58 protein-coding genes and 1 tRNA gene (1 of these 59 running past the window's edge) are annotated in these 55,265 nt (G+C 60.9%); 20 read left to right on the top strand and 39 right to left on the bottom strand.

Annotated features, from left to right (window positions below; genetic code table 11):
- Window positions 1-84: 84 nt before the first annotated feature.
- Window positions 85-1,356, bottom strand: coding sequence for a DUF6538 domain-containing protein (locus ABLE86_RS20705; protein WP_348780886.1), 1,272 nt, complete (start codon window positions 1,354-1,356; stop codon window positions 85-87).
- 76 nt (window positions 1,357-1,432) lie between these two features.
- Window positions 1,433-1,509 (bottom strand) — tRNA-Arg (locus ABLE86_RS20710).
- A 316-nt stretch (window positions 1,510-1,825) separates the two neighbouring features.
- Between ABLE86_RS20710 and ABLE86_RS20715 the strand changes: the two genes are divergently transcribed.
- From ABLE86_RS20715 to ABLE86_RS20725, 3 genes are read left to right on the top strand one after another with little or no spacing between them, the layout of a single operon-like run.
- Window positions 1,826-3,376: a class I SAM-dependent DNA methyltransferase gene (locus ABLE86_RS20715; RefSeq protein WP_348780887.1), complete on the top strand. Its 1,551-nt coding sequence runs from the start codon at window positions 1,826-1,828 to the stop codon at window positions 3,374-3,376.
- On the top strand, window positions 3,373-4,545 hold the full coding sequence (locus ABLE86_RS20720) for a restriction endonuclease subunit S (protein WP_348780888.1): 1,173 nt from the start codon (window positions 3,373-3,375) through the stop codon (window positions 4,543-4,545). Before ABLE86_RS20715 ends, ABLE86_RS20720 begins: the two co-directional genes overlap by 4 nt.
- A 6-nt stretch (window positions 4,546-4,551) precedes the next feature.
- Window positions 4,552-8,028: a DEAD/DEAH box helicase family protein gene (locus ABLE86_RS20725; RefSeq protein WP_348780889.1), complete on the top strand. Its 3,477-nt coding sequence runs from the start codon at window positions 4,552-4,554 to the stop codon at window positions 8,026-8,028.
- Between the two features lie 955 nt (window positions 8,029-8,983).
- Here ABLE86_RS20725 and ABLE86_RS20730 read toward each other — a convergent pair.
- The 3 genes from ABLE86_RS20730 to ABLE86_RS20740 form a co-directional block, all read right to left on the bottom strand.
- Entirely contained in the window at window positions 8,984-9,211 is a 228-nt protein-coding gene (locus ABLE86_RS20730; protein ID WP_348780890.1) for a hypothetical protein, read from the bottom strand.
- 819 nt (window positions 9,212-10,030) lie between these two features.
- Complete coding sequence (locus tag ABLE86_RS20735) at window positions 10,031-10,189, bottom strand: hypothetical protein (protein ID WP_348780891.1); 159 nt, start codon at window positions 10,187-10,189, stop codon at window positions 10,031-10,033.
- Window positions 10,190-10,887: 698 nt separating this feature from the next.
- On the bottom strand, window positions 10,888-11,874 hold the full coding sequence (locus ABLE86_RS20740) for a site-specific integrase (protein WP_348780892.1): 987 nt from the start codon (window positions 11,872-11,874) through the stop codon (window positions 10,888-10,890).
- Window positions 11,875-12,190: 316 nt separating this feature from the next.
- On the opposite strand from ABLE86_RS20740, the gene ABLE86_RS20745 reads away from it, so the two are divergent.
- Window positions 12,191-12,907, top strand: coding sequence for a DUF4433 domain-containing protein (locus tag ABLE86_RS20745; protein ID WP_348780893.1), 717 nt, complete (start codon window positions 12,191-12,193; stop codon window positions 12,905-12,907).
- A complete protein-coding gene (locus ABLE86_RS20750; protein ID WP_348780894.1) occupies window positions 12,904-13,947 on the top strand; it encodes a macro domain-containing protein in 1,044 nt (347 codons plus the stop codon). The genes ABLE86_RS20745 and ABLE86_RS20750 overlap by 4 nt, the downstream gene beginning before the upstream one ends.
- A 306-nt stretch (window positions 13,948-14,253) precedes the next feature.
- On the opposite strand, the gene ABLE86_RS20755 is transcribed toward ABLE86_RS20750, so the two are convergent.
- Entirely contained in the window at window positions 14,254-15,057 is an 804-nt protein-coding gene (locus tag ABLE86_RS20755) for a hypothetical protein (protein ID WP_348780895.1), read from the bottom strand.
- Between the two features lie 1,090 nt (window positions 15,058-16,147).
- Between ABLE86_RS20755 and ABLE86_RS20760 the strand changes: the two genes are divergently transcribed.
- A complete protein-coding gene (locus tag ABLE86_RS20760) occupies window positions 16,148-16,903 on the top strand; it encodes an endonuclease NucS domain-containing protein (RefSeq protein WP_348780896.1) in 756 nt (251 codons plus the stop codon).
- A gap of 316 nt (window positions 16,904-17,219) precedes the next feature.
- On the opposite strand, the gene ABLE86_RS20765 is transcribed toward ABLE86_RS20760, so the two are convergent.
- Window positions 17,220-17,825, bottom strand: a complete 606-nt coding sequence (locus tag ABLE86_RS20765; protein WP_348780897.1) for a class I SAM-dependent methyltransferase — start codon at window positions 17,823-17,825, stop codon at window positions 17,220-17,222.
- Between the two features lie 228 nt (window positions 17,826-18,053).
- Here ABLE86_RS20765 and ABLE86_RS20770 point away from each other — a divergent pair, with 228 nt between their 5' ends.
- Window positions 18,054-18,704 carry a CPBP family glutamic-type intramembrane protease gene (locus ABLE86_RS20770; protein WP_348780898.1) on the top strand — a complete coding sequence of 217 codons (651 nt, stop codon included), beginning with the start codon at window positions 18,054-18,056 and terminating at the stop codon, window positions 18,702-18,704.
- An 83-nt stretch (window positions 18,705-18,787) separates the two neighbouring features.
- On the opposite strand, the gene ABLE86_RS20775 is transcribed toward ABLE86_RS20770, so the two are convergent.
- The gene (locus ABLE86_RS20775) at window positions 18,788-19,006 is read right to left on the bottom strand and encodes a hypothetical protein (protein ID WP_348780899.1); all 219 of its coding nucleotides are present in this window, start codon (window positions 19,004-19,006) and stop codon (window positions 18,788-18,790) included.
- 299 nt (window positions 19,007-19,305) lie between these two features.
- Here ABLE86_RS20775 and ABLE86_RS20780 point away from each other — a divergent pair, with 299 nt between their 5' ends.
- On the top strand, window positions 19,306-20,229 hold the full coding sequence (locus ABLE86_RS20780) for a hypothetical protein (RefSeq protein ID WP_348780900.1): 924 nt from the start codon (window positions 19,306-19,308) through the stop codon (window positions 20,227-20,229).
- Window positions 20,230-20,280: 51 nt separating this feature from the next.
- On the opposite strand, the gene ABLE86_RS20785 is transcribed toward ABLE86_RS20780, so the two are convergent.
- Both ABLE86_RS20785 and ABLE86_RS20790 read right to left on the bottom strand, forming a co-directional pair.
- Complete coding sequence (locus tag ABLE86_RS20785; RefSeq protein ID WP_348780901.1) at window positions 20,281-20,814, bottom strand: SRPBCC family protein; 534 nt, start codon at window positions 20,812-20,814, stop codon at window positions 20,281-20,283.
- Window positions 20,811-21,179: a metalloregulator ArsR/SmtB family transcription factor gene (locus tag ABLE86_RS20790; RefSeq protein WP_348780984.1), complete on the bottom strand. Its 369-nt coding sequence runs from the start codon at window positions 21,177-21,179 to the stop codon at window positions 20,811-20,813. Before ABLE86_RS20790 ends, ABLE86_RS20785 begins: the two co-directional genes overlap by 4 nt.
- A gap of 188 nt (window positions 21,180-21,367) precedes the next feature.
- Here ABLE86_RS20790 and ABLE86_RS20795 point away from each other — a divergent pair, with 188 nt between their 5' ends.
- Together ABLE86_RS20795 and ABLE86_RS20800 are read left to right on the top strand one after the other, a co-directional pair.
- Window positions 21,368-21,955 carry a YigZ family protein gene (locus tag ABLE86_RS20795; RefSeq protein WP_348780902.1) on the top strand — a complete coding sequence of 196 codons (588 nt, stop codon included), beginning with the start codon at window positions 21,368-21,370 and terminating at the stop codon, window positions 21,953-21,955.
- An 89-nt stretch (window positions 21,956-22,044) separates the two neighbouring features.
- Window positions 22,045-22,377: a cytochrome c gene (locus ABLE86_RS20800; RefSeq protein WP_348780903.1), complete on the top strand. Its 333-nt coding sequence runs from the start codon at window positions 22,045-22,047 to the stop codon at window positions 22,375-22,377.
- Window positions 22,378-22,451: 74 nt separating this feature from the next.
- Here the strand turns inward: ABLE86_RS20800 and ABLE86_RS20805 are convergent, their stop codons facing one another.
- The 9 genes from ABLE86_RS20805 to ABLE86_RS20845 all read right to left on the bottom strand — a co-directional run bounded on the left by ABLE86_RS20805 (window position 22,452) and on the right by ABLE86_RS20845 (window position 31,141).
- Window positions 22,452-23,081, bottom strand: coding sequence for a 3-oxoacid CoA-transferase subunit B (locus ABLE86_RS20805; protein ID WP_348780904.1), 630 nt, complete (start codon window positions 23,079-23,081; stop codon window positions 22,452-22,454).
- Window positions 23,082-23,092: 11 nt separating this feature from the next.
- A complete protein-coding gene (locus ABLE86_RS20810) occupies window positions 23,093-23,788 on the bottom strand; it encodes a CoA transferase subunit A (RefSeq protein WP_348780905.1) in 696 nt (231 codons plus the stop codon).
- Between the two features lie 137 nt (window positions 23,789-23,925).
- On the bottom strand, window positions 23,926-25,641 hold the full coding sequence (locus ABLE86_RS20815; RefSeq protein ID WP_348780906.1) for an FAD-dependent oxidoreductase: 1,716 nt from the start codon (window positions 25,639-25,641) through the stop codon (window positions 23,926-23,928).
- The gene (locus tag ABLE86_RS20820) at window positions 25,631-26,419 is read right to left on the bottom strand and encodes an SDR family oxidoreductase (RefSeq protein WP_348780907.1); all 789 of its coding nucleotides are present in this window, start codon (window positions 26,417-26,419) and stop codon (window positions 25,631-25,633) included. Before ABLE86_RS20820 ends, ABLE86_RS20815 begins: the two co-directional genes overlap by 11 nt.
- A 10-nt stretch (window positions 26,420-26,429) precedes the next feature.
- Window positions 26,430-27,167: an SDR family NAD(P)-dependent oxidoreductase gene (locus ABLE86_RS20825; RefSeq protein ID WP_348780908.1), complete on the bottom strand. Its 738-nt coding sequence runs from the start codon at window positions 27,165-27,167 to the stop codon at window positions 26,430-26,432.
- Between the two features lie 145 nt (window positions 27,168-27,312).
- A complete protein-coding gene (locus ABLE86_RS20830; RefSeq protein WP_348780909.1) occupies window positions 27,313-28,434 on the bottom strand; it encodes a C4-dicarboxylate TRAP transporter substrate-binding protein in 1,122 nt (373 codons plus the stop codon).
- 76 nt (window positions 28,435-28,510) lie between these two features.
- On the bottom strand, window positions 28,511-29,815 hold the full coding sequence (locus ABLE86_RS20835) for a TRAP transporter large permease (protein WP_348780910.1): 1,305 nt from the start codon (window positions 29,813-29,815) through the stop codon (window positions 28,511-28,513).
- Window positions 29,816-29,823: 8 nt separating this feature from the next.
- The gene (locus ABLE86_RS20840) at window positions 29,824-30,333 is read right to left on the bottom strand and encodes a TRAP transporter small permease (protein WP_348780911.1); all 510 of its coding nucleotides are present in this window, start codon (window positions 30,331-30,333) and stop codon (window positions 29,824-29,826) included.
- A gap of 49 nt (window positions 30,334-30,382) precedes the next feature.
- Entirely contained in the window at window positions 30,383-31,141 is a 759-nt protein-coding gene (locus ABLE86_RS20845; protein WP_348780912.1) for an SDR family NAD(P)-dependent oxidoreductase, read from the bottom strand.
- A gap of 169 nt (window positions 31,142-31,310) precedes the next feature.
- Between ABLE86_RS20845 and ABLE86_RS20850 the strand changes: the two genes are divergently transcribed.
- Both ABLE86_RS20850 and ABLE86_RS20855 read left to right on the top strand, forming a co-directional pair.
- Window positions 31,311-32,066, top strand: a complete 756-nt coding sequence (locus ABLE86_RS20850; protein ID WP_348780913.1) for a GntR family transcriptional regulator — start codon at window positions 31,311-31,313, stop codon at window positions 32,064-32,066.
- Window positions 32,063-32,680: a glutathione S-transferase family protein gene (locus tag ABLE86_RS20855; RefSeq protein WP_348780914.1), complete on the top strand. Its 618-nt coding sequence runs from the start codon at window positions 32,063-32,065 to the stop codon at window positions 32,678-32,680. The genes ABLE86_RS20850 and ABLE86_RS20855 overlap by 4 nt, the downstream gene beginning before the upstream one ends.
- A 61-nt stretch (window positions 32,681-32,741) precedes the next feature.
- Here the strand turns inward: ABLE86_RS20855 and fahA are convergent, their stop codons facing one another.
- Together fahA and hmgA are read right to left on the bottom strand one after the other, a co-directional pair.
- Window positions 32,742-33,995, bottom strand: a complete 1,254-nt coding sequence (fahA, locus tag ABLE86_RS20860) for a fumarylacetoacetase (RefSeq protein WP_348780915.1) — start codon at window positions 33,993-33,995, stop codon at window positions 32,742-32,744.
- Window positions 33,996-34,076: 81 nt separating this feature from the next.
- Window positions 34,077-35,411, bottom strand: a complete 1,335-nt coding sequence (gene hmgA, locus ABLE86_RS20865; RefSeq protein ID WP_348780985.1) for a homogentisate 1,2-dioxygenase — start codon at window positions 35,409-35,411, stop codon at window positions 34,077-34,079.
- A gap of 238 nt (window positions 35,412-35,649) precedes the next feature.
- Here hmgA and ABLE86_RS20870 point away from each other — a divergent pair, with 238 nt between their 5' ends.
- Window positions 35,650-36,087, top strand: a complete 438-nt coding sequence (locus ABLE86_RS20870; RefSeq protein ID WP_348780916.1) for a MarR family winged helix-turn-helix transcriptional regulator — start codon at window positions 35,650-35,652, stop codon at window positions 36,085-36,087.
- Complete coding sequence (gene maiA, locus ABLE86_RS20875; RefSeq protein ID WP_348780917.1) at window positions 36,084-36,701, top strand: maleylacetoacetate isomerase; 618 nt, start codon at window positions 36,084-36,086, stop codon at window positions 36,699-36,701. The genes ABLE86_RS20870 and maiA overlap by 4 nt, the downstream gene beginning before the upstream one ends.
- 31 nt (window positions 36,702-36,732) lie before the next feature.
- On the opposite strand, the gene ABLE86_RS20880 is transcribed toward maiA, so the two are convergent.
- Window positions 36,733-37,941 (bottom strand): pyridoxal phosphate-dependent aminotransferase, encoded by a 1,209-nt coding sequence (locus tag ABLE86_RS20880; RefSeq protein WP_348780918.1) that lies wholly within the window; start codon window positions 37,939-37,941, stop codon window positions 36,733-36,735.
- Between the two features lie 86 nt (window positions 37,942-38,027).
- On the opposite strand from ABLE86_RS20880, the gene ABLE86_RS20885 reads away from it, so the two are divergent.
- Complete coding sequence (locus ABLE86_RS20885; RefSeq protein ID WP_348780919.1) at window positions 38,028-38,714, top strand: GNAT family protein; 687 nt, start codon at window positions 38,028-38,030, stop codon at window positions 38,712-38,714.
- Between the two features lie 39 nt (window positions 38,715-38,753).
- Window positions 38,754-38,960 (top strand): hypothetical protein, encoded by a 207-nt coding sequence (locus ABLE86_RS20890; RefSeq protein WP_348780986.1) that lies wholly within the window; start codon window positions 38,754-38,756, stop codon window positions 38,958-38,960.
- 30 nt (window positions 38,961-38,990) lie between these two features.
- On the opposite strand, the gene ABLE86_RS20895 is transcribed toward ABLE86_RS20890, so the two are convergent.
- Together ABLE86_RS20895 and ABLE86_RS20900 are read right to left on the bottom strand one after the other, a co-directional pair.
- Window positions 38,991-40,427 carry an ATP-binding protein gene (locus ABLE86_RS20895; RefSeq protein ID WP_348780920.1) on the bottom strand — a complete coding sequence of 479 codons (1,437 nt, stop codon included), beginning with the start codon at window positions 40,425-40,427 and terminating at the stop codon, window positions 38,991-38,993.
- On the bottom strand, window positions 40,424-41,140 hold the full coding sequence (locus ABLE86_RS20900; protein ID WP_348780987.1) for a response regulator: 717 nt from the start codon (window positions 41,138-41,140) through the stop codon (window positions 40,424-40,426). Before ABLE86_RS20900 ends, ABLE86_RS20895 begins: the two co-directional genes overlap by 4 nt.
- 208 nt (window positions 41,141-41,348) lie before the next feature.
- Here ABLE86_RS20900 and ABLE86_RS20905 point away from each other — a divergent pair, with 208 nt between their 5' ends.
- Window positions 41,349-41,630, top strand: coding sequence for a hypothetical protein (locus ABLE86_RS20905; protein ID WP_348780921.1), 282 nt, complete (start codon window positions 41,349-41,351; stop codon window positions 41,628-41,630).
- A gap of 44 nt (window positions 41,631-41,674) precedes the next feature.
- Entirely contained in the window at window positions 41,675-41,902 is a 228-nt protein-coding gene (locus ABLE86_RS20910; RefSeq protein WP_348780922.1) for a hypothetical protein, read from the top strand.
- A 144-nt stretch (window positions 41,903-42,046) separates the two neighbouring features.
- Here ABLE86_RS20910 and ABLE86_RS20915 read toward each other — a convergent pair whose 3' ends face one another.
- The 4 genes from ABLE86_RS20915 to ABLE86_RS20930 all read right to left on the bottom strand — a co-directional run bounded on the left by ABLE86_RS20915 (window position 42,047) and on the right by ABLE86_RS20930 (window position 45,942).
- Window positions 42,047-43,081, bottom strand: coding sequence for a nickel/cobalt transporter (locus ABLE86_RS20915; RefSeq protein ID WP_348780988.1), 1,035 nt, complete (start codon window positions 43,079-43,081; stop codon window positions 42,047-42,049).
- A gap of 25 nt (window positions 43,082-43,106) precedes the next feature.
- Entirely contained in the window at window positions 43,107-43,772 is a 666-nt protein-coding gene (locus ABLE86_RS20920; protein WP_348780989.1) for a DUF1007 family protein, read from the bottom strand.
- Window positions 43,773-43,841: 69 nt separating this feature from the next.
- Entirely contained in the window at window positions 43,842-44,741 is a 900-nt protein-coding gene (locus tag ABLE86_RS20925; protein WP_348780923.1) for a LysR family transcriptional regulator, read from the bottom strand.
- A gap of 4 nt (window positions 44,742-44,745) precedes the next feature.
- Complete coding sequence (locus tag ABLE86_RS20930; RefSeq protein WP_348780924.1) at window positions 44,746-45,942, bottom strand: amidase; 1,197 nt, start codon at window positions 45,940-45,942, stop codon at window positions 44,746-44,748.
- A 542-nt stretch (window positions 45,943-46,484) separates the two neighbouring features.
- On the opposite strand from ABLE86_RS20930, the gene odc2 reads away from it, so the two are divergent.
- Entirely contained in the window at window positions 46,485-47,618 is a 1,134-nt protein-coding gene (gene odc2, locus ABLE86_RS20935) for an ornithine/lysine decarboxylase (RefSeq protein WP_348780925.1), read from the top strand.
- 205 nt (window positions 47,619-47,823) lie between these two features.
- A complete protein-coding gene (locus ABLE86_RS20940; protein ID WP_348780990.1) occupies window positions 47,824-48,405 on the top strand; it encodes an N-acetyltransferase in 582 nt (193 codons plus the stop codon).
- An 82-nt stretch (window positions 48,406-48,487) separates the two neighbouring features.
- On the opposite strand, the gene ABLE86_RS20945 is transcribed toward ABLE86_RS20940, so the two are convergent.
- The 11 genes from ABLE86_RS20945 to flaF form a co-directional block, all read right to left on the bottom strand.
- Window positions 48,488-48,769 (bottom strand): SCP2 sterol-binding domain-containing protein, encoded by a 282-nt coding sequence (locus ABLE86_RS20945; RefSeq protein ID WP_348780926.1) that lies wholly within the window; start codon window positions 48,767-48,769, stop codon window positions 48,488-48,490.
- Window positions 48,770-48,902: 133 nt separating this feature from the next.
- Window positions 48,903-49,415 (bottom strand): hypothetical protein, encoded by a 513-nt coding sequence (locus tag ABLE86_RS20950; protein WP_348780927.1) that lies wholly within the window; start codon window positions 49,413-49,415, stop codon window positions 48,903-48,905.
- Window positions 49,403-49,822, bottom strand: coding sequence for a hypothetical protein (locus ABLE86_RS20955; protein WP_348780928.1), 420 nt, complete (start codon window positions 49,820-49,822; stop codon window positions 49,403-49,405). Before ABLE86_RS20955 ends, ABLE86_RS20950 begins: the two co-directional genes overlap by 13 nt.
- Window positions 49,823-49,842: 20 nt before the next feature.
- Entirely contained in the window at window positions 49,843-50,373 is a 531-nt protein-coding gene (locus ABLE86_RS20960; RefSeq protein WP_348780929.1) for a rod-binding protein, read from the bottom strand.
- Window positions 50,374-50,462: 89 nt separating this feature from the next.
- Window positions 50,463-50,849 carry a hypothetical protein gene (locus tag ABLE86_RS20965; RefSeq protein ID WP_348780930.1) on the bottom strand — a complete coding sequence of 129 codons (387 nt, stop codon included), beginning with the start codon at window positions 50,847-50,849 and terminating at the stop codon, window positions 50,463-50,465.
- Between the two features lie 4 nt (window positions 50,850-50,853).
- Complete coding sequence (gene fliR, locus ABLE86_RS20970) at window positions 50,854-51,606, bottom strand: flagellar biosynthetic protein FliR (RefSeq protein ID WP_348780931.1); 753 nt, start codon at window positions 51,604-51,606, stop codon at window positions 50,854-50,856.
- Window positions 51,603-53,696 carry a flagellar biosynthesis protein FlhA gene (gene flhA, locus ABLE86_RS20975; protein ID WP_348780991.1) on the bottom strand — a complete coding sequence of 698 codons (2,094 nt, stop codon included), beginning with the start codon at window positions 53,694-53,696 and terminating at the stop codon, window positions 51,603-51,605. The genes fliR and flhA overlap by 4 nt, the downstream gene beginning before the upstream one ends.
- Window positions 53,697-53,896: 200 nt before the next feature.
- Entirely contained in the window at window positions 53,897-54,163 is a 267-nt protein-coding gene (gene fliQ / locus ABLE86_RS20980) for a flagellar biosynthesis protein FliQ (RefSeq protein ID WP_348780932.1), read from the bottom strand.
- The gene (gene flgD, locus ABLE86_RS20985; RefSeq protein WP_348780933.1) at window positions 54,160-54,567 is read right to left on the bottom strand and encodes a flagellar hook assembly protein FlgD; all 408 of its coding nucleotides are present in this window, start codon (window positions 54,565-54,567) and stop codon (window positions 54,160-54,162) included. Before flgD ends, fliQ begins: the two co-directional genes overlap by 4 nt.
- Window positions 54,567-55,010 (bottom strand): flagellar biosynthesis repressor FlbT, encoded by a 444-nt coding sequence (gene flbT, locus ABLE86_RS20990; RefSeq protein WP_348780934.1) that lies wholly within the window; start codon window positions 55,008-55,010, stop codon window positions 54,567-54,569. Before flbT ends, flgD begins: the two co-directional genes overlap by 1 nt.
- Window positions 55,007-55,265 carry the 3' portion of a flagellar biosynthesis regulator FlaF gene (flaF, locus tag ABLE86_RS20995; protein ID WP_348780935.1) on the bottom strand. 89 nt of this gene lie beyond the right edge of the window, so 259 of the gene's 348 nt are visible here — the last part of the coding sequence; its start codon lies beyond the right edge, outside the window; it ends in the stop codon at window positions 55,007-55,009. Before flaF ends, flbT begins: the two co-directional genes overlap by 4 nt.

A 55,265-nucleotide genomic window follows, 5' to 3' on the forward strand; every position in this document is an offset into this window, starting at 1 on the left:
ATCGGGTAGACCACGGCCACGTTTTACAAACCCGCCCTCCGCGTAGTAACCCATTGATGTTGCTCATCGGAGGGCGGACAAGGACTAGCGGCGAGGACCCGATATGGATGTCGGGTGCGCCAATCTTCTCCTCAAATCGTCCTCAACCCTTTGATGCGCAAGCGTTTCTGACAATGCGTGATCAAATCCCTCGGAGTTGATCAGTACCACCTTTGCCAGCCATCGTTGTTTAACGTCGAGCGGGTAGCCTGTTCCATAGGCATGGCCGATGCCTTGGGTGGTCCAGCCACCAATGGCATCAACGATGTCAGCGGGGCATTCAACCGCGCGCAGGCGGTCTCGCATGCTGTGCCGAAATGAATGGATGACGCAGCCTTTCGGAAGGCGAACACGCAGCCATTTGTTGAGTGCGGCACTCGCGGAGTTCGCATTCGTGCCTTTCTTTGAGGCATAGCTGGGGAAGATGAACTCTCCCGCAACCGCGTCCAGTGCTCTTCTAGCCGCCCAGAGTGAGGCACCGACTAGAGGTACGGCCCTTACACTGGAGGGCGTTTTCAACGTCCGCCACGGGTGCGCCCGAACCTGGACGTAAGGGATATCGCCGTTGAGGTTGAAGTCACTTCGCACCAGACCAGCGGCCTCAGCGAGTCTCAAACCTGTGTCACTGATGAGGGCAATTAGCCAACGCCTATCATCGTCTGCCGAAATGCAAGCCCGTTGAATGGACAGGATATCGCCGTCGGGGATTGGTGGCCGAACCCTCCGTTCTCCGACCTCCGGGATAAAGGTACCCGAGAATGGGTTCGTACAATCGAGGCCATGTTCGGAGATGGCTATGTTGATTGCTGCTCGTACCGTGGCAAAGACCCGCTGAATGGACGACGTGGTTAGGCCCTTTCCGATTAGGTAATCACGGAAACGGCCTGCATCGGCTCGCCCGATAGCGGCAATGGAAGCGTTGCCCAAACATTCGAGAGCGTATCCAAGATTTCGGTCGGTATAGGCGCGGAACGCCTTTCCTTTCCCTCGGCCCTTTAGTCTCACGTAGATGTCATAGGCATCCGAAAGGCGGACCGCCGCTTGCGGCTCCTGGCGTTCATGCCCGGACTCGGGGGTGATTGGCGAGCCAGGGAGAACTCGCAGACCGAGCCTCTCGATAAGGGCTTGATTCCAGACGCTCTCCAAGAGCGCTGCCAGTTGATCCGCCGCTTTTTGCGCTTTGGCCGGGGAGCGGGTCCGCAAACAGACAACTACCCGAGTCTTATTGAACGATGGCTGGAGGGCCTTCGGAACGCGTCGGGAGAAATAATATACCCCCCGCTTCGTGAACAGGTATTTCGGATTTTGGTCTACCACGTGGTCTACCCATTTGATCACGCATTGTCAGAAACGCTTGCGCATCAAAGGGTTGAGGACGATTTGAGGAGAAGATTGGCGCACCCGACAGGATTCGAACCTGTGACCTCTGCCTTCGGAGGGCAGCGCTCTATCCAGCTGAGCTACGGGTGCCTGGCCGAAGCAAAGAATCGCCTCGACGGAAATCAGTCGCTGGCCGACCGATCCCGCGCTTCATAGCCGATGCTTCCGCTGGCATCAACGGGGAAATGGAGTTGCGCTGGCCTCCGAAGGCAGAGGTCACAGGTTCGAAACCTGTCGGGTGCGCGCCGTGACTGTGCCGGAGGGAGCCGTCCAGGGGCTGACCGGAGAATGCGCACTGTGCCGCCAGAGTGCCGAAAGCGAAAGCCACCATTCCTGCGCCCTTTGATCGGCTACATGTCTGTTTTACGGTCCGGCCGAACGAACAGTCCCGATTCGAGGAAAGTGCATGCTCACAGGTGAAATTCGCTCGAAGGTCGACCAGGTGTGGAACGCCTTCTGGGCCGGCGGGATCGCCAACCCCCTCGAGGTCATCGAGCAGATCACCTACCTGCTGTTTATGCGCGGCCTGGACGAGGCTCAGCAGCGCGAGGAGAACAAGGCCACCATGCTCGGTCGGCCGATCGAGCGGGTGATCTTCCCGGAGGGCGTCTACCGCCAGGACCGCGACGGCAAAGACGTGACCTATGGCGAACTGCGCTGGTCGAAGCTGAAGAACGCCGATCCGGGCCGCATGTTCACGCTGGTGTCGGACTTCGTCTTCCCGTTCCTGCGCGAGATGGCCGAAGAAGGCACCGCCCATTCCGAGCACATGAAGGGCGCGCGCTTCACCATCCCGACGCCCGGCCTGCTCGCCAAGGTGGTCGACATGCTGGCGGAGATCCCGCTGGAGGATCGCGATACCAAGGGCGACCTTTACGAATATATGCTCGGCAAGATCGCGTCTGCCGGCCAGAACGGCCAGTTCCGCACGCCGCGTCACATCATCAGGCTGATGGTGGAACTGATGAAGCCCACGCCGCAGGACGTGATCTGCGATCCGGCGAGTGGCACCTGCGGCTTCCTGGTCGCAGCCGGCGAGTATCTGCGGGACCACCACAAGGGACTGTTCCGCGATGCGGCGCTCAACCGGCACTTCCACGAGGGCATGTTTCACGGCTACGATTTCGACCAGACCATGCTGCGCATCGGCTCGATGAACATGCAGCTGCACGGCGTCGTGGGGGCCGAGATCCGCTACCGGGATTCGCTTGCCTCGGAACACTCCGACGACGCCGACAAATATTCGCTGATCCTCGCCAATCCGCCCTTCGCCGGCGCCCTCGACTACGAGACGACGGCGGCCGACCTGCTCGCCATCGTCAAGACGAAGAAGACCGAGCTGCTGTTCATGGCGCTGTTCCTGAAGCTGCTGAAGCCCGGCGGGCGCGCGGCGGTCATCGTGCCCGACGGCGTGTTGTTCGGCTCGTCGACGGCGCACAAGGCGATCCGCAAAATGCTGGTCGAGGACCACCGGCTCGACGCCATCGTCAAGCTGCCGTCCGGCGTGTTCAAGCCCTATGCCGGGGTGTCGACGGCGATCGTCTTCTTCACCAAGACCAATTCCGGCGGCACCGACCACGTCTGGTTCTACGACGTGCAGGCCGACGGCATGAGCCTGGACGACAAGCGCCAGATGCTGGTGGCGGAAGAAAAATTCGGGCCAACGCCGAAGGCGGCGCTGAGCGAAGACGAGCACGCGAAAAACAACCTGCCCGACGTCGTCGCCCGCTGGAAGCAGCGCGCCGGCAGCGAGCGCGACAACCCGCGCACCGGCCAGAGCTTTACGGTGACGCGCGAGGAGATCGCTGCGGCGGATTATGATCTATCGCTCAACCGCTACAAGGAAGTGGTGCACGAGGCGGCACAACACCGGCCGCCGCAGGAGATCATCGCCGAGCTGCTGAAGCTCGAGGACGAGATTGCAGAGGGGCTGAAGGAACTGGAGGCGATGCTGTGAGCTGGCCTCAGGTAAAGATTTCAGAAGTCACAGACATCGTTTCCGGTGCCACGCCCAAAACAGCCGTTTCGAGCTACTGGGGCGGGGATATCGCTTGGGCAACGCCTGCAGACCTATCCGATCTCGTTGGAACCTATATTAAGGATACTCCGCGCAAGATTACCGAGGCTGGCCTTCGTAGCTGCGCAGCCAGCGTATTGCCGGCCAACTCAGTGTTGTTCAGTTCCAGAGCCCCTATAGGTCATGTCGCAATCAACACCGTGCCCATGGCGACTAATCAGGGGTTCAAAAGCTTTGTGCCGGACAACAAAGTTCTAGATTCCAAGTTCCTTTTTTGGTGGCTTAAAGCCCATCGCGCACGGCTGGAGGCAATGGGCACCGGGGCTACCTTCAAGGAAGTTTCGAAAGCGACAGTTTCGCGTGTTGAAATCCCACTCCCGCCCCTCGACGAGCAGAAGCGGATTGCGGCGATCCTGGACAAGGCCGATCAGCTGCGCCAGAAGCGCCGCCAGGCCATCGCGCTGCTCGACACCCTAACCCAATCGATCTTTCTGGAGATGTTCGGGGATCCGGTGAGCAATCCGAAGGGGTGGCGACAGGCGACGTTAGGAGACGTCATATTTAAGGCGTCAGATGGTCCGCACGTTAGCCCGCAATATTGCGAAGATGGGATTCCATTTCTCTCGACACGGCACATCCAACGAGGTCGAGTCCTGTGGCAGGATCTAAAATATATCAGCGAAGAAGATGCTCGCGTGCACTGGCGCAAATGCAAGCCGGAGCGCGGGGATTTGCTTTATACGAAGGGAGGAACGACAGGAATTGCGGCGCATGTGAACTTCGATGAGGAGTTTGCGATCTGGGTTCATGTGGCGCTGTTGAAGACCCGGCACGAGGTAGTTTCGCCTAAGTGGCTTGAATGCATGTTGAACAGCAACTACTGCTATCAGCAATCGCAAGTCTACACCCATGGAATTGCAAATCGCGACCTAGGACTAAAGCGAATGGTGAAGATCAAGCTCTTCGTGCCACCTCTGAAAGAACAGGTCGCGTTTGTAGATCGATGTGGTGCTGTTGAACGTGTGATCGGACGGTCAAGACTTCAGTTCGATGAGGCGGACTCCCTCTTCGCCTCCCTTCAACACCGCGCCTTCACCGGCCAACTCTGAGGCTTCATGTCCAACTTCGCCTTCCTCGCCGCCGAATTTCCCGACATTTTCGACAGCGCGAAGCGGGCGGAGTCCTATGTTTCGGGCGACCCGCGCACGGCGGCCTTCCATGCCCGGCGCACGGTGGAGCTGGCCGTGCAATGGGCCTACCAGAACGACGGCGGGCTTCACTTTCCCTATGACGACAAGATCTCGGCGCTGATCCACGAGCCGAGCTTCGTCCGGCGCGCCGGCCAGGCGGTCTTCACCAAGGCCAGGCTGATCATCAAGATCGGCAATCGCGCCGTGCACGAGGCGAGGGAGACATCGGCGAAGGACGCGCATGAAGCGGTGCGCGAGCTTTTCCATCTCTGTTTCTGGCTGGCGCGCACCTATGCCAAAGCGCCGCCGCCGGAGGGGCTGGCCTTTGACGCAGAAAAACTCTCCCGCAGGGACGACCTGGTCAAAAAGGCCTTCACTGAGCTCACCCGCATGAAGGCGGAGATGGAGGCGAAGGACAGGGCCTTCGCCGAGCTCTTGCGCGCCAGGGGCGACCTCGACGCGGAACTCAAGGCCGCGCGCGCAGAGCGCGACCGCATCCGTCGCGAAAACGCAGCGCGTCCCGACACCCACGACTATTCAGAAGCCGAGACCCGCGACCTCTACATCGACCTGCTGCTCAAGGAAGCCGGCTGGCCGCTCGATCATGCGCGCGACCGCGAATATCCGGTCGAGGGCATGCCAAACAACGAGGGGACGGGCTTTGTCGACTACGTGCTGTGGGGGGACGACGGCAAGCCGCTGGCCGTCATCGAGGCCAAGCGCACGCGGCGTGATCCGCGCGCCGGCCAGCAGCAGGCAAAACTCTATGCCGATTGCCTGGAGAGAAAATTCGGGCAGCGGCCGGTGATCTTCACCACCAACGGCTACGACCACTGGATCTGGGACGATCTTGCCTATCCGCCGCGCGCAATCTCCGGCTTCTACAAGAAGGACGAGCTGCAGCTCCTGGTGCAGCGGCGCACGACGGCTAGGTCGCTTGCGGGCATCGCTCTCGATCGCAAGATTGTCGAGCGATACTATCAGGATCGGGCAATCGCCAAAACGAAGGACGCCTTCGAGGCGAAACGTCAGCGCAAGGCGCTGCTGGTCATGGCGACCGGCTCTGGCAAGACGCGCACGGTGATCGCGCTGGTCGACGTGCTGATGCGCGCCGGCTGGGTCAAGCGCGTGCTCTTCCTGGCCGACCGCGTGGCGCTGGTGAACCAGGCGGTGAAGGCGTTCAAGGCGCACCTGCCGGATTCCTCGCCGGTCAACCTGGTAACGGAGAAGGCGGGCCAGGGCCGGGTCTTCCTCTCCACCTATCCGACCATGATGAACTTGATCGACGAGCGCCAGAGCGGCGCGGCGCGCTTCGGTCCCGGCCATTTCGACCTGGTCATCATCGACGAGGCGCACCGCTCGGTCTACCAGCGCTATGGCGCGATCTTCGACTATTTCGACAGCCTCCTGGTGGGCCTGACCGCGACGCCCAAGGACGATATCGACCACAACACCTACGGCCTGTTCGACCTCGAGGACGGCGTGCCGACGGATGCCTATTCGCTCGACAAGGCGGTTGAGGACGAATATCTCGTGCCGCCGCATTCCGTCTCCGTGCCGCTGAAATTTGTCCGTCAAGGCATCCGTTACGACGAGCTCTCCGAGGCGGAGAAAGAGCAGTGGGACATGCTGGAGTGGGGCGAGGAGGACGGCGACCCGCCCGACAGCGTCGATGCCGAGGCGGTCAACAAGTGGCTGTTCAACTCCGATACCGTTGACAAGGTGCTGGCCCATGTGATGACCGAGGGGTTGAAGGTCGCTGGCGGCGATCGGATCGGCAAGACCATCATCTTCGCCAAGAACCAGGCTCATGCTGAATTCATCGAGCAGCGGTTCAACCTGGCCTATCCGCATCTCGCCGGCCATTTCGCCCGGGTCATCACCTTCAAGACGGAATATGCCCAGAGCCTGATCGACGATTTTTCGAAGAAGGACAGCGCCCCGCACATCGCCATCTCCGTCGACATGCTCGACACCGGCATCGACGTGCCGGAGGTGGTCAACCTCGTGCTGCTCAAGCTGATCCGCTCCAAGACCAAGTTCTGGCAGATCATCGGCCGCGGCACGCGGCTCTGCCCTGATCTCTTCGGCCCCGGCGAGGACAAGGAATTCTTCCGTGTCTTCGACTATTGCCAGAACCTCGAATTCTTCCGCCAGAACCCGAAGCCGGACGAGGGCAAGAACGCGAAGTCGCTGAGCGAGCGGCTGTTTGCCGCCCGCTTTGACCTTATCCGCGCCCTGGACGAGAAGCATCGGCTGGAGACGCCGCCGGGCGTCGCGGAGGATGGCGAGCCCTACGACGCCGGGCCGGAGGCGGCGCCCGACGAGAAGGCGATCCGTGCCGGGGCGCTGGATTTCCTCAAAACCTATGTCAGCACGATGAACCTCGACAACTTCATCGTTCGCGGCAAGCGCCAGCTGGTCGAGAAATACCAGGCGCCGGAGGTCTGGGGGACGCTCTCCGACGAGATGCGCGACGAGCTCGTCGACGAGGTGGCGCCTCTGCCGAATGAGATGAGATCCGAGCCGGAGGAGGCCAAGCGCTTCGACCTCTTGATGTTCAACCTGGAGCTGGCGCTGCTCAAGGGCCCAAAACGTTTTGACAGGCTGAAGAAGCAGCTTGTCGAGATCGCCTCGGCGCTGGACGAGCAGACTGCCATCCCAGCTATCGCCGCCCAACATGCGCTGATCCTCGATGTGCTCTCCGACGAGTGGTGGGAGGGCATCACCGTGCCGCTGCTCGAACTGGTGCGGCTACGGCTGCGTGGACTCATCCATCACATCGACAAGCGCCGGAAGGCGATCGTCTATACCAACTTCATCGACGAACTTGGCGACGCCAGCGAGCTCGATCTGCCGCAGGTCGGCGAGGTCGATTTCGCCCGCTTCAAGCGCAAGGCGCGTCACTTCCTGCGCGAGCACGAGGACCACATCGCCATCGCCAAGCTGCGCCATGGCAAGCCGCTCACGACAACCGACCTCGAGGAGCTGCAGACGATGCTGCTTTCCGCCGGCATCGGCGACGCCGCGCACATCGAGAAAGCGACCGAGCTCGCCCGCAGCTTCGGCACCTTCATCCGCTCGCTGGTCGGTCTGGATCGCCATGCCGTAGCGGAAGCCTTTGGCGAGTTCCTCGGCGACGGTGCGGCAACGGCGGAGCAGATCGAATTCATCGACATGGTGATCGAGCACCTGACCGAGAAGGGCACGATGGACCCCGGCCTGCTCTACGAAAGCCCCTTCATCGACATCGCGCCGACTGGACCCGAGCAGATACTCGGCGAGCACCGCGTGGTGCAGTTGGTGAAGAAGATACAGGCGATCAACGACAGCGCCGTGGCCGGAGGATCGCTCCTGGTTGACTCAGGGAAGTTCGCTGGCGAGCGCCAGCGTCGCCAATGAGGAAAAGTGCGTCCGGCGAGGGGACAACGCTGGTGAGCTCCCCCTGAGATCGGTCCGCGACTCAATCCGGCCGGCAGCAGTCGGCGGCCCTATCGCCGCGCCTGGCTGGTGCGGACCAATAATCACTACCTTTCGGGCTCGCCTTCGGCTTCCTTGCTCGGCTTCGCCTCGGTCGTCGCCTTCGCTCGCTCGGCCTGGTTGTGGGCTTTTGAGCAGTTGCTCCCCATAACCACCGGGAATGCTTCTATCCCCCTGTCCCTCCTCAAATGCGAGGAAGGACAGGGGGATTTTTGATTGAACACCGTTCAACGCTTCTTCACAGACCCTAGGCTTGTCGAGCCGATCAGGCGGAGTGCCTATACCTGATCATCAAGTCCGAATCCCTGGTTCCATAGAACCACACTCGGTTACGACGCGCACGACGCTGAAGCCATCCATGCGCTGTCCGGAAGGTTGTGGCATCACAGAGCCTTCCGTCTTTTTGGCGTCCTTTGATAGCAGGCGACAACCAAGAACGGGCGTCCAGGCATCTCTGCTTGGGGAGCGATCGTCTCGATCTTCCAGTCGGCTGCGGCTGCCTCATAGTCTGCCTGTGGGATAAGCAGGTGCCGTTGCGCGTTGTGGCCGCTATGTTCGCATTCCGGTGAGGAAGAGGCACGCCGTCTATCTGACAAGGATATCGACGTTTGCTTAGTAGGCGGGCGCTTGGTGCTGCCGTGAGGCGACAATCGGCTGAGGGAGCTTTACGCTTATTTAGCCGATCATCTAAAGCATAGTTAACGTCCATTGTATCGTCAACTACTATGAAGTTGTATCCCGTCAGCTGTTGCATGTTTGCAACGCATGTGGCGGTCGTGGCAGGTGCCTTCGGCGGGTCTATCTCCGCACAAGAAACTCCGGAACGGCGGTGTCCGGCACCAGATTTTTCTGCCTCCGCACGGCATAACAGGTCGATCTAGTCGACCAGCCCCTTCAGCACTGCGTCGGCGCTGAAGCGCAAGTTCTCGGCTGCTCCGCGGTCGAGTGGATGACAGATCGACATGAAGGTGATGCCCTCGGCTTGGCTGTTTGTCTCCAAAGAGGCCATCTTCTGACATTCCTTCATTGTCATGACGAAGGGCATAGCTATGACCTTCGGCTCTTCGTCCGGGAAGATCATCAGGCTGATTAGGATGGCGAACACGTTATACCTTTCTTTGCGGTATGATCAGGATCGATCACCCGCTGCTCATAGGATGGGGTTGTGGGCAGGCCAAGGAGCGGGGTTGATGCGTCGAGGCATGCTGGTGGGCCACCGCGCGAAAGACCATCCTGGCCGGCAGGTCGACTGCGAAGGTTTGTCAGGCGAGGCCGCGGCGCCGGATCAACTGGAGGAGACGCATGAAGCCTGTATGCTCTATTTGACTCACAGGAGCTCACTAGCGAGCATCGTTGAATTCTAGCAGTGTATGACGTGCCAATAGGCCACGCGCGCCAGCGAGTCTCCAAGTGCAGCGTAGAGCTTGCCAAGAGCGGGGCGAATTGGCCGACCATAGAAGAGAAGAAGGTGGTCAACCTGGTTCGCGAATCGAAGCTTCAACAAGTTCATCGAGAAGGATGACGAGCTAGATCGGCAGTTTGAACAGCGCCTGACGGAGAATGCCGAAAAGCAGAAGCGCGTCCGCGACCTGATCGACCAAAAGGTGGAGCAGAAAGACGGGGTTAAGAGCGTGGAGGTCCGCAGCCTAGTGCAGGCGCTTGAAGAGCTGCGGGGCGAAGTGCGGCCAATGTCCCAGATCCCGGGTGGTTTCTCTCATCAGTTTTTCGCGTGGGAGCAGATCTGCGCTGCTCAAAAGATAGCTAAGGTCGCCGGGGGAGCTGGCTTCATTAGCGCGGCTATATCCCCTGCTGGTAAAGCGGCCGTGGACTCGATCGAGAAGGTTCTCGCCAAAAAGACGGTCCCGTCGAGATCGGTTCTCTCTCAGTCTCGGAAGTAATTCCAGGCGCCCTACGGGGCGTCTTTTTATTTGCGCATCAAGCGCTCGGTCGGCAACTCGATATACCAGCAGTTGCCGACCGAATTCCTTCTCTCGTCGCGCGATGAAGCGTCATCAGCAACGCGACGATCGCCATGTCTGGCGACGTCTTCGGCCAGATCAAAAGACCAGACGGCGGCACTCATTAGTGAGTCTCTAGTGAGTCTCTCCGTCAATTTGGGATGATCTGCGGCGCATCGAGGCGCTCCGCTGAACGCCTGGTGGATCAGAACTGCGGAGCAAGCCAGCATTTTGCATCGGCGCTCTGGTGCGGCTGCATTCGCCCATGATGCTCGTTCCGTCTGCGGATGTGACCGCGGTGAAGGCGGGAGCGGATCTGTCAACCCGAATGACGCGCCGCTCGGCCAGATCCCTTCGCAGGCATCAGGCACCGAGGTGCCCCAGATGATGAATATCTATTTTGCTTGGCCGGCCCAGGACTTCCGTTATTCGGCTGGTCATTGATGACGCATGTGCCGGAATCTTAGAAACGTATCCCTTGATCGGGTGGTCAGATATCACGCGACAGACGGCACAGGCTTGTCGGCGCCGGCGAAGATGATGTTTCGGGGCGCCTCAGGCGATGGTTGACGAAGGTAGAATAAATTTTATGCGGCCTGCCAATGTCAACTACGTGTAACCTTTCCGTTGCGAACTCATCTTTTGAACTAGATGACTGAACGGTCGTGGTTTACATCCGTCAACAAAGATATGCAGAGCCACACTCCCGGTAATATGGGCGCATCCAGGGTAAAATGTGTCTGGCGCCAACAGGCATCCGGAACAAGGCTCGCGCCTTTTTCTAGGACTTCGAGCCCTCAGCCAGATCGTTATCTAGATGGGGCTAGCCCAGTCGGTTGACCAGGTCTTCGGCGCGCAGATGGCTATAGCGCTGCAGCATGCGTAACTCCTTGTGACCCGAGACGGTCGCCACTTCGATTACGTTCCAGCCCCTCTCCAGCAGGCGCGTCACGGCTTCATGTCTGAGATCATGAAAATGCAGATCGGAGGAACCCGCTCGGTCCCGTAGATGCAACCAGGCTTGTCCGACGGCGCTTTGGGTCGTGGCGATCACCTTTTCACCAGTGCTGGTCGCATTGAGCTCCTTCAGCACAGCAATCGCTCGACTGGACAGCGGCACGTCGCGAGCATCGCCGTTTTTCGTCAGTGGCAGGTGCGCGATGCGCTTTTCGAAATCGATGTTCGACCATGTGAGGCTGAGTAACTCGCCCTGTCGCATCGCGGTCTCAACGGCGAGAATAATCAGCGGGCGCATCCAGGGGGTTCGACCGCTGTCAGCGGCGTCGAGCAGCTTCTGCTCTTCACCAAGAGCCAGGCGGCGATCTCGTCCGCGCGGCGGCTTCGGTCTTCGTATCAACCGGCACGGGTTCTGCGCCAGGTGGACGCCCCATTCTTTTCGGGCAATGTCGATCGCGTGACCGAGCGAATTTAGCTCCCGGATGACTGTCGAGGACGCAACGACTGCTAGGCGCTCGTCCCGGTATTCAGCGACGTGCTGCGGCGTCAGCATTGCCAGCGTGCGGTGTGCGATCGAGCGTTTCATCATAGCCTTGATGCGATACGCCTCGCTCGACGCCGAGCGCTTCTGCGGCGTGATCTCGCGCAGGTAGCGCTCGAAAAGCTCTTTTATGGTCATCCGTTCAGCCAGGCGCGTGTCTGGCAGGTTGCCGCAGCGATCAAGCTCGGCTTCCAGATTGCGCGCCCACCGCTCAGCGTCGGCTTTTGAGTCAAAGCTCTTGGCACGCGGGGCGATTCCCTTACGTCTAACTTGGGCTTGCCATCTGCCCCGCAACCGGCGGATCGTCGCCATGAAGCACCTCCTTGTTATGTGCCTCATGGTGCGTAGGACGCCCCCGGAGGGGCGCCAAGGACGATTCCGGCGCCTGTGTGACCAGAGTGTGCCGCGAGCGTCTGGGGCGCTCTGCAGGGCTCTGTCGCTCGCTGGTGGACACCATTGGAATCAAGGACTTCCGGATCTCTCGAGAGGCGGGAGAGCGCTGCTTGATCTAGGCAGCTGTGGGCGCGTTGTCACTTCAGCTCTTGGCAGTGTTCCGAGAGCTATAGCAAGTTGCTAAGTGCTTACAACATCGTTCTAATGCAAGAGGGAGCTTGGGGGGGAATCGCGAGTGCCGGAGCGCTTCATTTTTAGGCAGGTCTATTTCGGTGACGTTTCCAGATTTGCCGCTGATGGCGAAATCCGAGCGAAGAACCATCCGACGGCGCAGCGATGTCATCAGACATCGTATCAGGCGATCGTCGACCGAAGGGGGACTAGCGAGTTTGGGATGCCATGCGGAGGCGTTGTCAATGACTATGTCCCATTTTATTTCTCGCCGATTACAGCTTTCACCTACACAATTTCCTGCGGCAATGTTCCGTTGATTGATCCGAAGGGGTGCAATCTAGGGCAGGCGTGCGAAGACGACCGAGTATTTTTGGTCGCTCGCCCGGCGAGGTTTGCAAGTAGCGGTTTGACTTATTGTTTTAGCAACTACGCGCTGAACTCTCAGGCGCCGATGCCGACGATTGAGAGCAATCTAGCGCGTCTTGATAGTCACGTTCATTGGAATGTTTTCGATGACGCCCCGCTGGCAGCTTCGATCCCTGAGATTGGTTACGGTGGGGTCTGCAAATATTTCAAGAACGCGGCAACGCCACCCGAGCGGCAAACGCGTAGTCAGAAACGTATGGCGGAGTTTTTGGTCCGTCATGCTGTTCCAATAGGCATAATTGAGTGCATAATTGCAAAGACCACCAATGTGAGAGATAACCTCACCGAGATGATCGCGGGGTCCGGCTGGAATGTCCCGATATATGTCAAACGCGGTTGCTACTTCCAATGACACTGATTTTTAAGAAGGGCGATATGTTCGCTGAGCCGGCCGAGGCGTTGGTCAATACGGTCAACTGCGTCGGTGTCATGGGTAAGGGGGTCGCGCTCGAAGCAAAGAGGCGGTGGCCTAAGAATTATTCGGCTTACAAGAAGGTCTGTGACGCAGGAAGGCTGAGGCCTGGTAAGTTATTTGTTTTCGATGCAAGTCAACTTCTTGATCAGCAAGGTCCTAGGTATGTGATCAATTTTCCAACTAAAGACCATTGGCGAGAAAAGTCAAAAATTTCCTATGTTGCTGATGGTCTTGATGCGCTAGTGGGTGCGATTCGTGAATATAAAATCTCGTCAGTAGTCATGCCGCCACTGGGATGCGGAAACGGCGGTCTCGATTGGGCTGTTGTCCGACCTCTGATCGAATTGAAGCTTGCGAAGCTTCATGATGTTGAAATTACCGTATTCCCTCCGGCCGGGACGAATGATGAACCTGAACATGTCGAGTTGCCCCTGAAGATGACTTACGGCCGAGCAATTTTGCTTAAGGCTCTAGGTGAACTTGAAAGGCCTTTTAATGGCGAGTTTGATCGTATCTCACTTCAAAAGATTGCCTATTTCCTGCAAGCTCTTGGTGTTCCCTTGAACTTGGCATTCTCACGCAACTTGCACGGCCCATATTCGGAGGCGTTGAGAAAGGCATATATTGTCCTGGAGAAGAATCGGCTGATCGATGGGTTTACCTCAGGTGATCGCCTTGCTCACGTTACCCCTGCGGGGTATGCAGCTGCTGACGAATTCCTCAGCAACTCACCTGATCATGACGGTCATAAGATCATAGACCGACTTGATAAGCTTGTGCAGGGCTATGAGAGTCCCTACGGACTAGAGCTATTGTCTTCAGTTCATTGGCTGGCCGCGCATGAGAATGCATATCCAGTCGAGAAAATCGTTATTGCGATGAAAACGTGGAGCGAAGACAAGCGAAATTCGTTCCCAGAAGCCTCTATTCGCGCAGCTTATGATCGTCTGGTCGTAGATGGTCTAATACCGAACTGATCCGTGCCCTATGACAAGCGGCTCTAAACTGTTGGCTTGATATTGTGGGGAGGCCGGGCTCCCGCTCGATAGTGAAAAAATTTGTAGGATATTCTCGCATTGCCGGGAGTGCATAACTCATCACCATTCAACCGAATCCCGACCCCCGACGATGGCCAATATCACGAAGAATACAAAAAGCCCGAACAATTCAACAAGCAGTGGTCTGCTCCTACGCGGGGTCGTAAGTGGAATATTTCAGTTCACGCTGGTTCAATTCCGCGGGAGAGCGTCACTCATCCGCGCTATTCAAAGTTTTGCAAACATCTACCATTGCCGCTCTAAGCGATCGCCGGCTATTCGAAGCTCCAGCAGCTGATCAACATTAGGATACATACCTGTAACAACACCTGCCAATGTAAAGGCACCGCGCACTGTTTCTGGATCAATCCGGGGCGGAATAGAGTTCGCAGTTCCCCTAGCGTAGGAAAACGCTTCACCTACGAGGCCGTAGACGACTGCCCATCCAATCGCATCAGATATCGCATCATGAGTGGCCGCCGTTAAGCCGGTTATGTGCGGAAGTATCACGCCGATCCCTACGGCTGCTTGACGCGCCTGCTGCACCTGAAAATGTTTGAGGATGTTGGCGAGCCGATCTTGAGAGACGCTATCAGCATGTTCGATACACTCCTTAAGGTCTGGAATAATCGAGTCGGGCAACGCCTGGAACGCCGTAGGGTGCGGGACGTGAAATCCTACCGGGGTGTGCCCCGGATGAAACCGAAGCATCAAGTTGTTCCTAGCCACAATCGACAATTCTGAAAGGATCGCCGGTAATATCGCGCGTGCGGCAACCAGTTTATTGTGACGGCGCTCATCTTCGATGTCGTTCGTCTGGCTGATTTGTGTGCGGTTACCACGAAGTGCAATGTAGGCTGCACCGATCGAAAACCCTGCAACGACAATACTTCCCACGAAGCCGACCCAAGCGTCACTCTTGAGGGGCCAATCGAGCATCATGAAGACAACCAAAAAAACTTCGGCTGCGCAGAAAGCACCTAGAGCGAAGCCATCAAGGAACGTAATCTGCTTAAGTCTATATTTTCTCAATGCGCCCCCTTCTGCCACGCGGCATCATGTATCGTAGCGTTCTAACGATGTTGACGCGCCCTTTAGTTCTTGTCGCGCCACCGCAATGAGAGGCGCCGTCCGCGCCAAAGCCTGCAACCTGACGTGCTGGGCAGATCAATGATTTGGGTGAAAGGCTGACCCCGTCGGCAAATTGTCAGATCGGTAACCGCAATGCCAGCCCGGAATGCATATCAGATACTGAGAATGCGTTCGTGATGACGAATTCGAGAATTCTCGCCTATGGGACTCCCAGTTTAGTCGACCGCCTGAGCGTTGAAATGTCTTGATCAAGAAACCCAAGGTTTCGCGGCCGTGCCGGAGACGGCCTGGGACTTGTCATCGTCGGATACAAGCCGGCGCAGCGCTGGCTTAAACACCGGCGAAGCCGGGTGTCCGTCGTCAGCGTTTTTGGGGCAATTCGGCGCGGTGTTTGCCTTCACGCAACGAAGCTGACCGGCATTCTGCGGATGTGTTCGCGGTGAAGGACGGGAGAGGATCTGTCGATCCGAATATCCGCCACTTGCTTCCGTCGCAATCTGGAGTGTGCGAGGGTGCTTATTGAATAGGGAGGGGCATGTATGTCATCGAACAGCTGCACGCAGAACACATTCCATTGGTGCGTTCTATCCGCGCTATCACTTCTGATCTTTAGCTCTGGCGCGCACGCGCAGACACCCAGCTCAAGCTCAAGTTATGGGACCATCTTCGGCCTAATAACAGTCGGCTTCTTGGCGCTACTATACTTCGCGCCATCAATCATCGCTTGGCGGCGCAACCATGAAAACAGATGGCTGATTCTCCTTCTTAACGTAGTGCTGGGTTGGACAGTGATAGGCTGGCTTGCAGTGCTATCCTTTGCCGTCCTCGCGATCCACATCACAAAGGAGGGCAAAATAGTGAACAAAGTCCGCACCTAAACTCGTTGCATTGTAGTTGGCACCGGAAGGCTGCTGACATGGCGCATCAGCCGGACCGCAAGCCGGGCTCTCCAGCTAACGCGCGCACAGAGGCTACTGATCGATCGGTCAGCTTAACACCAGCCTCTGCTTTTTATCCAAAGATTGCGGATCGCGGAGGAGGACGAACGATGGCGATCTATGACCAGCCGACGAAAACGTTGATGCGGGAATTCGTCAAGGACCTCCAACTCACCCCCGACCAGGTGTTCGACAAGAACACTGCGGTGAAGTGGTTCGCAAGCAAATACCCCAAGCTCAAACGCGGAACTGTAACAGCGCATGTCGAAGGAATGGCGGTAAACGCCTCTTCTCGCATCCACCATCCAGCTATCAGGCCCGGCTCAGGCTACGATCTATTTTTCAAAGTCGCACCTGGTCGCTTTCGATTGTGGAACGAAGAAAAGGACCCTGCCCCGATCTACCGCGATATGGCACCTGGAACCCAGCCCAGCATTGATGACGATGCTGAAGAAGTTGAGGTGGAGGCTTCTCGGGAGTTCGCCTACGAGCATAACCTGCGGGATTACCTCGCCAGGAATCTTCACCTTATCGAGCCCGGTCTGAAATTATATCGAGACGAGGGGTTCGAAGGCGTCGAATTCCCGGTCGGTGGCCGGTTTATCGACATTCTAGCGGTGGACTCGAAGGACAACTTCGTGGTCGTTGAGCTCAAAGTGTCACGGGGTTACGACCGAGTGGTCGGCCAGTTGCTCCGCTATATGGCGTGGGTCCAAAAGGAGCTCGCTAGTGAACCGAATTCAGTCAGAGGCGTCATCATCGCTAGCCAGATGACGGAAGATCTCCAACTAGCGGCCTCGCTAATGCCGAACGTGCAGCTGATGGAATATGAGCTGGCCCTAACTCTGCGTCCGGTAGTCAGCTGACGGGAGTGGCGGGATCGTGCCTTGGCGCTGGAGCGAACTGCACCGCGCGAACTGAAACCCTGGGCGGGTAAGGGTCTGCTTGTCAGCCCGGAAAGGCCCCGCGGACGCTTCGGAGGGCAGCGCTCTATCCAGCTGAGCTACGGGTGCCTGGCCGAAGCAAAGAATCGCCTCGACGGAAATCAGTCGCTGGCCGACCGATCCCGCGCTTCATAGCCGATGCTTCCGCTGGCATCAACGGGGAAATGGCGCTGCGCTGGCCTCCGAAGTGCAGCAATGGTCAACGATCGCCAGGATCCGCAACGGCTGGAGGGCCGGCCTACCGTTGACGTGCAAGCCAGACCGTATGTCCGCCGCAATCCGGATCTTCCGGGATGTAGGCCACGACATCGAAACCATTGCGGTCGAGTAGGAGGCGATACTCGTCGGGATCGAGGCTTGCGTGATAAAGCGGCTCCCCTTCGAACGCGCCGATTGCCTCTCCGAAGGCGGGGCCACTGGTGAACAACAGTAAGGCACCTCGCTCGGCATGGTCACGGAAGATTGGAAACATCGTTCGCTGATGCCGGGGCGGGAGGTGAAAGAAGCTGTCCCAGGCAATCAGCCCGCCGAATTCGCAGTCCAGCTTCAGCGAGCGCATATCCGCCACTTCCGCTGTCTCATCGGGCAGATTGCTCTGGAACAAGGCAATCATTTCCGGTGAGCTGTCCACGCCGTTGATCCGATACCCTCTGTCCACGAGATAGCGGGCTATGGGCTCGCCCGATCCGCAGCCAATGTCGAGCACCGTCGCGCCCGGCCGCAGCAGGTTCGCGAATCGCTCGATCCATGCGCGCTCACTGCCCAGCCTCGCACCGCGCGCGGCGGCCCACGCCTTGGCGTGACGCCGATAAAGGTCGACTATGCGATGGGCAGCGTTATTCATGGCCGTTGGCCTATCAACGGCACACCATGTCCGCAAGCGACGCGGAAATTGCGGAATTCGGCGAGCTTTGGTAGGCCGATTGAACCTGGGAATGATTGAGCGAGCTGGATGCCCCCGCAAGACGATCTTGGCACGAGACCTCTGCGCTATCCGATCGTAAGGACAAGCTGCGTCCTGATCGGACTGGGGGTGCCGGGCGTCTTGTCACTGCTGCTGGCGCTCCCGGAAATGGCTGGCGTTCCCCGCTGGGCCTTGCTGATCAATCCCGCGATTCTTCTGGTTGCAATGGCCTTCATCGGCAGCTGGGCTGCGCCACGTTGCGGCTTGCGCTCCTTGGTGGCGGATCGATTGGCGGGCGTCGGCGGCAGGGCCTCCGGTCGCGACCTGCTCGCAACGCTCGCCATCGGTGGGTTGCTGGGCGTGTTCGGCTCATTGCTGGACCAGATGACGGCGCCGCTTTGGCAGGGCTCGTCGACAATCCCGGCTCTGGGGTCGGCGTGGTCGCCGGCTGCACTGATCAGCGGTGTGCTTTACGGGGGCGTCGTGGAGGAAATCATGATGCGATGGGGCGTCATGAGCCTGGCCGTGTGGGCGATCTGGCGTCTGGCAGCCCGCTCGAGCCCGCTCCCGCCGCGTTGGGCTCTGGTCATTGGCGCCATTGCCTCCGCCGTTCTGTTTGCTGCCGGCCATTTGCCGGCAGCCGCGCTCGCCAGCGACCTGACTTTGCCTCTCGTTCTCAGGATCCTGGGGCTCAACGCCGTGGTCGGGCTCGTCTTTGCATTCCTGTTTGCAAGCCGGAACCTGGAAAGTGCAATCGGCGCCCATATGGGCTTCCACGTAGGTGTGGCTGCCGCGGCGCTCTTCGTCTCCATTCTCTAAGTCGCGTTCCGCTGGCCGCCGGTGCGTATTGCGCCCGCGGCACCCGTTCGTGAGCGGGATTACATCTGTGGTCGACAGTTCGCCTATTTGTTCCGGCGACGCCCGCGTGAACCTTGCCAGCCGGCAAGCATGTCAAAGGCTTCCAGCCCATCCGCTTCGCTATCAGCTTGCCTGATTTTTGTAGCTAGAAACAACGAGGTCGTCTTGGAGAACACCTTGTGCAGGTAGGAGTGCGCTGCTGAAGTGGTGTCTCCGTCTTCGACAGCCCCGAATGTTCGCGCTTGCTTCGCTACCCGTTGCATGTACTCTTCCCCTTGTTCTTTGCCGATTAATTCAGTTCTGGGCTGGCGGGAGACGACGGGTGTCGTCTTTCGTAGCTGTTCAGTACCTGGTGTGCCTCTTTGTTGACCTACCCAGATGATGGCCGCTGTCTTCAGCCGCAGTCCAAGACGGGTCAGTAAACTGGAGTGTTTTAAGAACAGTTTGAGACGGAAGGGGGTGGAAATGTCTGGAACATCCAGGAAGTTCTGCAGATAGCCGTTTCGTATGCTGGAGCGGTCGACGCAAGAGACTTCCCCAGCGCTATTTTCATGGAGGTCGGGTGGCCAACAACATAAGCCAAAAGCTGCGTCTCACCGCCGCCTTGCTCGGCGCGGTAACGCGAAAGGATCTGGCTGCCGCCTTTCGCCGGATCAATCCAGCCTCCGCCTTCGACGTCGATCGGGCCGACAAGTGGCTGCAGGGGCGCGCAAAGCCGCGCCAGCTCAGCGTCTACGATGATTGGATGAAACTGCTCGAACTGCAGCAGCCGTCGGATTGGATCGCCGACTGCGATCTTGAGGATTTCATCGAGCAAATCTGTATCCGCCACGATCGGGACCGCGCGCTACTGGAGCGCCGCGCCGCGGCATTCGGCAAGGCGCCGCTGATCGGGCAGGACGACAAGGGTGCAACGATTGCCGGCCTGTATGTCTGCTACTCGCATAGCTGGTCGCCCTACACCTCAGGGCGGATGATGCGCAGCACCCTGCTGATCGAGCAGGAAAACGGACCACCGCGGCTGACGGCGACATATACTGAACATCTACCCACTGTTCTGCTGCAGCTGAAAGGACAGGTCATCGTCACCAGGCGAAGCGTGTTCATCCATGTCGGCGGCGCAGCCGACGATGCCCATTTCTTTTTCTGTCTGTTTCCATTCTCGCCGCCTGGAAGTGTACTGGGCGGGTACATGACCGGAATTCCGATTTTCGGGCCGGAATCGCAGCCTTCGGTCACTCGCATGGTGTTGGTGCGTATCAAGGAGCCTGAGAACCAGTCGAGCATCGAAGGTGCCTATTTGGAGCCGGCAGCGACCGTCTCAGAGGACCTCAGGAACTTCCGTGTGAACCTCGACGACCCGGACGCGTCGAACGCTTACCTGAGCGCCTTCCTCAGTCCGGCAGCAGGCGGCACGGACAAGATCCCCAAGGACGATTTTCAGCGTCTGGTGGAGACGTTCGATCGCGCGTGGCTTCGGAATTGAGGTTTTGGGCCGCCCGCCCACCAGAGTGGGCGGCCAATGTCTAAGCGCTTGTCAGGCCGGTATGCGCCGGTCGTACTCCTTCTTGAGACGGCTCCAGCCGTCCCAGAACGGTTCCGGTTTCTTGCCTGCCGCGCGGGCGGCCAGAATGTCGAGGTGCATGTGCCAACCGGCGCCGACCATCAGCGTCGTTGTGCGGTCCGGCAGGCGGCGATGGATGACCGTAAGCAGGACTTCATTGCCCTCCGGGGTCAGCTCGAAGGAAACGTCGCCGCTGCCTTCCCAGGCGAAGGCGAGCTTGCGGGGCGGGTCGAGTTCGGTGATCCGGCTCTGCATCCGCTGCTCTTGCGCGAAGCCGGCCGGCCGATGGCCGGGCGGGTCGGTCAGCTCGTCATTTCGCCAGACGAGTTCAAAGGGAGCGCCGACTTTCATCTCCATCTGGCCTGCCGCCAGCCACTGGCGGCGCAGGTCGCTGTCGGTGAGATATGCCCAGACGCGCTCGATGGGGCCAGGCAGAAGCCGATGGATCTTCAACGTGGCAGGCTCGGTCAGCACGCCATAGGCTTCCAGGGTTGCAAGTTCCGTCATTGATCGTCTCCTTTGTCACGGGCGGGGGATACGGGTGGGGCCTCCTTGCGGAGGAGCTGTTCCAGCACATCCAGACGTTCTGTCCAGAAGCGCTCGTAAACGCCCAACCATTGATGGGCGGTGGCGAGCGGTCCGGGGTCGAGCCGGCACAGATGGGTGCGGCCGCGGATTTCGCGGCGGATCAGCCCTGCGTTTTCCAGGACCTTGATGTGCTTCGAGGCGGCGGCAAGCGAGATTTCGAAAGGTGCCGCAAGCTGGGTCACCGTTCTCTCGCGACCAGCGAGATCGCGAAGCATCCGCCGGCGCGTGGCGTCGCCAAGGGCGTGAAAGACGGAATCCAGCTGAGGTGCCTGTAATTCAACCATGCGGTTGAATATAAAAGTGCGCCTTCGAAAGTCAACCACTTGGTTGAATATGGACAAATACGAAGCGACATAGGTTGATTGGCGCCCCTTTCGCCGCAAGGCAGCAGCCGTTAAGGAGTGCTTCGTGAAGCTGAGCCCGACAACAAGCGCATGTCCGCTGGGGGCCTAACCTCCGGAGACCCCGGCAAATGTTCACTCTCGCGGATGTCCACACATTCAGCCAGGAGATCAAGAAGAGCCGGTTCCTGGCGGTCGCGGGACCTGCATCCAGCGAGGCCGCGGCGAAGGAATTCATCGCCTCGCACTCGGAAGCGAATGCAAACCACAATTGCTGGGCTTGGCGCATCGGGCAAAACTATCGTTTCAGTGATGACGGCGAACCTAGCGGCACGGCGGGCAAGCCGATCCTGCAGGCACTGGACGGTCAATCCCTCGACCATGTCGCCGTAGTGGTCATGCGCTGGTTCGGAGGCGTCTTGCTGGGCACCGGCGGTCTTGTCCGGGCCTATGGCGGCACGGCTGCCTCGTGCCTCCGGTCTGCCGAGAAAATGCCCATAGTGGCCACGATCGAGGCAACGGTCATCTGCGGCTTTGCCGACCTCGCGATAGTTCAGGCAAGACTTTCCTCGCTGCCGGGTATTCGAACCAACGCAGAGAGGTTCACCGCAACCGGCGCGGAGCTCGACCTGGCACTGCCCGAAGCCGACGTTTCCGCCATCATGCGGATGATCGCCGATCTGACCAGCGGTCGTGCCACGATCTCGTTGCCGAGTTGAGGCCAGCGGCGCCGAGCCTTGCCCAGTGGCATTGACTCGATGTCTTTGCCGGGCAATGCAATCGGGCCAGATCGATCAGAGGGGATGAAATGCGTGCTCTTCTTTTTTCCGGAGCCTTGTTTGCCGCCATGGCGTGTTCCGGTGCCGTTCAGGCCCAGGACGGCAGTTCCGACACCGTTGCCAGAGGAAAGGCGCTGGTCCTCAAATATTGTTCCGGGTGCCATGCGGTGGAACTCACCGGCGACAGCCCGCATCCCAAGGCGCCCCCGTTTCGCACGCTTTCCGAGCGGTTCCCGATCGATGCTCTGGAAGAGACGTTTATCGGCACCATCGACACGGGGCATCCGGGCATGCCCGTCTTCAAGGCGACGCAGGATCAGATCGATTCCATCATCGCCTACATTGCAACGGTGATGGAGTAGGCGCCGGTGCGCGCAATCAGGCTTCTGTAGCCGAGGCGAAACCGGTCCACCGCGCCTTGGCGCAGTTGCCGCCTTCAGTTGCAGATGGTGGCCGCGGTAGCGGCTCTCAGTTCCTGTTCGGAAACTCCATCCGCAAGCTCGATGATCTTCAAGCCGCCCTCGACGACATCGAGGACGCCGAGGTTGGTGATGATCCGGCTCACCACTCCCTTGCCCGTCAGTGGCAGGGTGCATTCCTTCAGGACCTTGGATTCGCCGGCCTTGTTGGTGTGCTCCATCACCACGACAACCCGCTTCACCCCGGCAACGAGATCCATCGCGCCGCCCATGCCCTTGACGAGCTTTCCAGGGATCATCCAGTTGGCCAAGTCTCCCTTTTCGGAAACCTCCATAGCGCCCAGGATCGCCATGGCGATCTTTCCGCCCCGGATCATCGCGAATGACTGCGCGCTGTCGAAATAGGCGGAATGCGGCAGCTCGGTCACCGTCTGCTTTCCGGCGTTGATCAGATCGGGGTCGACATTGTCTTCGGTAGGGAAGGGGCCGATGCCAAGCATCCCGTTTTCGGATTGCAGCGTGACGGTCATCCCTTCGGGAATGTAGTTGGCAACGAGGGTAGGGATGCCGATGCCAAGATTGACATACATTCCATCCTCGAGCTCCTTCGCAGCGCGTGCCGCCAGCTGATTACGGTCCCATGCCATGGTCTTACCTCTTAGGCTGCGCGAGTGGTGCGTTGTTCGATGCGTTTTTCGTGCTCGCCGGTGATCAGGCGGTGCACATAGATGCCGGGCAGGTGGATGTGGTCCGGGTCGATCGACCCCACCGGAACGATTTCTTCCACTTCGGCGACACAGATCTTGCCGCAGGTGGCTGCCGGAATGTTGAAGTTACGGGCGGTCTTGCGGAAAACAAGATTGCCGGACGTGTCGGCTTTCCACGCCTTGACGATTGCCAGGTCAATGACCAGGCCGGTCTCGAGGATGTAGGTTTCGCCGTTGAACTCCTTGTGCTCCTTGCCTTCGGCAATCATCGTGCCCACACCCGTCTTGGTATAGAAACCGGGGATGCCCGCGCCGCCGGCCCGCATCCGCTCGGCCAGGGTGCCCTGCGGGTTGAACTCCAGTTCCAGCTCGCCTGACAGATACTGGCGCATGAATTCCGCATTCTCGCCGACATAGGAAGAAATCATCTTCCTGATCTGACGTGTGTGCAGGAGGATGCCGAGGCCAAAGTCGTCCACGCCGCAATTGTTCGAGGCGATGGTGAGGTTCCTGGTGCCTGACTGCTTGAGCTGCTCGATCAGCAGTTCCGGAATGCCGCAGAGGCCGAAGCCGCCGACGGCCAGCGACATTCCGTCAAACAACACGCCGTCCAGCGCTTCGGCGGCGGAGTTGAATACCTTGTTCAAACGATATCTCCTTTATAGCCGCCCCATCCCGTTGTTCGCGGGATGGAACGTCTGGGATTGATGGACGCGAAAACTGAAGGTGCGGGCTGGCGGGCGCCGTGGCGTCGTGCCAGCTGGCGCCCTTTGCCGGGCGGTGGTCAGGCGGCAGCGGCCTTTGTGGCCGCGGTCTTGCCCACGACGTAGCCGAATGTCAGGGCAGGTCCCAGCGTGATGCCGGCGCCGGGATAGGCACCCGCCATGATCGAGTTCATGTCGTTGCCGCAGGCAAAGAGCCCCTCGATCACGTTACCATCGCGATCGCGCACCTGGCCCGATCCATTCACCGAGAGCCCCATCGTGGTGCCGATGTCGCCGGGGTAGATCTCGATGGCGTAGAGCGTACCCTCGAGCGGCTTCAGGCACTGGTTCGGCCTGTGGTCCGGGTCCCCGAGCGCCGTCTGATAGGCAGTCGTGCCCTTGCCGAAGTCCGGGTCGGTCCCTTGTGCCGCGAACTGGTTGAAGCGATTGATCGTCGCCGCCAGCGTTCCCCCGTCGATTCCGCATGTTGCGCCCAGATCCGCCGCGTTCGAGCCGCGCTTGAGATAGCCCGATTTAAGATGCGGACCGATCCGCCCCGGGAAGCACGGGACGGCCCCCAGCCCGTAACGGCGCAAGGCGGAGTGATCGCAGATCAGGAATGCCGATTTCCGGCCCTCGTCCAGCAGCTTCGCGATAAGGCCCTGCACGAAGTCGTGATAGCTTGCGGCCTCGTTGGTGAAGCGACGGCCATCGTGGCCAACCGCGATGATGCCTGGCTTTGCCCGATCCATGAACAGGTGCGGGAAGGGCCGGTGAGAGCCATCGGGCTGCGGGATCAATGAGATCGGCGCCCAGGAGGCGGCGTCCGAGTTGGTGTCAACGAAGGCAGCCCCGATCGCCTCGGCCGCGGATATCGCGCCACCAGTGCTTGCTGAGGGCGACATGCTGTAGTGGGGAAGACCACGGCGGACATGATCGAACGTTTCGGCCCGGCGCTTGGTGTCATGCGGAAAGCCACCACCGGCGAGAACCACCCCGTTGGTGACCGTGACCGTCCTCTCACCCTGCTTCGTACCCACGACAGCGGCCGTCACACGACCTGATGCGTCCCGCTCCAGCGAGATGAGTTCGTGTTCGGTCAGAAGCGGGATCTTCAGCGCGAACACCGTCTCGGCCAGACGGGCTGCGACGGCCGCGCCGAGGCTTAGCCGCGTATTGCGGCCGACCATGACCTTATCCTTGAAGTAGCGCAGAACCTGCTTGGTAGCATGCACGAACGAGGGCCACTGCCGCGTCATTCGCACAAAATGATAAAGGTCCATCCGGCCCAGTTGCATGCCGCCGAGAATAGTGAATTCCCTTATCGGCGGGCGCAAGCGGGCGAGGTCCTTCCCCAGCGCCTTGCCGTCATATTCCAGCGCATCCAACACGCGCCCCCCGAGCGCGGCGCCTTCCTCGTCAGGATGGTAATCAGGCGCGTAGGGGCGATGGGTCATCTTCAACGCGGTCTTCTCGTTGAAAAAGCCGATGGCCTCGGGACCGTTCTCAAGAAAGGCGTCAACCAGTTCGGCGTTGAAGCGGTTGCCGGTTTCGAGTTCGATATAGCGGCGGGCGGCCTTGGGATCGTCTTTCATGCCGGCCGCGCGCATGATCGGGTTGTCCGGTACCCAGATCGCGCCGCCCGACACCGCGGTCGAGCCGCCAAAATATTCGGCCTTTTCGATGACGACCGGTCTCAACCCGGCGTGGGCTGCGCTGATCGCAGCCGCGAGGCCCGCCGCTCCAGACCCAACGACCAGCAGATCGCAGCTTGCCGGAAGGGCTTCAGTCGACATGGAGCGGCTCCGGTCTGGGGAAGCGGCCAATCGTCCAGCCGCCGTCGACGGCGAGGACCTGCCCCGTGATGAAGGAGGATTCGTCGGAGGCGAGGAAGCGCACTGCCCGTGCCACGTCTTCCGGCTTGCCGACGCGCGGCAGCGGGCACTGTTCGATCATGATCTGGCGGCGCCAGGTTTCCGTCTTGATGCGTTCGGCGGTGAGCGGCGTTTCGATCAATCCGGGCGCCACGGCGTTGACGCGGATGCCTGAGGGACCGAAATCGGTGGCCATCTGGCGTGTCATGCCGATGACGGCCGCCTTCGACATCGAATAGCCTGCGCTGTTGAAGGCGCCGATCATTCCGAAGACCGAAGCCGTGTTCACGATGGCGCCGCCGCCCGACTTGATCATGCGCGCCACGCCCCAGCGCGACAGGCGGAAGACACCCAGGATGTTGATGTCGAAATAGCGCTGCAAATCCTCGTCGGAGGTGCCGATGGCATGGGCACCGCGCGCAACACCGGCGTTGTTGATCAGGATGTGGAGCGAAAGCCCGGCCCTTTCGAGGGCGGCGCCCACCAGATCCGGCAGGCCCGCATCGGTGACATCACCCTGAACCGGGATCACGCGGTCCGATTTCTCGGCGAGGGCTTTGATGCCGGCCGCTTCGCGATCGACGGCCACGACGGTGGCCCCTGCGGACAGGAAGGCATAGGCTATCGTCTCGCCAATACCCTGTCCGGCGCCGGTGATGACGGCGGTCTTGCCCTGAAGGCTTGCGATTGGAAGATCCATTTCCTCCTCCTCAGAACGCTGCCGTGCCGCCGACCGAACGGCCGCCGTCGACGATCAGGACCTGACCGGTGACAAAGCTCGCACGCTCGTCGGCGAAGAACGAAACGGCATGGGCGATGTCTTCGGGGATGCCGAGCTTGCCCGTGGGCTGTGCGGCGCGCATCTCATCGAGGCCGTCCTTGCGCTCGAGAAGCATGTCGGTCTGGATGATGCCGGGGGCGACCGCGTTCACGGTGATCTGCTTCATGCCCAGTTCCAGCGCCAGCGCCTTGGTGAAGCCCGCGACTGCGGCTTTCGAGGCAACGTAATGGGCGTAGTGACGTGCGCCGAAGGCCGCGCGCGAGCACAGGTTCACGATCCGTCCGCCTTCGGGCATCTTGCGCGACGCCTGCTGGGAGAGGGTGAACATCGCGACGAGATTGATCTCGTACATCTTGCGGAAATCGTCTGCCGTCAGCTTGTCGAATTCGATGACAGTGAAGATGCCGGCATTGTTGACCAGGACCTGCAGCGTTTCGACGCTGTCGATCAGGGCCTGTGTCGCCACCGGATCGGTGATGTCGAGCACGGCCGCGCGGGCCTCGTAGCCCTTTTCATGAAGCTGACGGACGGTTTCCTCTGCAGGCGCCTGCGCGCGATCAGCCACCACGATGGCAAAGCCATCAGCGGCCAAGCGGTGGGCGATGGCACGGCCGATCCCGGAACCGGCACCGGTGACGATTGCGGTTTGCGTCTTTTGCACTGACATGAGCGTAACCTTCGAGTGGCCATCCTGGATGGCCGTGCAGAGAGAAACTTGGAAGGGGGTTGGAGCAGGCGCGGAGTTTCCGCGCTCTGCGGTCCGGAGCGCCTCGAACGACCGGCGCAGGAAAACCTGCGCCGGTCAGAGGGGATCAGTTCAGGCCGTAGGTGTTCTCGTCCAGCTTGGCGAAGATGTTTTCGTGAACGACCTTGGCGATGGCGGCCGCGTCGTTGCGGTCTACACCTTCGAGAAGCTGGGTCCACTTTGCCTGCAGGGCGAGGAACTCGGTAACGATATCGGTCGGGTCTTCTACGCCGCGCTCCTTCATGGTGCGGGCGGGAGCGTTCTCGACCAGATTGCTCCTGAACTTGGCCAGGGCCTCCACCAGTTCCGGGTGGGGTTCGTCGATCGTGATCTTGCGCTCGGCCGAACCGTTCAGGGCTGCGGCCACGCCCTGGGCGTAGGCCACCTGCGAGCGGGCGAGGCCGAGCGCGGTGGCGTCAAGGATCTTGCGACGGTTGTCCGGGCCGATCTCGTTCCAGAAATCCTTGTTGTAAACATAGGTCGCGCCAAGCGAGGTGCCCTGCTCAAGCGTGGTGATCGACTTCACGACTTCCCAGAACTTGTAGCCCTTGTCGAGGTTGGTCGGATCGGAGAGCGTGCAGTCGAGCGATCCGCGCTCGAGACCCGAGTAGACGTCGGTCATCGGTACAGCGACCGGAACGGCGCCGAGCGAGGCGGCCCATTCATTCTGTGCCGTGCCCGCGGTGCGTACCTTCAGGCCCTTGATGGAGTTCAGGTCGCCCAGCGGCTTCATGCACAGGAACACATAGGCAGGCGTCGAATAGCCGCCGAGGAATACGGTCCCGTGGTTTGCGTACTCCTTCACCATTTTCGGATTGGTCAGGCCGATTTCGGTCAGTGCGAAGGCGGTGGCATAATCGTCCTTGGCGACGAAGGCGAGATCGTTGATCAGGCCCGACAGCGGCAGGTCCGAAGGCGTGTAGGAAGCGGCAACGATGCCCATCTGGGCGACGCCGTCACCGATTGCGCCCAAGGTGGTCGGGGCAGGAACCAGCGACCCGGAGGAATAGACCTCGAAGTCGATTTCGCCGTTGGTGGCGGCTTTGACATCGGCGACGAACGGCACGAAGGCCACTTCGTTCAGGATGTGGGTGGGGGCCATCCAGTTGGTCGCCTGGTAGTTTTCGGCATAGGCCAGGCCCGACATCATCGCCAGCGAGGCAACAGTCGTGGTCAGAAGTTTTTTCATAGTCTCACTCCTCAGAAAAGTTTGATTGCGGCCGGGCGCGCACCTTCCGCACCCGGCTTATCTCTCGGCGATTGGGCTAGTTGGCCATGAATTCCGGCAGCCAAAGGCTGAGGGCTGGGAAGGCGATCAGCAGCGCCAGCGTCACCAGGTCGATGGCGATGAACCAGCCTACGCCCTTGAAGATCTCGCCGAGCGTCACGCGGTTGCCCATGGCGGATTTGATGACGAACACATTCATTCCCATTGGCGGCGTCACAAGGCCGATCTCCAGCAGCTTGATCGTCAGCACGCCGAACCAGATCAGGTTCACCTCGTGGGCGACCAGAAGCGGCGCAAGCACCGGCAGGCACAGCAGCATGATCGAGATCGATTCCAGGAAGGCGCCAAGGACCAGGAACAGCAGGCAGATCAGCATCAGCACGGCGAAGGTGGAATAGCCGTCAAAATAGCCGACGATGAAATCGGGCAGCGTCGAAAGCGCCACGAAGCGGGCAAACAATGCCGCGCCCAGCATCACCATGAAGACTTCCGAGGTGCCGCTTGCGGTGTCGACCAGCGCACGCTTCATGATCCCAGGGTTCAGGCGGCCGCGCACAAGGGCCAGGACCAAGGCGAGGAAGGCGCCCACTGCACCAGCTTCGGTGGCGGTGAACAGGCCGGTGAATATGCCCCCCAGCACGCCCAGTATCAGCACCGGCAGGGGCCACGCGTCCGAAATCAGAGCCCGTTTTTCTTCCGGCGTGACCTTCACCTGCACTTTTGGCGCAAGCGCGGGGTTCAGCATGCAGCGCACGGTAATCAGGCCCAGGAACATGACCGCGGTCAGAATGCCCGGGACGATGCCTGCAATGAACAGCGTCGAGATCGAGGTGTCGAGCAGCATCCCGAAGACGATCATCAGAACGCTGGGCGGGATCAAGGCGCCGAGGGTGCCGGCCGCTGCAACCGAACCAGTCGCCAGGCCCTTGTTGTAATTGGAATCCAGCATCTCCGGAACAGCGATGCGCGAGAAGGCCGCAGCGGTTGCCACCGACGAGCCCGAGGCGGACGCGAAAAGCGCACTTGCTGCAACCGTCGACGAGGCAAGACCACCCGGCAGCCAGGCCAGAAGAATGCGGGCAGCGCCAAACAGGCCGCGGGTCAGACCCGCTTCCACGGCGATGAAGCCCATCAAAAGGAACATCGGGATAGCCGAGAGATTCCAGTCACCGATCAGGTGGAAGGGGACGGCCTTGGCAATGCCAACGGCGGGCTTCCAGCCCATCATCGCCCAGATGCCTACGAAGGCGGTGCCGCCCATTGCGGCCCCGATAGGCACGCGCACGCCGATCAGCATCAGGACCAGCGCGATACCCATAAACCCTAATTCAATGCGTTCCATCGCTGGCCTCAGTGACTGGGATTGTGTGACGGGTGTTCGACAAGGCGAACACGGTCGCCCGCGAAAATCTTGATGAGGAGCACGAGGCAGGCAATCGCAAGCCCAAGCGGCAGCATGTATTTCGCCGGCCACACCGTCACGCGCCACAGGCCGTCAACGCTTTCGTTGATTTTGTAGGCGCGCATCGCCACGTCCCACGAGAACCAGCCAAGGCCCACGTAGAATATCAAGGTGCCGACTTGGCCGATCTTGCGCATCACGCGCTGCGCGGCGGGGCCGACATTGTCATAGATGAGGTCCACCGAGATCGCCGAACCCTTGGCCTCGACATAGGCCAGGACCAGGAACACGCAGGCGATCATGTAGTAGTTCGCCACGACCTCTGCGGTGCTCGGAACCGGATAGTGGAAAACGTATTTGCAAAATACGTCGGCCACTACGTGGAACATCATCAGGGCAACCGCAATGCCGGCCAGCACGGCGAATGCGTTTGTGAGAAACTTCAGCGTTTTTATCATAAGGCCTCCCTAGCCCTCCTGACAGTGTCGGCCCGGCCGACACTCAGCGCTACTGCATCCGGTAACCGCCGTTGACGTCGATGACCGCGCCGGTGATGTAGCTGGCGTCCTTGCCCATCAGGAAGGCGACCGCACCCGCGACGTCGTCCGGTGTACCGATGCGTTGCAGCGGAATGTTGCCGCTCACGGTGGAATAGTTCTTGGGATCCAGCGACTGGTGCAGCATCGGCGCATCAATAAGGCCCGGCGCCACCGCGTTTACGGTGATGCCCAGGTGGGCGGATTCCCGCGCGCCGGCCTTGATCAGGCCAAGCACCGCGCTTTTGGATGCGATGTAGGCGGAACTGGAGCGATAACCGCCGAGCTGGGCTGCAACCGACGCAAAGCCGACGAACCGGCCGCCGGAAATCTGGCGCTTGTTGGCTCCGCGGAGATATTCGCGCAGCAGAAGGAAGGTTCCCGTGCTGTTCACGCGCTGGGTGAGGTCCCAGTCCTTGAGCGTGATGTCGGTAAGGGCCGGGCGGTCGCCGTTCGGGGCAAAGAGTAGGATGCCTGCGGCGGCGACAACGGCATCGATCGGAGCCCCCATTGCGTCTGCTTTCGCAAACGCCGCAGCAACCGCGGCTTCGTCGGCCACATCGAGCGCGATCGCGCGATGGCCTTCGCCCTTGATATCCACCAGCGCCGACTCGGCTGCTTCGAGCTTCAGGTCGGCTGCCAGGACGCGATAGCCGTCTTCAGCCAGGCGCTGGACAATAGCACGCCCAATGCCGCCGGCTGCGCCGGTGACAAGACAAACACCCTGCATGGTGTGAACTCCTCAATTCATTGCAGAGACAATGAACACATTATCGCCGGTTCGTAAATGCCGATTGTGGCGAATTTTTTAAATCTAGCCAGGATTGGATAAATTTTGTATTCAGCTAGGAGCCGAGTGCATGCCGCTGCGACATCCGGACGGGAGCCCGCGACCGCTCATGATTGAAGAAAACAACGCCCACACAAGCTCCGAACAGGTTCTCGTTCGTCTTCGTGAGGTGATTCTTCGCGGCGAATTACTTCCTGGGGAAAAACTCCATCAGGACCGTTTGGCCGAGACGCTTGGCGTCTCCCGCACACCCCTGCGCACGGCATTGACGGCCCTGACCCAGTCCGGTCTCGTCATCTATGAGGCCAACCGCGGTTATCGGGTTCGGGAGTTTTCCTTCGATGAAATGCTTGCGGCATTCCGCGTGCGCGCCGAGCTGGAGGCACTGGCCTGCAAGCTGGCTGCGCCGCGGATATCGCAAGCCGATCTGGAGTTCCTGAAGGAACTGGTCGCGCTTGGGGATTCGCTGATCGCCGGTGGCGTGTTGCGAGCGGAGGCGCTGCCGCAATACCGCCAGATGAACGTCGACTTCCACACCACGATCCTGAAGGCCTCGGGCAATGAATGGATCCAGATCTTCATCGAGCAGCTTCATAACGTGCCGCTTGCATCCGACCGGGTGATCATGTGGCAGGATTACGATGTCATCATGAGATCCCATGATGACCATCGCCGAATCGCGACGGTCTTGGCCGAGCGCGATGGAATGCGCGCCGCGGGCATCATGTACGAGCATATCGCCTACGCCGCCGACCACCTGACCAACCATCTTAAGCAACGTCCCCAGGACTTCATGCGCGTGCCTTCCAGCAACGCGCCTGAACCCAAGCGCCGGGACAAAACTCGAAGGAAAGTACAGTCGTGACAATCAGGCTTTTTCATTCAGGCGCCTCACCCTATGTCCGCAAGGTCATGGTGACTGCGATCGAACGTGGGGTTGAGGACCAGATCGAAATCCTGGCTTCGGCCGCCGGTCCCGTGAAGCGCGATCAGAACATCGTCCGCCACAACCCGTCGGGCAAGGTTCCGAGCGCGATCCTGGACAATGACCAGCCGCTTTTCGACAGCCGCGTCATCTGCGCTTACGTCGACAGCATCGCCGAAGGCACGTCGGTCTACCCGACGGATGAGCGCCGCTTCACGGTTCTGATGCTGGAGGCGCTGGCGGATTCCATTCTCGATGCCTGCCTGCTCTGCCGCTATGAGCGGGTGATGCGGCCCCAGGAACTGCAGTGGGACGACTGGTACAACGGACAGATGGAAAAGATCGATTCCGGTCTTGATGATCTCGAGAACCGTTGGATCGACGCGATCTCGGCCGATTTCAACGCCGGTTCCATCGCCGTTGCCTGTACGCTCGGCTATCTCGACTTCCGTTTCGCCGACAAGGACTGGCGCACGGCGCATCCGAAGCTGGCTACCTGGTTCGCCGAAGTGTCCAAGCGCCCCTCGATGGAAAAAACCTTCCCGAAGGGCTGAGCCTGGTTCAGCAAATAAAAGAAAGGCCCCTGTTTCCAGGGGCCTTTTTTCGTTCAGCGCATCAAGCCTTGTAGGGTATCGCCGGCAAGATCTTGCCTTCGCAGGGGCCAAAGCCGATGCGGTAGCCCTGGCCTTCGGCATAGCCCGTGAACTTCACGGTATCGCCGTCGTGAAGGAAGCTGCGCGTCTCGCCGCTATCCAGCGTCACCGGCTCCTTGCCGCCCCAGCTGATTTCCAGCATGGAACCGCGCGAGTCCTTCGTCGGGCCCGAAATGGTGCCCGAGCCGAGCAGGTCGCCAACGTCCATCGGGCAGCCCGAAGTGGTGTGGTGGCAAAGCTGCTGCGGCGCCGAATAGTACATCTCGGCGTAGTTCGTCCGCGCCACAACCGTGCCGGCCTTGCCCTCGGGGGCGATTTCGACCTCGAGCTTGATGTCGTAGAGCATCGGGCCCGGCTCGGCCAGGTAGGGCAGCAGTTCCTTCTCGCGGGCGGGCGTGGAGGTGCGGAACGGTTCGAGCGCGGCGCGGCTGACGATCCACGGGCTGATCGTGGTGGCCGTCGCCTTTGCCTGGAACGGTCCGAGCGGCTGGTATTCCCAGGCCTGGATGTCGCGGGCCGACCAGTCGTTGAGAAGCACATAGCCGAAGATCATTTCGTCGGCTTCAGCGACCGAGACCATGCCTTCGGAGGCCGTTCCGACGATCGCGCCCATTTCCAGTTCGAAGTCGAAACGCTCGCAGGGCGCAAAGCGCGGCGCGGCGTCGTTCGGGCCCTTCAGCTGGCCGTTGGGACGGCGCACCTCGGTGCCGGAAACCACGACCGAGGAAGCGCGGCCATTGTAGCCGATGGGAATGTGCAGCCAGTTTGGCGGCAGGGCGTTTTCCGCCCCGCGGAACATCGTGCCCACATTCGTCGCGTGGTGCTTGCTGGCGTAGAAATCCGTATAGCCCGAGACGAGAAACGGCATGAACAGTTCCGCGTCCGATGCCGGATAGAGATGCGGCTCGACTTCCTCGCGTTCGGAAGACCCTTCGACCAGCAATTCCGTCAGGCGGCTGCGAAACGCGTCCCATGCCTCCGGGCCCATTTCCATCAGCACGTTCCAGAACGGCACGTCGAAGACCGGCTCGTCGGAAAGATCGATCAGCCCGATCTCTTCCAGGGCTCGGATGTCGACGATCTGGTCGCCGATGGCGACGCCGCAACGCGGATCGTCATCGCCGGGAGCGAAGACACCATAGGGCAGGTTGTTCAGCGGAAACTCGGTTGTCGCGGAGTTCGCGCTTTCCACCCAGCTCCTCAATAGGCTTGTCATGTTGTCCTTCCTGTTCAATTAGTGGAAAAAGGGCCGAGAGCCTCGCTCCCAACCCTTTCTCCAAAATCCCGCTTTTGGCGGTCACTTCACCGACGGCGTACCGTCGAACTTCTTTTCAAGGCTGTCCCAGCAGTCGATGTAGTCGTCCTGCAGCGGCGCCTGCGTGGCCGCAAACTCGGTCAGATGCTGCGGGAAGCGAGTCTCGAACATGAACGACATGGTCTCGTCCAGCTTCTCCGGCTTGAGTTCGCCGTTCGAAGCTCCTTCGAAGGCATCGCGGTCCGGCCCATGGGGCAGCATCATGTTGTGAAGGCTCATGCCGCCGGGCACGAAGCCCTGGGGCTTGGCGTCGTAGATGCCATAGATGTTGCCCATCATCTCCGACATGATGTTCTTGTGGTACCACGGCGGGCGGAACGAATGCTCGGCCACCATCCAGCGCTCGCGGAACAGAACAAAGTCGATATTGGCGGTGCCTTCCACGCCCGAAGGTGCGGTCAGCACGGTGAAGATGGACGGATCGGGATGGTCGAACAGGATCGCGCCCACGGGCGAGTAGGTGCGAAGGTCATATTTGACCGGCGCATAGTTGCCGTGCCACGCCACCACATCAAGCGGCGAATGGTTGATGAAGGTCTCATGAAACTGACCGCACCACTTGATGACCACGCGTGAGCGGGCCTCGCGGTCTTCGAAGGCTGCGACCGGCGTTTTGAAATCGCGCGGGTTTGCCATGCAGTTGGCGCCGATGGGGCCACGGCTCGGAAGATCGAATTTCTGGCCGTAGTTTTCGCATACAAAACCGCGGGCTGGTCCTTCCAGCACTTCGACGCGGTAGACGAGACCGCGCGGCAGGATCGCTATCTCCTTCGGTTCAAGGTCGATCACGCCGAGCTCGGTCGCAAAGCGCAAGCGACCTTCCTGCGGCACGACGAGCAGTTCGCTGTCGGCCGAGTAGAAATACTCGTCCTGCATCGAGGTATTCACAAGGTAGACATGGCTTGCCATGCCGACCTGCGTGTTGACATCGCCAGCGGTGGTCATCGTGCGCATGCCGGTAATCCACGTCAGCGATTCTTCCGTGTGCGGAACCGGGTCCCAGCGGTACTGGCCAAGGCTGATCACGTCGGGAAGCACGCAGGGCGCGGATTTCCAGAGCGGCACCTCTATCTTGGAGAAGCGCGTGACATGCTTGACCGACGGACGAATGCGGTAGCACCAGGTGCGCTCGTTCTGGCCCCGGGGCGCCGTGAATGCGGTGCCTGAAAGCTGCTCGGCATAGAGGCCGTAGGCGCATTTTTGCGGGCTGTTCTGCCCTTGCGGCAGTGCGCCCGGCAGTGCCTCCGTTTCAAAATCATTGCCGAAGCCGGGCATGTAGCCGGGAACGGTGCCGGTGGTGAGGCCGCTTTGGATCATGCCTGCCGGTAGGGGAACTGTCATCTTCAACGCCTTCCAATATGAGTTGCCGGAAACGGTCGTTTTCGAGCCGTCGAGCGTGCAATTCGCTTGATCAGAGATATCGTTGCGTTTACAACGATGTCAAGTGGCCCGCCGAAATGGAATTGTCTCGCGCCGAGATGTCTGATTTCCTTGGGGAAATTCGAAGTGATTTTTACAGCAATTGGCGCGACTATTTTTCGAGGGTTGAATGCAAATGCAGACCGATAGCAATTTTGATCTGGACAATTTCCTGCCTTACCAGCTTGCCGTCGTTGCTGGCCGGGCGAGCAAGGCATTTTCGGAAATCTATTCTGCTGAAGCGGGCCTTACGGTGCCCGAGTGGCGCATCATGGCGCATCTTCTGAAGGCCGAGGCCGTCAGCGTACGCGAAATTCACCTGCGCACCGACCTGGACAAGCCAAAGGTCAGCCGTGCTTCCGATCGGCTCGAGGCCGAGGGCCTGCTGGTCAAGAAGGTGAACCCGCGCGACCGGCGCCTGGTTGAATTGAGCCTGACGCCTGCGGGCCGGGCGTTGATGATGAAACTGATTCCGCTGGCCAACCAGTTCCAGCAGAAATTGCTGGAGCAGCTTGGCGGCGATGCGGCGGCCTTCAGGGCCGCACTCTCCCGGATGATGGATGATTCGAAATGACCACGCTTTACGACTATTGGCGCTCGTCTGCTTCCTACAGGCTGCGCATCGCCCTCGGGCTCCTCGGCGAGCCTTATGAGAAAGTGACGGTCAACCTGCTTGAGGGGGAACATCGCGGCGCCGAGAATCTGGCCCGCAATCCGCAGGGCCTTGTGCCGACGCTGGAGATCGACGGCCATTCCTTCACCCAGTCGCTGGCGATTCTGGAATATCTCGATGAGACGCGAAACGCCGGGTTTCTGCCGAAGGATCCCGTCGGCCGTGCAAGAGTGCGCGCGCTCTCCTACGCGGTTGCGATGGAGATTCATCCGGTCTGCAACCTTTCCGTCGGCAAATATGCTTCCGAACAGTCGAATGGCGCGATCACGACGGAAAGCTGGTCGCAGCACTTCATCGGCAAGGGCTTCATGGCGCTGGAGAGAATGCTTGAGGCGCCGGAGACCGGCGCGTTCTGCCATGGCGACAGCGTGACGATGGCGGATATCTGCCTCGTGCCGCAGGTCTACAATGCGCGGCGCTGGGGTGTGGACCTGTCCAAGACGCCGAAACTGGCTGAAATCTCTTCCAGAGCAGAAGCCCTGCCGGCTTTCGCCGCTGCGTTCCCCAGCCAATAGTACTGCGCCGCTTCTTCCATGAAAACGGCGGTCAGCCCCGCGCGGCGCTGACGCTGTCGCGTGAGAGGAAGTCGCCGATCCGTTCCAGGGCGCGCAGGATGTTTTCTTCCGAATTGGCGTAGGAAAGGCGGATATAGCCTTCGCCGAGCACGCCGAAGTCCGGCCCGCCGATCAGCGCCACGCCGGCTTCTTCCAGCAGCGCGCTCGCCAGTTTCTTGGATTTCCAGCCTGTGCCGGCAATGTTGGGGAAGGCATAGAAGGCACCCTTGGGCGTGATGCAGGAAATGCCGGGCAGCGCATTCAGCCCCTCGACCACAACCTTGCGGCGCTTGTCGAAGGCGCGCATCATCTTTTCCACGTCGTCCTGCGGACCATCGATGGCCGCGATGCCCGCAAACTGGCTCGGCGCGTTGACGCAGGACCAGCAGTTGACCGCCAGCTTGCGCACCTTGTCGTAGAGATGCGCGCCTTTCTCGCCGTTCGGCCAGATCGACCAGCCCATGCGCCAGCCGGTCATGGCCCAGGTCTTGGACCAGCCATTCAGCACGATCAGCCGGTCGCGGATTTCGGGAAACTTCAGCAGCGAGCAGTGCGTCTCGCCGTCATAGGTCATCACGTCGTAGATCTCGTCGGAGAGGATCGCGACATGCGGATGCGCCTCAAGCCCCTTCACCAGCTTTTCGATCTCGGCGCGCGGGGTGACGCCGCCGGTAGGATTGGCCGGCGAGTTGAGAATCAACAGCCGCGTCTTCGGCGTGATCAGCGACAGCGTTTCCTCTGCCGAGAACGCAAAGCCGTTGACCTCGCGCATAGGCACCGGCACCGGAGTGGCACCGGTAAACTCGATCATCGAGCGGTAAATCGGAAAGCCCGGATCGGGGTAGAGGATTTCGGTGCCCGGCTCGCCGAACATCATGATAGCCGCAAACATGGTCGGCTTGCCGCCGGGCATTATCATCACGCTCTCGGGCGAAACCTCGACGCCGGTAGTTGCGAGCGTGCGCCGCACCACCGCCTCGCGGGTGGCAAGCAGGCCGTTTGCCGGCGTATAGCCATGGTGGCCATCGCGCAGCGCCTTGATCGCGGCCTCCACGATGTGGTCCGGCGTGCGGAAATCGGGCTGCCCGATGCCGAGATTGACGATGTCGCGGCCTTCATGGGCAAGCTGGGTGGCGCGTGCCAGAACGGCAAAGGCGTTTTCCTCGCCGAGGTGGTCAAAGGCGGCAATCGTTTGGAGCATGTTTCGCGGCCCGTCTGGTTCTTTTGAACTGAATGCGTTTTTGTGAGGCTTTCGGCTGAGAAAAGCAATCACATGGGGACGAGAGGATGACGATGGACCTGGCCCAGTGGCAGCCGCGGCCGCGCCCGCAGCGCGAGATCTTGGAGGGGCGCTATGTGCGGCTGGAGCCGCTCGACGCGGCCCGGCACGGCGACGGACTGTTTGCGGCGTCGTCGGTGCCGGATGCCGGCGATCGCTTCCGCTGGCTGCCGGAATATCCACCGGAAACCCGCGAAGGCTTCCAACCCTGGCTGGACAAGGCCACCGCAAGCGAGGACCCGCTCTATTTCACGGTCATCGACAGGGCGAGCGGCCAGATTGCCGGCCGCCAGACGCTCATGCGCATCGATCCGGCCAATGGTGTCATCGAGATCGGCAACATCTATTGGGGCCCGCTGATCTCGCGCAAACCCGCCGCCACCGAGGCGCAATTCCTGTTCATGCAATATGCTTTCGATACGCTCGGCTATCGCCGCTACGAGTGGAAGTGCAACAATGCCAACCTGCCGTCAAAGCGGGCGGCCGAGCGCTTCGGCTTCAAGTTCGAGGGCATCTTCCGCCAGCACCTGGTCGTGAAGGGCAAGAACCGCGACACGGCGTGGTATTCTGTCATCGACGGCGAATGGCCTGCGCTGAAACGCGCCTATGAGAATTGGCTCGATCCGGCTAATTTCGACGCCGAGGGTCGGCAGAAGCAGCGGCTGGAAGATTTTCGCGCCACGCTGCGCGCCTGATCCTTGGCGGCGGCGCAAACGGACAGAATGGAAATGACGATGGATTCAGGCAACCGCAAATCGGCGATCGCCGCGGCGGCGATCATGCTGGTGTTCGGCCTGCTCGCCTATTTCCTGCCCAACATCATGCTGGCGGTCGGCGGCGTTTCGCCCCTCGCGGCAGGGGCCGTCGCGGTGTTGTTCGTGGCGGGGTTCTTCATCGTTATCTGGCTGCGGGCGCGCAGCCAGCGCCGCAAGCCACACTGACAGCCGCGCCCTGAGCATACAGCAACCAGCTCATGCGGTTGTCTTCGGCCTTGGTTCCCTGACGCGCGGCAAGACCAGCACCGAGCGCAAACCGCCGCCCGGCCGGTTGCGGAGAGTGACGTCGCCGCCGAAGCTGCGTGCGGTGTTGCGCGCAATGGTCAGGCCCAGGCCGAAGCCGCCGGTCTGGCGGTTGCGCGACGCTTCCATGCGCGTGAAAGGCCGAAAAACCTTTTCGAGGTCCGCATCCGGAATGCCCGGGCCATCGTCGTCGATCGAAAGCACGATCTCGGTCTCGGTTTGAGAAACGCTCAAGCGTGCCGAGCCGCCATATTTCACGGCATTCTCGATCAGGTTGGTGATGCAGCGCCGCAGCGGCACGGCTCGGCCGAGACATATCAGGCCGCGTTGACGAGAAGCCGTTTCATCCATGACCACGTTGGGGTTTTCATCGGCGATGGAGTCGACCAGAGACCAGAAATCTATCCGCTCCAGATCGCCGGAGTGGCCGTTCTGGCTTGCGAAATCCAGCACGGAGGCAGTTATGGTCTCGATGTCTGCCAGGTTCTGCATCAGCGCTTTCTTCACCGGCGATTGGCCGAGCAATTCGATGCGCAGGCGGATGCGCGTCAGCGGCGTGCGCAGGTCGTGCGCGAGTGCTGCGGCCAAAAGCTCCCTGTCCTCGACATATTCGCGCAGGCGCGCTTGCATGGCGTTGACCGCTCGCGCGGCGGACCTGTATTCGCTGCTGCCGCGCTCGGGCAGGGGAGGGCTCTTCAAGTCCTCACCGATATGCCCGACCGCGCTTTCAAGGGCACGATAGGGCGCGGTCAGGCGGCGTAGCGCCCACATCGAAAGCAGCACCACGGCCGCGGCCGCAGAGGCGTAGAGCGGCAGGCTTTGCGCCGTCAGGATCGGGCTGAGGGGCGTGGACGGCATGATGAAGTTCATCCATTGTCCGTCCTTGAACTCGATCGAGGCTATGAGCGTGTCGCTCTTGGTGTAGTCCGCCGCAAGGTTGAGGAGTTCTCGCTCGACGCTGCCCACGTCGTCCCTGGTGGCTGCGGCGCCGGCATTCGCAGTTCCCTCGCTGATGGGGGATTCGCGGCGGACACGCGCATCCTCCACGCCGTATTTCGACAGGCGCCCGACGATGATGTCCTCCATCTCCGCCATCTCGTCGTCCGTCGGGATCGAGGAGGTGATCGCGGCTTCATCGGAAACGGTGAGCCCGTAGGGCGGCGCCGACAGTTCAGCCGCAATGTTCTTTCGCTGCTCCGGCGAGGCCGCATACATCAGCTTGACCAGCGCCAGAGAGCGTTCGTTGAGCCGGAGCAGGTCCTGGATGTTGTTGGAAGCCACGCGTTCGCGCGCCACGATTGAAAGCGTCAGGACCTGTATGGCCAGCAGGCCGGCGATGAGGATCAGCAGCACCCAGGCGGGAAGCGAGCGCGGCAGAAGCCATCTCATTCGGCAACGACCTCCGGCACGAACTGGTAGCCGCCGCCGCGCACCGTCTGGATGAGCTTGGGCGAGCGGGGATCGTCCTCCATCTTGCGCCGCAGGCGGCTGACCAGAATGTCGACGCTGCGATCATAGCTGTAGTCGCCGTTCTGGTTGGACAGCTCCACGAGCTGCTCGCGGCTGAGCACGCGCTGCGCACTCTTGGCGAGCGTCAACAGCAGATTGAACTCGGCGGTGGTCAGCTCTATGCGCACCTCGTCCGGGTTCAGCAGCCGTCGGCGGGCAGCGTCCAGTGTCCAGCCGGCAAATCTGAATATCTGCTCCATGGGCCGGTAGGCGCCGCCAGGCTCGCTGCGCCGGCGCAGCACCGCGCGGGTACGCGCCAGCAGCTCGCGCGGGTCAAAAGGCTTGGGCACGTAGTCGTCGGCGCCCATCTCCAGGCCGACGATGCGGTCAATGGTTTCCGTGACGGCCGTCAGCATGATGATTGGCACTCTCGAGTGGGTCCGCAGTTCGCGGCAGATGTCCAGCCCGCCCTTGCCGGGCAGCATCACGTCGAGAATGATCAGGTCGACGGGGCTTCGTCGCAGCGCAGCCTGCATCTCGTCCTCATCGCGTGCTGCCGATACCTTCAATCCGTGCTTCTGGAAATATTCCTGCAGCAGGTCACGGATTTCCCTGTCGTCGTCGACGATCAGGATATGGGCGTCGGTTTTCAAGATCATGTTCCCTGCTTGAGCACCACGAATAGCCGCGCTGGAAAAATAAGTCCGGTCGCGAGGATTGGCCAGCGGCAGGTGCGGGAGCCTCGCTGTTACAATCCAGATACAAAACACTGCAAACCGGAAAAACGCGAGACACGCCGGCCCGTCATAAAGACCCCGTTGCTTCAGTCACCTGGTTCGGGGAACGCCAATGCGCAAATGCGTGAACAGTTCGACGATCGTCCTGCTCGCCGCGCTGTCGCTTGGCGTTGCCGCCGGCCAGTCCGTTGCGAAAGGGACGACCCCAAGGATCGAACAGTGCAACAGGCTGCAGCAGCAATTCGCCCACGCGATCGCCGAGCACGCCGAGGCTAAACGGGCCGCCGAGGCGAGAGCCCTTCAAAAGAAAGCCGCCAGATTCTGCGCCGGCAAGCGGCAGGCACAGGGCATACGTGCCTATGCCACCGCATTGAAGATGCTCGGAGTTCAGCCGACCGAACCCTGACCGGCCGAACTTTAACCCTGGCCCTCCGTCAAAAGGATACGACCATGACCATCAGCAAGACCCTCATCTCCGCCCTCGGCCTGACCGTTGCCCTGGCGTTCTCAGCCCCGATGTTCACCGCCACCAGCGCGAACGCTGCCGGCACGAGCGCCCAGACGGAAACCAATACGCAGGCGCCGATGAAGGCGAAGAAACATCACAAGAAGTCGACGCACAAGAAGCACCACAAGAAGACCCCGCAGAGCAGCCAGACCAAGAATCCCGCCTACTGATCGCCTGTCAGTTACTCCCGTGATTTCGCCCTGGTTGCCATCGCCAGGGCGATTTTTTTGCTGGAGGAAATGCCATGGGGCTAGCGCGGCAAGTACCCGCGGCCCTTCGAGCGATGGCTGCAGCCAGTGTGCGCCGCTCCGTTCTCAGGTGGCGAGGCTTGCCGTCAGAAGCAGAATACCAAGAACGAACACGAACCCGGCCCCGGCGATCTCGATTGCCGCATGGACACGGTTTCCTGCCCGCCCGTCGCCGGCAAGGGCCACGGCCCAGTTCTTGGCGATAACTGCCATGATGGCTAGGGCCGATACGGTTATGGCCGTGCCCAAGGCCATGGCAAGCACCGAGAATACGCCGCCGACCCACAGGCCATTGAGGAAGGCGAAGGTCAGCACGATCAGCGCACCCGAGCAGGGGCGCAGGCCCACGGCGGCCACGGCCGACCACGCGGTCTTCCAGTTGAAGTCGGCGCCCGAGATCATCGCCGGGTCCGGCGCGTGCGAATGCCCGCAGGTCGAGCACGCCGTGTCTGGACCGTGATCGTGATCGTGATGCGCATGCGTGTCACCGCAAGCATGGCCGTGATGGTGGTGTGCATGGGAATGCCCATGCGCCGCCGACAGGCTGTGAACGGGATTGGCACCAACCAGACCGCGCAGGCGCGGCCACGCCTTCTGCCAGAGCAGCCATGCGCCAAAAAGGGTGATCAGCAGGTAGCTCGCCACCTCAAGGAACCACGTGGCGTTTGTCATGGTGATCGACGTGCCGCGCAACAGCAGGAACAGCAATGCCATCAGGACGATCGCGGTGCCAGCCTGAAGAAATGCCGAGATGAAGGACAGCATTACGCCACGCCGCAGCGTCACTTCATTGGCCAGCATGTATGAGGAAATGACCGCCTTGCCGTGCCCCGGGCCGGCAGCATGGAAGATGCCATAGGCGAAGGAAAGGCCGACCAGGATCCAGATCTGGCTGCCGTCCTGGCGCATTGCCTTCAGCGCGCCTGTCAAGGCGCGGTAGAAGCCCTGCTGCTGGACGTTGATCCAGTTCATCAGGCCGCCGAACATGCCGGTTGAAGGGATCATTGCCTCGTTGGCTCCGATGCCCAGGGAGCTCTGGGCATACGCTTGCGACGCAAGCTGGGCGAGAACACAGGCCGCCGCCAGGGCGGCGAGCAGCATGCGTCCGGTCGTCTTGTTCACGGCTCTATCCTTGGGTTTTGCAGTTGAGTTCCAGGCGGGTCGCGAAAATCTTGCTCAGGTTGGTGCCGGCGGGATCGTTGAAGAATGCTTCTGTGAGTGTCGCCTGGTTCTGAGCGAGCGCTTCATCCGGATCGGGACGAATAACGCTGCGCGTGCAGCTTGCCGGCAAGTTCTCGACCGCCATGTTTTCGTCTTCGACGAAGTCGATTGCGGTGTAGAAGGTCGGGTCGTAGACGCCGAAATTGATATTTCCCGATAGTTGCAGCGGTTCCTTGGGTTCGGATTCGAACAGGATTATGAGCTGCTCCTGCTCGAAATAGGCCATCAGCTGCGCAGGGGCCTTCATTTCCATGTTCTTTCCGTCGGCCGTGACGAACTGGAAATAGTCGTATTCTGCCAGCGACTGGAAGACGGTGTCGGCGACGTCCTTGAGTTCCTCGTCATCCAGCTTGAGGTCGGAATTCTTGTCGAACTCCATCAGCACGGTTGAGGAAAACAGTTCGTCGAAACGCCACACATGGCGCAGCGACTTCACCCTCTGGTCGGGGGCGACCATCACGTCCAGCCGCGCCTCCGCAAAGACGTGCGGATGGACCCGGGCAGGAACCGTCGAACCCAGCAGTACCGCAGCGGCCGAAGCCAGGATTGCCGCTCTCATTTTTGGCTGCATCACTGTTGGTGTTCCTGTCGAGATTCGAGACTAAGGGAGGGTTATCAGAAAGGGGGCAAAAATGGGACCTCAGCCCTGGTCCCGCGCCTTGAACCACTGCGCGAGGAAATCGACAAGCACCCGAACCTTCGCCGGCAAATAGCGGCGGTGCGGATAGACCGCAAAGATCCCGCCGCCGGGCAGAATATGGTCATCCAGCAAAGGCACCAGGCGCCCGCCCTCTATATCTGCGGCCGCAATGAAATCGGGCAAAATGGCAAAGCCCAGCCCTGCAAGAGCGGCCGCGCGGGTCGCAAGCGGACTGTTGACCTCCATCTGCCCGGAGACCGAGACGGTTATGGTTTCGCCATTTTCGCCCAGGAACGGCCAGTTCGAGAGCCAGCGGCCGTTGGTGTCGATGATGCAGGGCATGCCCGCAAGATCCTGTGGACGCGCTGGGCGGCCATGCTTCTCTATGAGTTCCGGCGAGCCGCAGACCCTGACCGAGAACGGCGCCAGGCGGCGCGCAATCAGCGAGGAGCTTTCGAGCCGCGAAATGCGGATTGCAAGGTCGAAACCTTCCTCCACGAGATCCACGAAGCGGTCATCGAGATGGATGTCGAGCACGATGTCGGGATGCGCCTTGGCGAAGTCGATCAGGCACTGGCCTATGGGAGCATCGGCAAAGGTGCGCGGCGCGGAAAGCTTGATGCGCCCGCGCACGTCTCCGGAAGATTCGCGCACGTCGTCGGCCAGGCTGTCCACTTCGCGAATGATCTCGGTGGCGCGGCGATAATAGGTGTGGCCGGCCTCTGTCAGCGAAAACTGGCGCGTGGTGCGGTTGAGCAGCAGCGCGCCCAGCTCGTCCTCCAGCTCGCGCACATACTTGGAAAGCAGCGCCTTCGAGCGGCCGATCTTGCGGGCTGCGGCCGAAAAGCCCTCCGCCTCGACCACGTCGATGAAGGCGCGCATGCGGGTAAGCGTGTCCATAAATTCAGTCCTTGCCGGCCGTTTCAAGAATGCGCCGACCAAGCGCGATCAGCTGAAGGTCACTGTGGGCAGGGCCGAGCAGCGAAATCCCGAACGGTGCGCCGTCCACTTGTCCGAGCGGCAGCGAAATCTGCGGAAAGCCCGACAGGCCGGAAAGACAGAGAAGCCGCAACGCCCGCTCGCGATAGGCGAGCAGATGGTCCGGCGTCTCCGCTTGCAGTGGCGCGGCGCCTGGAACCGTCGGCAGCACGAGATAGCCGTCTTCACCGAGCAGCGTGCCCAGCTCCTCGCGGAAGGCCGCGCGGAATTCCCGTGCCTGCGCCAGCGCGGAATCATCCACCGTCTGGCCGAACCGGAACCTGTCCTCTACGCTTTTGTCGAGGCTGCCCGGGTGCGTTTCGATCCAGCGGCCCTGACTTTCCCATCCCTCGCGCGCCTGGATTTTTCTAAAACACCAGTAGAGGTCGTCGGAACTCTGGCCAAGCGGCGCCGCCATTTCCACCTCGCTCAGCGCGTCGGCTACGGTACCCAGCATGCGGCGGTATTCGGCAGCTTCCGCGGGGCCGAGGACGAGCTCGTCCAGCATCTCAAGGCGGAGCAACTTGCCTTCCCGCAGGGGGGCGGGTGGGGCGCCCAACACCACTCTCGCCACCGCCTCATAGACATCGATGTCCTTGGCGAACCAGCCGAACGTGTCGAGCGAGGGCGCCAGCGGCGCGGTGCCGTCCAGCGATATGCTGCCGTGGGTGGTGCGCAGGCCGATCAGGCCGCAAAAACTCGCCGGCGCGCGGATGGAGCCGCCGGTGTCGGATCCCGTCGCAATATCTGCCAATCCTGCCGCCACCGCCGCGGCCGAGCCGGACGACGAGCCGCCGGTGACACGATCAGGCGCCGCCGAATTCACCGGGTGCGGATAGTGCGCATTCTGCCCCATCAGCGAGAAGGCGAATTCGTCGGTCTGGGTCTTGCCGAGGAAGTGCGCCCCAGCGTCCAGAAACATCTGTATGGCGGGTGCCGTTCTTGCCGCCGGGCTCGCCTCGGCCAGCCTTTCGGGATTGCCGCAGCCGGTTGGATAACCGGCCACGTCGAAAATGTCCTTCACGCCGACGCCAAGCCCGGTCAAGGAGCCCGATTTTGCATTGGGAACAGCCACTTGCGGCAGGTCCAGAAACGCATTGAGACGATCGCGCATGTCGATCATTGTTCCACAAATCATCCACTTTGGCGCAGCTTCGTTCGATGATCGGCTTTTTACAAGCGCCCTTAAGATTTTTGTTGATTGTGACGGACCCTGACCCTATATGCGCGCTTGCCCAAAGTCGCACGTGCCTGTGGGCGTCCCCCGACCCTCGAATGGCGAGGAAATCGGGACGGTACCTGGGAAGTAACGAGCCCAGTTGGTTTAGCGGCCAACCGCTAAGCCAAGGACGCCTTGAAGCAACGACGGTGCGGGCCTTTCTGGTGTCTGCCGATCGTCCATAGATCGGGGTTACTGAAGAGGCACACCTTCATTGCCGGCAGTGCGGAACGGGTCTCCCAATCCAAGCCAAGGCAGACAAAGCGAGCAAAGGCCGCAAGGCACGAGCTCATCGCCGCGTGAAAGCGTTTTTTCGTTCCGGGATCTCCACCGCCCGGTTCGTCGACTCGCATTCATGCCTTTGTCCATAGCGGCAACAGCGACCGAAGGGGATCGCGCCGCAGCTTTGTTTTCGCGTGGGGAACACCCGCGCCAAGGAGAGACCCATGGCCACCCAGCGCATCCTCGATTTCCTCGCCACCCGACGTCCCGACGGCCCGTGCCTGGTTCTGGACCTCGAAGTCGTGCGCGACAACTATCATGCCTTCGAGAAGGCTCTGCCCAATTCCAGGATCTACTACGCGGTGAAGGCCAACCCCGCGCCGGAGATCCTGCGCCTGCTCGCGTCGCTCGGCTCGTGTTTCGACACCGCTTCGGTGGCCGAGATCGAGATGGCGCTGAGCGCGGGTGCGACGGCCGATCGCATCTCCTATGGCAACACGATCAAGAAGGAGCGCGACATTGCGCGCGCCCATGCGCTCGGCATCCGCCTCTTCGCCGTGGACAGTGTCGAGGAGGTCGAGAAGATCGCCCGCGCCGCCCCCGGCGCGCGCGTCTTCTGCCGCGTGCTGACCGATGGCGAAGGTGCGGAATGGCCGCTGTCGCGCAAGTTCGGCTGCGTGCCGGCGATGGCGGTCGACGTGCTGCGTCATGCCAGGCTGATGGGTCTCGATGCCTATGGCGTGTCGTTCCATGTCGGCTCGCAGCAGACCGACCTGGTTGCCTGGGACCGCGCGCTGGCCGACGCCAGGGCCGTCTTCTCGGCGCTGGCGCAGGAAGGGATCACGCTGCGCATGGTCAACATGGGCGGTGGCTTCCCCACGCGCTACCTGAAGGACGTGCCCACCGCCCAGGCCTACGGCGAGGCGATCTTCGAGGCGCTGAGCAAGCATTTCGGCAACCGCATCCCGGAAACCATCATCGAGCCGGGCCGCGGCATGGTGGGCAATGCCGGCGTCATCAAGTCGGAAGTCGTGCTGATTTCCAAGAAGGCCGACAACGACAATGTGCGCTGGGTCTATCTCGACATCGGCAAGTTCGGCGGCCTGGCCGAGACGATGGATGAGGCGATCCGCTACCCGATCGTCACCCCGCGCGACGGCGATGTGGCGGAGCCTTGCGTGCTCGCCGGCCCGACCTGCGACTCGGCCGACGTGCTTTACGAGAAGGCGCCCTATCCGCTGCCGGTCTCGCTGACCATCGGCGACGAGGTGCTGATCGAAGGCACCGGCGCCTATACGACGACCTACTCGGCCGTCGCCTTCAACGGCTTCGAGCCTCTCCGATCCTACGTGATCTGACGGCTCGTGACGGGCACCTGTTTGCAGGTGCCCGGCGGCCGCCAGATCATCCTGCCCGCCGGCGTCTTTGTTGGCGCATGGTCCTTTCCGAAGCCGAAGCGGCTTGCGGGCCATGCGCGTGCCGGTGGCGGGTTCGCTCGTGGAAAAACTCCGCTTGTGAAGGATCGCGGAAATGGAACAGATCGTTGAGAAATTTGGCGCGGCCATGCCGCTGCTGGTCTCCCCCACAAGCGGGGAGATTGGCAGTTGCGCGGCCTTCACTATCACCGCCGAAACCCCGTCCGACATCGGTGCACGCGAGGCGCTGCTCGATCGCGCCATGGGCGTGCTGCGCCGGCGCAAGTCTTCGGAGAAGCTGCGCCGCGGCCGCCTGCCTTCGGCGGGATTGGCCTTCGTTGCGCGCGATCCGGCCGGAGCAGTGGTCGGCACCGTGCGGCTCTGGGATGTGGCGTTGGGGGACGGCGGGTGCGACGCGCTGCTGCTCGGGCCGCTTGCCGTAGAACCGTCGCTTATGGGAGCCGGCATCGGCTCTGCCCTTATGCGTCATGCAATTGCCGAAGCGGGCAGGCTCGGCCACCGGGCAATCCTGCTGGTGGGCGACGCGCCTTACTATGCGCGCTTCGGCTTCTCGGCCGACAAGACCGGCGCGCTTGCGATGCCGGGGCCCTATGAGCGGCATCGCCTGCTGGCGCTGGAGCTTGCCGAGGGGGCGCTGGATGGCGCCGCCGGCGTGCTGAAGGCCGCCGGCCGCCGGCTGAAGCCGTCGAGGACAACGCTGGTGGCGTGAAGGAATCCCGCGCCGACACTACAGCGCGAAAAGCCCGGCGCAACATCAAGCGCCGGGCTTTTGCTAGCTAAATACGTTGCGATCAGATGATCTGGCTGAGCGCCATGGCAACGGACATGTCGCCTTCCACCGAGAGCTTCCCGGTCATGAATGCTGTCGTCGGGCTCAGATCGCCGCTGATCATCGACTCCAGATCGTCGAGGCTGAGCTTGATCGTGCAGTCGGTGGGCGCGTCGGTGGTCGAGATGGTGGATCCCTCGATCACGATCACGCCGTCGGCGCCCGTGTCGAATTTCACCGAACGTCCGAAGCCGGAGCTCTCGACGCGGTCCCTGATCTTTTCGACAACAGCTTGAACGCTCATCACAGTGCTCCCTTGTCCCTGAGGTGCGCGGCTCGAAGCCTGCGCGACGATGCCGGCCTCCGTTTGGAGGCTGAGGTGAACATCGTATAGCCTCCTGTTGACGTAAACGTCAACTTGGGGGCTTTGGCTCGCCTCACTCGGTGGCGGGCGCCGGCCGCAGGAGTTCGCGACGGCGGTTGCTCCTGTCGCGCGTCTCATCCCGAGGCAGGAAATCGATCTGCTCGATGATGACCTCGTCGATCATCTTCTCGCCCACTCGGGCATTGATGCTGTCGCGCACCCCGTGCCTGAATGCATCGAGATCGAAATTTTCCCGCTTCGAGAAGTCGATCTGCGGATTGGCGTAGAGATAGGTGTAGACCTCGTCGACGATCAGCGATTGGGCAGGGATCGTGAGCTTCTTCAGCTCCTTGGGATCGGCCGTGTAGACGAGCCGAGCCAGGAAATAGCCATCGATGCTGGCCTTGTTGAAGACCGGAACGGAGATGACGTCGGTCTTGATATAGTCCAGGCCGCCAAGCAGCGGCGGCAGGGCATTCGGGTCTGCTGTCTTGGCGCTGGAAAACTGGAACGAGAAGAACACCGCCCCGAGCGTAGCGATGCAGATCCAGACCGCCGCGCCGGCGAATTTGATCAGCGGGCCCACCCGAACTCACCTTCCGAGTAGGTGCCGTCGGCTTCGGCGCGCTTGATGACATCCTGCATGAGCTTTGCCACTTCGCTCACGGCGCTCATATGCGCGCGGATGACGGATTCGTTTACCGCCAGCTTTTCGCGGAGCTGCTCCAGGCCTTCCCGGTGCTCGGCCACGATCTCGGGCTCGTCCACGCCCTTGGTGGCGCGGGTCAACTCGTAGAGATACCGGCTCTTGCGCGCGCTGGAGGCGCGGATATCGAACACGCCGCCTGCGCGGATCGCTGCAGTCTCTTCTTCCAGGGCATCCGAGATGCGACCGATTATGGCCGACAAGTTGCCGAGCAGGGCAGGAGGTGCGGCAGTAGGCGGCGAAGATGGCACCGGCAAATTCTCGGCAGTCGGATTCTCATCCATCATGATGGTCTGTCCCGTAATTTTTAAAGCTTGGTCTTGGCGGCGACCGCGGCTTCATCGCCGACCAAGTCGCGCACCATCTTGCGCTGCAAATCCTGAACCAGCGCCGTCGAAAGGCTGGTCTGTTCGTCGGTTTCCGCCTTTCCAGGCCCTCCGGAGACCGGCCCGACAGCAACCTTCCTTTCCCCTTCCATATAGTGGCCGCCGAGAACTCGATCGGCGATCCCGATGCCACCCCGCTCGGCCATGACGTTTGCCAGCCGCTCGGCCATCATCGACTTCCACATGTCGCCGGCTACGCCCTTGCCGTAGACGTTTTCAGCGTCCTTCGGCAGCATGTTCTGGACGAAGGTCTGCAAGACCATCGCTTCGAAGCGTTTGAAGGCATCCGGCGACGTGGTTTCCGTGGCTGCCCGTGCAAAGCTGGCATGCCCTTCTGTCTCGCCCACCGAAAACGCCGCCACTGCACTGCCGCCCGCAGCGTTGGCCCGCTTCGCCAGCTCGGCGCGCGCCGCCTCGATGCCCGACGGCTCGACCGCACGCGCAACGTCCAAGACAATGTCACTCGGGGGAGAGATCGCCAAGAAAAGCTGTCCTTTTCAATTTCGTGGCTGGATCATGGCCCAATAAGCTTGTGGCAACCTTACCGGTCCTCGGAAGCCTTGCGCTCCACCATCTCCAGCCTCTCGCGGTCGGCCGTCAGCCGTTCCTCCCACTGGAGAGCATCGCGATAGGCCCGCTCGACCATGTTGGTGCGGGCGGTCGCGGTTGCCACCTTAGCGGCCTCGTCCCTGGCCAGTTGCTGCTGTTCCAACTGGCGCATTCGAGCCTTGTCGATGCGCTGATGGTAGATTTCGGGAAATATCCCGGACAGCGAATCCTCGGCGTCGAACCGCACCGTCAGTTCACTCGCCTCGTTCTGCGCCGCCAGCGCCTCGGCGATGAACCCGGCATGGCGTGTCTCATGCATCGCCTTCAATTGCGACTGGACCTTCACGAGCTTTCGCAGTCGTTCCATGCGCGAGGTCATCGGTTCATCTCCCGATCGTGGTTGAGAGGAAGCCATCCGCAAAGAGGGTGAGCAGGGTGCCGACCCCGAAGTAGAAAATGATCAGGCCGCCGGCGATGACGAAGGGCATCGAGATGAAGTAGATCGGGATCTGCGGCACCAGCTTATTGACGAAGCCTATGGTCAGGTTGACCAGAACTGCATAGGCGACGAAGGGGCTGCCCAGTCGCAACACGAGAAGAAAGCTCTCTGAAAGCGTATCAGTGACGTCGACCAGCGCGGCACGCGGATTGAAGAACGCGTCGAGGGGGGCGACGTCGTAGGACGTCACCAGTGCCTTGATGATCTCGTGATGAAAATCGAAGACAAACAGCAGCATCAGGGCTGAAAACGAGATGATCGTTGCCAGCGCCGCCTGCAGCTCCGCCTCTTCGACCGCCGTTCCCCCCATGCCGCCATAGCCGATCAGCATCGCCATGGCCGAACCGATGAAGTGCAGCGCCATGACGTAGAGGCGCGCCAAACCACCGATGACGCCGCCGATCAACAGCTCTGACACGATCATGGGCGCCAGCACCTGCGGGCGTTTGTCGACGAAAGGGACGATGTGGTCCCACAGATGGACAAGCAGGGCGCCGGTGGCAGCCATTGCCACGAACAGCCTGATCTGGATGGGTACGCGAACGCTCGAAAGTCCGGGCATGAACAGGAAGCACCCGCCGATGCGACAGAACGCCAGGAAGGCCGCAAGCACTACGGTTTCGGGTGCGACGGTCACGAAATGGTTCCGAGCACCCGAATTTCGACGCCCTTGGCGATCTCGACATGCGAAAGGACGGGCAGGGTCGAGAACAGGCGCTCGATGATCATGCGCACATAGGGGCGGGAATCCGGCGCCGTGACGATGACGAAGCGCTCGCCCGCTTCCATGTGTTTGCGAATGACGTTGCTGGCTTCCTGGCCGAATTCCTCGAGCTGGCGCGGATCGATGTCGAACTCGCGAACCTCGCCCTTGGCGTCGCGCTTGAGGCTCTGGTGGAAGGCAAGGTCCCAGCGGTTGCCCAGGCGAAGCACCTTGAGCACGCCGCCCTCGCTGAGATCGCCGCAGATCTGCTGGGCCATGCGTACGCGCACATGCTCCACGATCTGCTCCGTGCGGCGCACATGAGGCGCGATCTCGGCGATAGCCTCGATGATGAGGTGCAGATTGCGAATGGAAACGCGCTCGGCCAGCAGCAGCTTCAGCACCGCCTGCAGGCCCGGATATGAGATATGCGAGGTGCAGATCTCGTCGGCCAGCTTGCGGTATTCGGGGTCCTGCCGCTCCAGCAGCGCCTTCATGTCCTTGTAGGAGAGAAGCTGCGGCAGGTTGTTGCGGATCACCTCGCTGAGGTGGGTGAGCAGCACCGACATGTTGTCGGCAAAGGTGAACTGCTCGCGCTTCAGGTCTTCGATGAACATGTCCGGCACCGAGAAGGCGCGCATGCCGAAGGCGGGTTCGCGCACTTCTTCGCCCGGGATGTCGGGGATCTCGCGCTGGCCCAGCAGAACCATGACCTCGCCCACGCGCATCTGGTGCTCTGCCACGACGGTGCCGTGGATCTTGATCTGGTAGCTCTTGCTCGGCATGCTGAGATCGTCTGTCAGGCGCACCTCGGGCACGACGAAACCATATTGCTGGGCGAACTTCTTGCGCATCTTGCCCATGCGGAAGGCCAGTTCCTGATGCGAGAGAAGCAGCTTGGTGGAGAGCTGCTTGCCGATGAGCAGTTCGATCTCGGCGGTCTTCAGCGAAGCCTTCACCGAGTTTCGCTCCTCTTCCGCCTTATTTTCCTGCGCTTCCTTTTCAGCGGCCTTGGCTTCGGCGGCGCGCTGCTCCTCGCGGCGAGGAACGATATAGCCAAGCGCGGCCATGGCCCCGGCCAGGGAAACAAAGGGCAGCATGGGCAGGCCGGGCATAAGCCCCAACACCACCAGAAGCAGCGCGGCGACGTAGAGCGCGCGCGGGTGTGCGCCGAGCTGCCCAAACACGGCCTGGTTGGCCGAGCCGCGTGTGCCTCCCTTTGAAACGAGGAGGCCGGCCGCGAGCGAGACGATCAGGGCCGGAATCTGGGTGACGAGACCATCGCCCACCGACAGTTTCACAAAGATGTCCGAGGCTTTGCCGATGTCCATGCCATGGCGGAAATAGCCGATGGCGATGCCGCCGACGATGTTGATCGCCGTGATGATCAGGCCGGCGATAGCGTCGCCACGCACGAATTTCGAAGCACCGTCCATCGAGCCGAAGAAGGAGCTTTCCTCCTCCAGTTCGCGGCGACGCAGCTGCGCCGTCTTGTCATCGATCACGCCGGCGGAAAGGTCGGCGTCGATCGACATCTGCTTGCCGGGAATGGCGTCCAGCGTGAAGCGCGCGCCCACCTCGGCGATACGGGTCGCGCCCTTGGTGATGACGATAAAGTTCACGATGACCAGGATCAGGAAGACGATCAAGCCGATCGCAAAATCGCCGCTCATGACGAGCTGGGAAAAGCCGCTGATGACATAGCCGGCGGCATGGGTGCCGACATTGCCTTCGGAAAGGATCATGCGCGTGGTGGCGATGTTCAGCGACAGGCGCAGCATCGTGGCGATGAGCAGGATGGTCGGAAAGGAGGAGAAGTCCAGCGGCCGCTGGATCCACAGCGCCACCATCAGGATCAACACCGACAGCGCGATGGAGAAGGCAAGGCCGACGTCGATCAGGAACGCCGGTATCGGAAGAAACAGCACCGCCAGGATGACGACAATGCCCAAGGCGAAGAAAACGTCGCGGCCACTCCTGGAGGCGGTTCCGGTCGGCAATGTTTCTGCGAGGGCCACGTGCATCTCCATACGTCATCCTGCGTGCGTTAGACGTGCACACCGGCTATCGGCAGCCTAGCGAGCCAAGCTTGCGCGAACATGGGAGAAGAGGGCGGGCGCAAATTGCGCCGATCAGGACACCGGGGAAGGGGAGGGCGGCTACGGCTCGATGCTATGCCCTTGCCTTAGCTGAACCAGGCCTGTGACGCGCCCCGGCCGGGTCTTCAGAAGCCGTTCTCGATGCGCTGGAAAATCACATTGGTGAAGGAGGAGATCTGCGCACCGATGAAGGGTGCAGTGAACGCCACCACCAGCATGATGGCGACGATCTTCGGAACGAAGGTAAGCGTGATTTCCTGGATTTGTGTCAGCGCCTGGATCAGTGCAATTCCAACGCCGACGATCATGGCTGCTGCGACGGCCGGACCGGCCGCCGTAAGCACGGTCCAGATGGCAAACTGGACGATATCGAGGGCATCGGCCTCGTTCACGCTTCGCTCGACTTGACGCTGACGCCAGGGCCCACGACGATTTCGCTGCCATCCTTGAGAACTGCGATGATGCCGTCCGAGAACAGGCGGACTTCGGCAACCTCACCGCTCACCTTGCCGTCGGCGGAGGTGATGACCCGGCCGATCAGTGCATCGGCCTGGGACAATGTCTGCGATTGCAGAAGCTGGTCGAGCCTGTTGTTGATCTGGACCGACTGCTCAACCTGCGAAAACGACGCCAGCTGAGCGACATACTGGGTCGAATCCATGGGGTTTGTCGGATCCTGGTTCCTCATCTCGGCCACCAGCAGGCGCAGGAACGACTGGTAGTCCACCGCCGTCTTGGACGTCGGGGTTGCAGCTTGGCTAGTTGCCGAGGTGGTTGCTCCGATGGTCATGCTCATCAGTATCGTTCTCCTACGGCCGCGGCCTGTGGTTGCAGTGTCGCGCTGTGGTTGGGGGCAAGCGCCTTTTCTTCGAGGCGGTAAAGCGAACGCAGCGCCTTCAGCGCATCATAGACGCGGTCCTCGCCCACCATGCGGTCGATCTGCTTGAGCGTTGTGCGCACTTCCTCGTCTTCGAAACCCTCCAGGAGCCTGGGCAAGGACTGGCGAAACAATTCATAGGCCTGTGCGGCGCCCGCGGGCTCCATTAACATGATCTGGATCATGAAATAGAGCTGTCGCAGCGGGGTCGTGGCCTGCTCGGGCTGAAGCACATGGCTTTCCAGCAGGAACTGCACGTCGTTCAGCAATTCAAGCGTGACTTTGCGGTCAACCTTGATAACCGCGCCGTTGATGTAGATCTTCTCGTTCGGCTTGAGCGAGATTTTCAATGCAGTCTTCATTGAATGCCGTCGCGGATAATCTGCGAAACTTCGATCAGACCATCGAAATTGTCGGAGCGGCCCTGGCGCACCTCTTCAGCTTCGCGCAGCAGCCACAGCCCAATCGAAATGAGATTCGCGCGCAGTTCCTTCGGAAGCGCATTGTCCGGGCTGCCGAGGTCCTCGATGAAGGTCGTCCACAAGCGATTGGTGAACCGCAGTGCTTCGATTGCCTGCATCGTATTTGCGCCAGCTTCGCGCGCAGCCGTCAGCAGG

The sequence above is a fragment of the Mesorhizobium sp. KR2-14 genome (assembly GCF_040049255.1).
Classification (GTDB): domain Bacteria; phylum Pseudomonadota; class Alphaproteobacteria; order Rhizobiales; family Rhizobiaceae; genus Pseudaminobacter.

What these genes read in the sequence shown, in the direction of transcription:
- ABLE86_RS20895 (WP_348780920.1), bottom strand. Translation starts at nt 40,427, where the DNA reads ATGAGATGGCTTCTGCCGCGCTCGCTTCCCGCCTGGGTGCTGCTGATC.
- ABLE86_RS20715 (WP_348780887.1), top strand. Translation starts at nt 1,826, where the DNA reads ATGCTCACAGGTGAAATTCGCTCGAAGGTCGACCAGGTGTGGAACGCC.
- flgD (WP_348780933.1), bottom strand. Translation starts at nt 54,567, where the DNA reads ATGAGCATGACCATCGGAGCAACCACCTCGGCAACTAGCCAAGCTGCA.
- flbT (WP_348780934.1), bottom strand. Translation starts at nt 55,010, where the DNA reads ATGAAGACTGCATTGAAAATCTCGCTCAAGCCGAACGAGAAGATCTAC.
- ABLE86_RS20925 (WP_348780923.1), bottom strand. Translation starts at nt 44,741, where the DNA reads ATGGACACGCTTACCCGCATGCGCGCCTTCATCGACGTGGTCGAGGCG.
- ABLE86_RS20805 (WP_348780904.1), bottom strand. Translation starts at nt 23,081, where the DNA reads ATGGCATGGGACCGTAATCAGCTGGCGGCACGCGCTGCGAAGGAGCTC.
- ABLE86_RS20725 (WP_348780889.1), top strand. Translation starts at nt 4,552, where the DNA reads ATGTCCAACTTCGCCTTCCTCGCCGCCGAATTTCCCGACATTTTCGAC.
- ABLE86_RS20820 (WP_348780907.1), bottom strand. Translation starts at nt 26,419, where the DNA reads ATGGATCTTCCAATCGCAAGCCTTCAGGGCAAGACCGCCGTCATCACC.
- ABLE86_RS20890 (WP_348780986.1), top strand. Translation starts at nt 38,754, where the DNA reads ATGGATTCAGGCAACCGCAAATCGGCGATCGCCGCGGCGGCGATCATG.
- ABLE86_RS20760 (WP_348780896.1), top strand. Translation starts at nt 16,148, where the DNA reads ATGGCGATCTATGACCAGCCGACGAAAACGTTGATGCGGGAATTCGTC.
- ABLE86_RS20850 (WP_348780913.1), top strand. Translation starts at nt 31,311, where the DNA reads ATGATTGAAGAAAACAACGCCCACACAAGCTCCGAACAGGTTCTCGTT.
- ABLE86_RS20795 (WP_348780902.1), top strand. Translation starts at nt 21,368, where the DNA reads ATGTTCACTCTCGCGGATGTCCACACATTCAGCCAGGAGATCAAGAAG.
- ABLE86_RS20870 (WP_348780916.1), top strand. Translation starts at nt 35,650, where the DNA reads ATGCAGACCGATAGCAATTTTGATCTGGACAATTTCCTGCCTTACCAG.
- ABLE86_RS20940 (WP_348780990.1), top strand. Translation starts at nt 47,824, where the DNA reads ATGCCGCTGCTGGTCTCCCCCACAAGCGGGGAGATTGGCAGTTGCGCG.
- ABLE86_RS20775 (WP_348780899.1), bottom strand. Translation starts at nt 19,006, where the DNA reads ATGCAACGGGTAGCGAAGCAAGCGCGAACATTCGGGGCTGTCGAAGAC.
- maiA (WP_348780917.1), top strand. Translation starts at nt 36,084, where the DNA reads ATGACCACGCTTTACGACTATTGGCGCTCGTCTGCTTCCTACAGGCTG.
- ABLE86_RS20815 (WP_348780906.1), bottom strand. Translation starts at nt 25,641, where the DNA reads ATGTCGACTGAAGCCCTTCCGGCAAGCTGCGATCTGCTGGTCGTTGGG.
- ABLE86_RS20830 (WP_348780909.1), bottom strand. Translation starts at nt 28,434, where the DNA reads ATGAAAAAACTTCTGACCACGACTGTTGCCTCGCTGGCGATGATGTCG.
- flhA (WP_348780991.1), bottom strand. Translation starts at nt 53,696, where the DNA reads ATGCACGTGGCCCTCGCAGAAACATTGCCGACCGGAACCGCCTCCAGG.
- ABLE86_RS20845 (WP_348780912.1), bottom strand. Translation starts at nt 31,141, where the DNA reads ATGCAGGGTGTTTGTCTTGTCACCGGCGCAGCCGGCGGCATTGGGCGT.
- ABLE86_RS20740 (WP_348780892.1), bottom strand. Translation starts at nt 11,874, where the DNA reads ATGGCGACGATCCGCCGGTTGCGGGGCAGATGGCAAGCCCAAGTTAGA.
- ABLE86_RS20965 (WP_348780930.1), bottom strand. Translation starts at nt 50,849, where the DNA reads ATGACCTCGCGCATGGAACGACTGCGAAAGCTCGTGAAGGTCCAGTCG.
- ABLE86_RS20915 (WP_348780988.1), bottom strand. Translation starts at nt 43,081, where the DNA reads ATGCTGCTCGCCGCCCTGGCGGCGGCCTGTGTTCTCGCCCAGCTTGCG.
- ABLE86_RS20765 (WP_348780897.1), bottom strand. Translation starts at nt 17,825, where the DNA reads ATGAATAACGCTGCCCATCGCATAGTCGACCTTTATCGGCGTCACGCC.
- ABLE86_RS20880 (WP_348780918.1), bottom strand. Translation starts at nt 37,941, where the DNA reads ATGCTCCAAACGATTGCCGCCTTTGACCACCTCGGCGAGGAAAACGCC.
- ABLE86_RS20800 (WP_348780903.1), top strand. Translation starts at nt 22,045, where the DNA reads ATGCGTGCTCTTCTTTTTTCCGGAGCCTTGTTTGCCGCCATGGCGTGT.
- ABLE86_RS20825 (WP_348780908.1), bottom strand. Translation starts at nt 27,167, where the DNA reads ATGTCAGTGCAAAAGACGCAAACCGCAATCGTCACCGGTGCCGGTTCC.
- ABLE86_RS20885 (WP_348780919.1), top strand. Translation starts at nt 38,028, where the DNA reads ATGACGATGGACCTGGCCCAGTGGCAGCCGCGGCCGCGCCCGCAGCGC.
- ABLE86_RS20930 (WP_348780924.1), bottom strand. Translation starts at nt 45,942, where the DNA reads ATGATCGACATGCGCGATCGTCTCAATGCGTTTCTGGACCTGCCGCAA.
- ABLE86_RS20735 (WP_348780891.1), bottom strand. Translation starts at nt 10,189, where the DNA reads ATGAGTGCCGCCGTCTGGTCTTTTGATCTGGCCGAAGACGTCGCCAGA.
- ABLE86_RS20840 (WP_348780911.1), bottom strand. Translation starts at nt 30,333, where the DNA reads ATGATAAAAACGCTGAAGTTTCTCACAAACGCATTCGCCGTGCTGGCC.
- ABLE86_RS20910 (WP_348780922.1), top strand. Translation starts at nt 41,675, where the DNA reads ATGACCATCAGCAAGACCCTCATCTCCGCCCTCGGCCTGACCGTTGCC.
- ABLE86_RS20790 (WP_348780984.1), bottom strand. Translation starts at nt 21,179, where the DNA reads ATGGTTGAATTACAGGCACCTCAGCTGGATTCCGTCTTTCACGCCCTT.
- ABLE86_RS20955 (WP_348780928.1), bottom strand. Translation starts at nt 49,822, where the DNA reads ATGATGGATGAGAATCCGACTGCCGAGAATTTGCCGGTGCCATCTTCG.
- ABLE86_RS20835 (WP_348780910.1), bottom strand. Translation starts at nt 29,815, where the DNA reads ATGGAACGCATTGAATTAGGGTTTATGGGTATCGCGCTGGTCCTGATG.
- fahA (WP_348780915.1), bottom strand. Translation starts at nt 33,995, where the DNA reads ATGACAAGCCTATTGAGGAGCTGGGTGGAAAGCGCGAACTCCGCGACA.
- ABLE86_RS20750 (WP_348780894.1), top strand. Translation starts at nt 12,904, where the DNA reads ATGACACTGATTTTTAAGAAGGGCGATATGTTCGCTGAGCCGGCCGAG.
- ABLE86_RS20945 (WP_348780926.1), bottom strand. Translation starts at nt 48,769, where the DNA reads ATGAGCGTTCAAGCTGTTGTCGAAAAGATCAGGGACCGCGTCGAGAGC.
- hmgA (WP_348780985.1), bottom strand. Translation starts at nt 35,411, where the DNA reads ATGATCCAAAGCGGCCTCACCACCGGCACCGTTCCCGGCTACATGCCC.
- ABLE86_RS20920 (WP_348780989.1), bottom strand. Translation starts at nt 43,772, where the DNA reads ATGCAGCCAAAAATGAGAGCGGCAATCCTGGCTTCGGCCGCTGCGGTA.
- ABLE86_RS20770 (WP_348780898.1), top strand. Translation starts at nt 18,054, where the DNA reads ATGGCTGGCGTTCCCCGCTGGGCCTTGCTGATCAATCCCGCGATTCTT.
- odc2 (WP_348780925.1), top strand. Translation starts at nt 46,485, where the DNA reads ATGGCCACCCAGCGCATCCTCGATTTCCTCGCCACCCGACGTCCCGAC.
- ABLE86_RS20785 (WP_348780901.1), bottom strand. Translation starts at nt 20,814, where the DNA reads ATGACGGAACTTGCAACCCTGGAAGCCTATGGCGTGCTGACCGAGCCT.